Here is a 55,829-nt window from a genome sequence, read left to right on the forward strand (position 1 = left end):
CTCGACTTATCCTCTCGTCCTGACGATTGCGGCGCTCGACATTACCCGGAAGGCCGTCGAAGATGCGCTGGCCGGACGCCTGTCGCCCCATCAGCCCGGCGGGCCTTCGGCAATGCGCTTTCCGCCCGCCATATGGGACTGGCTGCGTCACGGCCTCACGCGTGGCGTCTGGTAATTCGGTGCGACGTCGCTTTTTGCCATATGCGACGTCGTCAGAAGCGCAGTCCCTCGCCTGAGCCACGTGCATTCTGACGGAAAAGGGGAGTGAAGACATGGCCGACAGGATTATCGTCTACTGGCGCGACATACCCGCCCAGGTCATCGTCAAGCAGGGCAGGAAAACGGCAAAACGGGAGTTGTCGCTGCGGTTTACCGAGGCGATCGACATGTGCGCCATGCGCACCGGTGCGGCCGAGACCGACGACTATCTCGCGGAATGGCGCAAGGGCGATCCGATCCCGGTCGGTGACGATCTGGAAGCCGAAGCCGACAAGGCCGCGGCCGAGATCGAGGCGGCCTACGACAAGGCCCGTCTCGTCGCTCTCGTCCATGCCGGAGGCCGGGACAATGGCTGAGGTAAGGCCGATCAAGGGCAATGCCGCGCCCGCCGCAAAGGCCGCTTCCGGCGCTTATACGCCGTCCAGCGTGTCGCCCAACCGCCGCGCGCGCCGTTCCTATACCATCCGTCTCTGGTCCGTGCGTCATTCGCGGGCGCTGGAATGGTTCTATGCGCGTTTCGCCAACGCCTTCCTCTTTCTCCATCCTTTGTGGAAAAAGATTGGCTATGCCCGCGTCGAGCGGCCGGTGACCTTCGTCGAGCGCAACGTCAAGGGCCTGCTGTTCGACTGTCGAATGTGTGGCCAGTGCGTGCTGTCATCCACTGGCATGTCCTGTCCCATGAACTGTCCCAAGCAGCTCAGGAACGGTCCCTGCGGCGGCGTGCGCGCCAACGGCAATTGCGAGGTCGAGCCCGATATGCCCTGCGTCTGGGTTCAGGCCTGGGCGGGATCGCGCAACATGGTGCATGGAGAGGCGATCATGAAGGTGCAGAAGCCGGTGAACCAGTCCCTGCGCGAAACCTCTTCCTGGCTGCGCGTCACCGCCGAAGCCGCCGAGGTCCGTGACACTCTCTCGAAGGATGCGAAGGCATGAGCCCCGATATCAATCCCCATGATCCCGGCGCACCCCTCGATCCGCTTCCCGGTCATTCCTCCCGCGGCCGCCTCGAACGCGTGCTGCGTCGCGGCGAATTCGCCGTCACCGCCGAACTTAACCCGCCCGACAGCGCCAATCCGCATGATGTCTATGAGCGCGCGTCGATCTTCGACGGCTGGGTCGACGGCATCAACGCCGTGGATGCGTCCGGCGCCAATTGCCACATGTCCTCTGTCGGCATCTGCGCGCTGCTGACGCGCATGGGCTATGCCCCGATCATGCAGATCGCCTGCCGCGACAAGAACCGCATCGCCATTCAGGGCGATGTTCTCGGCGCTTCCGCCATGGGCGTGCAGAACATCATGTGCCTGACCGGCGATGGCGTGCAGGCCGGCGACCAGCCGGGTGCCAAACCGGTTTTCGACCTCGACTGCATGTCGCTTTTGGAAACCGTGCGCACCATGCGCGACCAGTCGAAATTCCTCTCCGGCCGCAAGCTCACCTCGCCGCCGCAGGTCTTCCTCGGCGCCGCCATCAATCCGTTCGCTCCGCCTTACGATTTCCGGCCTTACCGCCTCGCCAAGAAGATCGAGGCCGGCGCACAGTTCGTGCAGAGCCAGTACTGCTTCGACGTGCCGATGTTTCGCGAATACATGAAGAAGGTCCGCGATCTCGGCTTGCACGAGAAATGCTTCATCCTCGTCGGTGTTGGTCCGCTCGCCTCGGCCAAGACGGCCAAGTGGATCCGTTCCAACGTCCCCGGCATCCACATTCCCGATACCGTTATAAAGCGTCTGGAGGGTGCGGAGGACCAGAAGAAGGAAGGCAAGCAGCTCTGCATCGACATCATCAACGAGGTGAAGGAGATCGAGGGCATCTCCGGCGTCCACGTCATGGCCTATCGCCAGGAGGAATATGTCGCCGAGATCGTCCATGAATCGGGCGTCCTGAAGGGCCGCAAGCCGTGGCAGCGCGAAGCGAGCCCCAGCGATGCGCTCGTCGCGGAACGGCTCGAGGCGATCCGTGGAGAGAAGCTCGAGGATCAGCAGCAACTTGCCGAAAAAGCCGCCAGCCATCCGCATTGAACGCGGCGTTTGGCCACCAGCCGCCGCCCCCCACGCTGCCCTTGTAACCCATTTCCCGGCACGCTAGACCTCATTGACGCGCGCCCGACCGGAGGACCGAAATGACCCGTACCATCGTCGCATCCGCAACCCGAGAAATCATCATCGGCTTCGACCAGCCGTTCTGCGTCATCGGGGAGCGCATCAATCCGACCGGCCGCAAGAAGCTCGCCGCGGAAATGATCGAGGGCAATTTCGACACCGTCATCAAGGATGCGCTGGAACAGGTCGCCGCAGGCGCCACCATGCTCGACGTCAATGCGGGCGTCACCGCCGTCAACCCGAACGAGACCGAGCCGCCGCTCCTCGTCAAGACCATGGAAATCGTCCAGGGTCTCGTCGACGTGCCCCTGTCGATCGACAGCTCCGTGACCGCCGCCATCGAGGCCGCCCTCAAGATCGCCAAGGGCCGGCCGCTGATCAATTCCGTCACCGGCGAGGAAGAAAAGCTCGAAGCCATCCTGCCGCTCTGCAAGAAATACGACGTGCCGGTCGTCGCGATCTCCAATGACGAGACCGGCATTTCGCAGGATCCCGACGTCCGTTTCGCTGTCGCAAAGAAGATCGTCGAGCGCGCCGCCGATTACGGCATCAAGCCGCATGACATCGTCGTCGACCCGCTGGTCATGCCGATCGGCGCCATCGGTTCGGCCGGCCTGCAGGTCTTCGCCCTCATCCGACGCCTGCGCGAGGAGCTGAAGGTCAACACCACCTGCGGCCTTTCCAACATCTCCTTCGGTCTGCCCCATCGCCACGGCATCAATGCCGGCTTCATCCCGATGGTCATCGGCGCCGGCATGACGAGCGCGATCATGAACCCCTGCCGCCCGGCCGAAATGGAGGCCGTGCGCGCCGCCAACGTTCTGAACGGCACCGACGAGCATTGCTACAACTGGATCAAGACCTACCGCGACTACAAGCCGGCCGAAGGCGGCGCGGCCGCAGCCGCCCCGGCATCCGCCTCGACCGGAGGCGGTCGCCGCGGCGGTCGCGCCGCGCGCGTGGGTGGCGGTGCTGCCAGCGAGTAATGACAGGCCTTTACCAGAGCATACCCGATACGATCACCCGCGGGCATCGCCTTCGGGTGATCTTTGGTTCTCGGCAAGCGGGAACGGACCACAGCAACAATCTGGATCGCGTTCCTTGACGACGCTGGAAAGATAGATATGACCGACGCCTCCAAAGACCATCTCGTCCTCTTCATGCCGTCCGGCAAGCGTGGCCGGTTCCCTGCGGGAACCCCCGTGCTCGATGCCGCCCGTTCGCTCGGTGTCTATGTCGAGAGCGTCTGCGGTGGCCGCGCCACCTGCGGCCGCTGTCAGATCGAGGTGCAGGAGGGCAATTTCGCCAAGCACGGCATCGTGTCCTCCAACGAGCACATCTCGCCGATCGGCCCGAAGGAAGAGCGCTACGATCGTGTCCGCGGTCTCCCCGAGGGTCGCCGCCTCTCCTGTTCGGCCACCATCCAGGGCGACCTCGTGGTCGATGTGCCGCAGGATACGGTCGTCAATGCGCAGGTGGTACGCAAGGCCGCGACCGACCGCGTGATCGAACGCAATCCGGCCGTCCACCTCTGCTATGTCGAGGTCGACGAACCCGACATGCACAAGCCGCTCGGCGATCTCGATCGTCTCAAGGTCATGCTGGAAAAGGACTGGGGCTATTCCGACCTGCAGGTCGCATCTTACCTTTTTCCCGAACTCCAGAAGATCCTGCGCAAGGGCGACTGGGCGGTAACCGCCGCGATCCATCGCGACAGCCCGACCTCGCGTCCAACCATCATCGCCCTCTGGCCCGGCCTGCACAACGAAGCCTATGGCCTTGCCTGTGATATCGGCTCGACCACCATAGCCATGCATCTGGTGTCGCTGCTATCAGGCCGCGTCGTCGGATCGTCAGGCGCATCCAATCCGCAGATCCGCTTCGGCGAGGATCTGATGAGCCGCGTCTCCTATGTGATGATGAACCCGGATGGACGCGAGGCCATGACCAAGGCCGTGCGTCAGGCGATCAACGAACTCACCGACAAGGTCTGTGCCGAAGGCGGCGTATCACGCACCGACATCCTCGACAGCGTCTTCGTCGCCAACCCGATCATGCATCACCTGTTCCTCGGCATCGATCCGACCGAACTCGGCCAGGCGCCCTTCGCACTCGCCGTCTCCGGTGCGGTCTCCTGCGAGGCAAGGGACATCGAGCTTGCCCTCAATCCCGGCGCCCGCACCTATCTCCTGCCCTGCATCGCCGGCCACGTCGGCGCTGACGCGGCGGGCGCAACGCTCGCCGAAGGGCCACACCGGCAGGATCGCATGATGCTGCTCGTAGACGTCGGCACCAATGCCGAGATCGTTCTCGGTAACAGCAATCGCGTCGTTGCCGCATCCTCGCCCACCGGCCCCGCTTTCGAAGGCGCGGAAATCTCGTGTGGACAGCGCGCGGCCCCCGGCGCCATCGAGCGTGTCCGCATCGATCCGCAAACCCTCGATCCTCGCTTCAAGGTCATCGGCGTGGAGCAGTGGTCGGACGAGCCCGGTTTTGCCGAAGGCACAGAGAAAGTCGGTATCACCGGCATCTGCGGCTCGGCGATCATCGAAGTCGTCGCGGAAATGTATCTCTCCGGCGTCATCTCCGCCGATGGCGTGGTGGACGGTTCGCTTGCCGCCCGCAGTCCCCGCATTCTGGAAAACGGCCGCACCTTCTCCTACCTGCTGCACGACGGTGCGCAGAAGATCAGCGTGACGCAGAACGACGTGCGCGCCATCCAGCTCGCCAAGGCCGCGCTCTATGCCGGTATCAAACTGTTGATGGAAAAGCAGGAAGTAGAGACGGTCGACACGATCCGCTTCGCCGGCGCCTTCGGTTCCTTCATCGATCCGAAATACGCCATGGTGCTCGGCCTCATTCCCGATTGCGATCTCGCCGAGGTCAAGGCCGTCGGCAATGCCGCCGGCACCGGGGCCCTGATGGCGCTTCTCAACCGCGACCACCGGCGCGAAATCGAGGAAACCGTTACGCGGATCGAAAAGATCGAAACCGCGCTGGAGCCCCACTTCCAGCAATTGTTCGTCGATGCCATGGCCCTGCCCAACAAGGTCGACGCCTTCCCGCATCTTTCGACGGTGGTGACGCTGCCTGAACCGAAGACTTTGGCAGATGGCGATGCGGGCGGCGCAGGACGGCGGCGGCGCAGAAGCCGCGACTAGACAACGGATGGATTTATCTTCCGATGGGACTGGCCGCCGCATGCAATCATCCGGCGGCCTCCGTTTCAGCGCATCGGCCCGAAAATTGGAATCGATTTTCGGGCCGATGCATAGATTCAAGATGTTAGAGCATCCTTTGTGCGTCCAGATGGATGCACGGCGCTCTAGAACGTGGTCTTCAGGCCGAGGCGACCGGTATAAGAGACGGATTCATCCGTATAAACGGTTCCTTCCACGCCACCATAAATGCTCATCGCTTCCTTGATCTGCACGTCGAAGGAAGCGCCGAGACGCAAGCCAACCACATTGCGGGCCGACGAGTCCGTCAGCTTGAACTCCGTGTCATCGAGGCTTGCCCTATAGCCGGTGTCGCCAAGGTTTTGCGTATCGACGACGGCGCCGGAGAAGGAGACTGCGGCGGCCCGGCCAGACTGCAGCATGGTGCGACGGGTGAGATCCATCTGCAGCCGGCCTTCCAGCGAGTGCGTTTCACTGGAGTTGTAGCTGAGGTTCTGGGAAGAGCCGTTTTCCGTGTAGTCGTCATAGAAGGCGCCGACATAACGCAGACGTGCGCTCGGCGTCAGCGACCACTCGGGCACGATGTCAAAGGCCTGGCTGACGGACAGCTCGGGCGAGAGATACCATCCCCAGAAATCGCCTTTTGCCCATTCTGTGCCGGCATTGATCGACCGCTTCGTTTCGTTGTCGATCGCACCGAGCGTGAACGAGCCGTTGACGAGGAGCCCTTCGACCGGAACAGAGCCATAAAAGCCCAGGAATGCCGTCCGCCCCTCGATCGAACTGCTGTCGTCGCTGAGTTCGGCGTTGACGGCGCCCGCACCGGCGAAAAGCCCGATACGCATGTCGCCGAACTGCCGATCGGCGCCTGCGATCAGGCCGTAGTGATAGATATTGCTTTCGAGGTCGTCAGAAGTTCCCGGCTGATGGCGGCCGCCGCCGAAAACGCGAGCCCAGAACAGGTTGCCGGAACGATCGACCGCCAGTCCATCGCTGATGCTGGCGATCGCCTGCTGAGACGGCGTAACCTGCTTTTCCTCTACATAGGCCAGCGGCTCGGCTCCAGGCCCTGCACCTGCGATGTCGCCCGGCCTCTGGATGTCAAGCGCGAGGATGCTGCCGATCACGTCGGAAACCGAGCTTGTATACTGGTTGGCGATATTGGCGATCGGGGTCGCCGTCACGACGTTGATCGTCCCCGTGGTGTCGGCATCGCTGAGCACGAGAACCTGCGACGAGTTGTCGAGCGTGATGCTGTTTTCCGACGCGATATAATTGGCTGAAGGTATCCGGTAGCTGCCCGCTCCGAAGGTCGTGCTGTTGCCGGTCGTATTGTTGTAATCGACCACGCCGTGGAAGGCGGACCCTGGCAGAATGTTCAGCGTATTTCCGCCGGCGCCGTAGAAGATGGAAGCGGTGTCGCCGCTGATACTACCCGATGACGTGATGCTGTTTCCTGACCCTTCCAGATAGACGCCGTAGGTCGCGGCATCGATGGATCCGCTATTGGACAGGCGTGCGCCCCGCAAGGTGACGCCCTCACCCTCCAGTGCCTTGACCGTGCCGCTATTTTCAATAGCGATCTGCCCGCCACCGGTCACCGCATCGATGCCGCTTTGACCGGTGATTTCACCGCTGTTGACGATCGAGATGTCGCCAAGATCGGCCTCCGCCGATACGGCAATATCGTCAGGCGCATAAACGGTGCCGGAGTTGACGATCGAGATGTCGCCGGAAATCTCCGCATAAGCCTGAATGCCGAAGTGTCCCGCGCCGGAATCCGTAATCGACGTATCGTCATAGGCACCCGCCCAGCCGCTGTTCACGATCGTCACGTCACCCATCGTGCTCCAGGCCTGCAGCGCGATGTCGTCATAGGCTGTCACGTTGCCCGAATTGTGAAGCGAAGCGTCGCCCGAGGCGGACCAGGCGACAAGCCCCTGGCGCGTCTCGGATGATACAGTCCCGGTATTTGTTATGGTCGAAAGGCCATGATAGTTGATGCTGCGTATGCCGGCTGTATAGGCATCCACCACCCCGTTGTTGACGATGGACACCAGCACCGGCGACGCATCGGTGTCATTGTACCCCCCGTCGCCGTAAAGCCCTCGCTCCGTCATCGACGTGACATGGCCGTTATTGACGATCGAGACATTTCCCTGGTTTGTCGTGACCGTGATGCCCGGACCGACAAGAGTTGCGGTAACCGTCGCGTTGTTTACGATCGAAATGTCGCCGGACACATCGTTCCGCAGCCAGACCGCGCCGAAGCCGCCGGCAGACGTGATCGACACGCCTTCTCCGATATAGACATCGAGATCGTGATCCGCCGCGAAGGTCTGCGAATAGACCGCGCTGTAGCTGGGATTGTTGATGACGGTGTTGCCGGTGATGCTAAGCGTTTGGGTCGTCGGCGTAGCGGATGTGTTGATGGGCGCTAATTCCACGCCGACCGTTGTCTCGTCGACCACAGACAGTGACGAGTTCCCCGATGACGCGTAGCCCTGTATGAAGGTTGCATCGCAATTGCTGCTGACAAACGGCCCCGAAAAGGTGCAACTGGCCAGCGCCTCGCTCGGCAATATCGGCGCCGATGCTGCCAAGGCCGAACACGCCATCAAAAGCCGGAACTTCTTTTGTCTCAGCCCGCGGAATCTGTCTTCGTTCAATGCCATGTTGATTCTCGATACGTCGATAATGAATCAGACATTAACGTCGATGCGTCGCAACAAACAATCGCTGTGATTGTGGATATCTGCTTTACACATATTCAGGATTGATTACCTAATATGTGTGGAAATTCAGCGACATATTGAAAGATTGGGTGATGCGGAGCGGACTTCGTATGTCACAGATCCAAAAAAGGTCGCCGCCGCCCGCGCCAACCTTTGTGGCAGAGTTGGCCCTGTCTTGGGGTCGTGCCGACGGCCAGTCAACGAAGAGGCCGCGCGGCAGGTTCTGTCACGCGGCCTCAGGCCTTGCAGGATGATGGTATGTCAGGCAGCCATCCCGATCATCTCGGAGAAGGCGAAGCGCACGCTGTCGGCGACCGCGCGGATCGTTTCGCTGGTTTCGGCTCCCGTGAGCAGCCGCACTTCGAACGAGCCGAGTTCAGGCAGCCCATGCTTGTTGCCGAGCGCAACCATATCCTCGGTCAGGTAGCTGCGCGGCAATGGCGCCACGGCTAGGTCTGCTATCACCGCGGCGCGCTGCGCCATTGTGTGGGCAGAGAGATAGGCGATCCGGTATTGCCGCTTGTCCCTGTCCAGCCGCGCCAGCGCATCGGCGCGCCAGCAGCAGCCGTCTTCCCAGATCGATACGGGCAGCGGATCGCGCAGATGCGCGGTGCCACACTTGGCGCCTGCCCAGACCAGATGTTCGGTATGGATCACCTCGCCCTCATGGCTGACCACGCCCGGCGCGCAATTGATCAGCGTCAGGTCGAGCCGCTGTTCCTGCAGCCGCCGCCGCAGTTGCGATGACGTATCGACGGTCAGGTCGACCATGATCGCCGGATAGACTTCTGCAAAACGGCGAAGGATCGTCGGCATGAAGCGCTCGCCGATATCGTCCGGTGCCCCCAGTCTGACGACGCCCTTCATCTCCGGCATACGGAAGCGGCCCACCGCCTCGTTGGAAAGGGCGAGCATCCTGCGCGCGTAGGGCAGCAGCGTCTCGCCGCTTTCGGTCAACGTCACGGAGCGGGCATCGCGCAGGAAAAGCGTCGCGTTGAGCTGTTCTTCCAGCTTCTTGATCTGCATCGAAACGGCAGACGGCGTCCGGAATACCCGGTCCGCAGCGGTGGTGAAGCTTCCGGTCTCGGAGATCGCAACGAAGGTCCGCAGGATGTCGTTGTCCAGCAGCGGCAGGGGTTGGCGAATTGTAACGGTCATCGCGCTTACCTCAATATAATTGAACATGAAGACCATATCATTTCGTTTGATTGATAGTCAACCGGCGCCCATATTTACCCGCAGAAGTTGGTCAGAAGGAGGTGCCGAGATGTTCATAGCCATCACTTTACGTCTGCTGCATGTCGCCGTGACGCAACCATTGGGCGATTTCATCCGAGGACGGCGAAGAGCGCGATTGATCCGCGAGATGGATGAGCTGCCGCGCAGCGTCCAGCGGGACGTCGGCTGGCCCCCGCGCGAGGACGCTCGACGGTGATCGATCGCGGCCCGGCGTATCAATCAATATTGTTGATTTCAGAAATAAGAAACATTCGTTTGATTGATGAAATGTCCTGATGCAAAACGCAGCTGCCTGAAGAGGCTCACGGGAAAAGGAGAATGCGATGACACTGGTATTTGATGAGGCACGGTTTTCCCGGCGCTCGCGCCGGTCATGGGCAACAGCCGGGATTCCGGCTGGTCTCAATTCCGTGATTGCCGCCTGGCGGGAATGGCATCGCCGTCGCCAGGAAGGACTTGCGCTGGAAGCGATGCCCTTCGATCTCAGGAAAGACCTCGGCTGGCCTGCGGGCGACATGGAGCGCCTGACACGCCGATAAGCAGTTTTGCGACATGCCTCCCGCCCGGACAAGTTGACGATAGTCGCGCCCGGGCAGGAGGCCATTTTTGAGGTTTGTTCAGCCCTGATTGGATTTCCCGATCAATTTCAGTCACCTGACCGAAACTGATCCCAGAGGACGGAGCTTCGCCCATGGCTCCGCATCAAAGTCGCAAAAATGTCGCGATAATGATGTCCTCCTGAAAAAATCGCCGCTTTTCGTCACTATGATGTCGCGTATCGGCAACCGGCGAACCCCGTTCCACGCAAGGAATGGGAAAAACGTGGGAACAATGGGCATCAACATGAACAAGCAGACCAAGAAGCGCTCGCTCGTCTTTTTTCTGGTACCGCATTTCACGCTCCTGCCGTTCGCGGGCGCGATCGAAACACTGCGCATCGCCAACCGCATGCTCGGTTACTCCGCCTATGAATGGCGTCTTGCCTCGGTCGACGGGCAGAAGGTACATTCGTCGAGTGGCATCGGCATGGAGGTGAATTCCTCGCTTGCCGACGAACGGCGTTTCCTCTCCGGCGAAAACCGCCCGAGCATGGTGATCGTCTGTTCCGGCATCTACGTGGAGGAGTTCCACAACAAGTCGGTGAACGCTTGGCTCCGCGAGGCCTATAACCGCGGCGCGGCCATCGGCAGCCTCTGTACTGGCGCCCATGTCCTGGCGCAGGCAGGACTTCTGAATGGCAAGCGCTGCGCCATTCACTGGGAAAACCTCCCCGGCTTCTCCGAGACCTTCCCGCAGGCCGAGGTCTATGCCGATCTCTACGAGGTCGACGGCAATCTCTACACCTGCGCCGGCGGCACGGCCTCGCTGGACATGATGCTGAACCTGATTGGCCAGGATTTCGGCGAAGGCCTCGTCAACCGCGTCTGCGAGCAGCACCTGACCGACCGCGTCCGCAGCGCCCATGACCGTCAGAGGTTGCCGCTGCGCGCCCGTCTTGGCGTGCAGAACTCCAAGGTCCTGTCGATCATCGAGCTCATGGAAAGCAATCTCTCCGAGCCATTGTCGCTGCTGGAGATCGCTGATGATGCCGGTCTCTCGCGCCGCCAGATCGAACGCTTGTTCCGGCAGGAAATGGGCCGCTCGCCTGCCCGCTATTATCTCGAGATCCGTCTCGACCGCGCCCGTCATCTGCTGGTGCAGTCGTCCATGCCGGTGGTCGAGGTGGCGGTTGCCTGCGGCTTCGTTTCTGCGTCGCACTTCTCCAAGTGTTATCGCGAACTCTACAACCGTTCGCCCCAGCAGGAACGTGCCGAGCGCAAGCTGACCATGACCAGCAACCGCACCGGCGTCGTCGTATGACGCCGGGTTCCGGCGCGGGTTTTCACCATTGCCTCACAGGCCGCCATCGGCGGCCTGTTCGCCGTTTGGCAGCAGCGTAACGGGATTTTCCGTCCCGATGCCGTCCACCACCGGCTGCGCGGTCGATCCCTCGGCGATTGCCATCGGTCCTTGGGGCACGAGGATCTGCGCCGCGACCGGCTGGCTTGGGGCAAGGTTTTCGGACTGGCCCAAATCCGAGGTAGCGGCAACGCCGAGCCCGGCATCGATGTTGATGCCCTCGGCCGGAATTTCATAAGCGCTGCCCGTGTTGTCGTCGGGGCTCGCAAGCGCCTCTTCCGTAGTGTCTTCGGGAGAAAGAAGCACTCCGCCCTTCGCCGTCGGCTCCACTGTATCAGTCGTGCCATTGTCAACGCCGGCAAGATTCGGCGTGTCGAGATAGTTGATCGCCGCACTCGCTCCGTTGCCGCGTGCCGTCTCCGGCGCGTAGGCCACCGGCGATCCGACAGGGCCGAGAAGCTCCCTGCCCGCATCGATATCCTCGACCCGGCCCTCGAATTGCCCTTGGCGAGCAACGTAGTGGCGGGAGGAACGGGGCGTGTTGGCCGCAAGGTCTTCGGGCGGCATCACGCGATCGCCGGTGCAGGAGGCGATGGCCGCAGCCGGCACGAGGATCAGCGCGGAACGTTGCAGAAAGGAAGACGCCATACACAATATCCATCTGCTGCAGCCGGTATCCGGCCTGTCGGCAGAGGATAGACGTCAGCCATTAATGTTTCGTTTGGATTTGATTTAAACGCGAATCGCGCCATCCGGCCCGCCGGCGGCATCGCTGAATGACATCCTTCAGCGAGCGGCGGCTCCGAGCGCTTCCATTTCCTTCAGCCAGTTCGTATGGGCCGATACGTCGGCCTCCGCGACATTGCCGACGAGACTTGCCCGGATCGGCCGGAAGCCCACGAAACCCAGAGCCCCCACTTTCCACGCCTTCAGGCTGTGGCTGCCATAGACGAGCCGGTAATACCACGCCGGCATGCCCATGGTGACGACGAGCCGCATCGACCGTCCCCGGAGCAGTTTCTTCATCGCGGGGCCTGTGCCGTCATAGGCATAACCCGGCCGCAGCACCTGCTCCAGAAAGGATGCCACCAGCGAGGGCATCCCGCCCATCCACAGCGGAAAGACCAGCACCACATGGTCGGCGGCCTTGAGCAGCGTCTGGGCGTTGGCGATATCAGGAACGACGGCGCCGTTTTCCTGCTCCTTCTGCGATTGCAGCCGCGGCACCTCGATCCGCGCGATCTCAAGCCTCTCGACGGTATGCCCCGCCTTGAGAGCGCCGGCTGCATAGGCGTCCGCCAGGGCATGGCAGAAATGTCGCTCGCCGATATCGGGGTGTCCCTGCACAATCAGAACGTGGCTCACGGCACTCTCCTGTTGAACTTGGCCTGTTGAACTTGGCGCGTCGAGTTCGACCTGTCGAATTTGGAAGGTTTGCGCGGCATTCCGGTCAGTTTTGGTGCTTGTGTAGCACACGAGGCAGGGCGTAGATCTGATGCATGTCAACGCTTTTGCATGTTGGGGGATTTTCATGACGGTCCTGCGTCTCGCCGCAACCCTTGGGCTTCTGGCGTCCACCGCCACGCCGGCTTTCTCCGCCGATTGCGCGAAATGGAAGGCGGAAGTCTGGGACGTCGAAGGCGGCAGGGCAATGACCGCCCATATTTGCCAGCCGGCGAAGGGTGCCGATCGTGAGGCTCTGCTCTATGTCCAGTGCGGCGAGCCCGGAACACTCGTGTTGAACTATGACGATGGCGGCCACGGAGATCCGCCCGGCGGCGATCCCGAATGGAAGGGGCCGGTCGTCATTTCCACGGGCGACCAGAGTCGGGAGGAAACCCTGAGCTATCAGGCCATGGATGGCATTCTTTTCCTGCCTCTTGGCGGTGACAGCGCCGTTCTTGCCATGCTGAAAAGCGGCTCGCAGATCACCGTGGCGCCGAAGGAAACGGCCTTCAACACCGTGAGCTTTCCGCTCTCCGGCTCCTCCGCGGCATTGTCGAAACTCACCGCATCCTGCGCCAGGAACTGAATTCCCGAACAAGCGAAAACCGCCGGCGAGATCTTTTCTCGCCGGCGGTATGTTTTCAGCATTCTCGGTTCAGGCGGCGTAGCGCTGGCCCGCTCCATCCGCGGCAATCCGCAGTCGCGAGAGGAGTTCGCGCAGGTGGCGGCTTTCTTCCGCAAGCGTCTGGCCGGCCGCCGAGGTTTCCTCGACCATCGCCGCATTCTGCTGGGTCATCTGGTCCATGTGGTTGACGGAGGTGTTGATTTCCTGAAGGCCGGTCGCCTGTTCACGCGCTGCGGTCGCGATCGAGGCCACATGGTCGTTCACCTGATTGACCAGTTTTTCGATCTCGACCAGAGCTTCGCCGGTGGAGCGCACCAGCGAGACGCCATTGCCGACTTCTACCGCGGAAGCGTTGATCAACGTCTTGATTTCCTTGGCCGCGTTGGCCGAGCGCTGGGCCAGTTCGCGCACCTCCTGCGCCACCACGGCAAAGCCGCGCCCCGCCTCGCCGGCCCGTGCCGCCTCGACACCGGCATTCAGCGCCAGCAGGTTGGTCTGGAAGGCGATCTCGTCGATCACGGAGATGATCTGGTTGATCTGGTTGGAGGAAGCCTCGATGCGACCCATGGCGTCGACCGCGTTGCGAACGATCTCGCCGGAGCGGTTGGCGCTGAGTTTGGTTTCCGTCACCTTGTCGCGGGCCTCTGCGGCGCGTTCGGAGGCTGTCCGCACGGTGGCCGTGATCTCATCCAGCGCGGCCGCCGTCTCTTCCAGTGCGGCTGCCTGCTGTTCGGTCCGGCGTGACAGGTTGTTGGTCGCCTCGCTGATGCCGCCGGCGTTTTCGGTCACGATGTCGCTGGTGTGATTGATCGCAGAAACGACGCTGCTCAGGGCCGCCACGGCGCGGTTGAAATCCTGCCGCAGCTTTTCGTAGTCGGCTCCGATACTGCCGATCTGGATCGTGAGATCGCCTTCCGCAAGCCGTTCGAGAGCGGAACCGAGTTCGCTGATGGCATGGTTCTGTCGGTCCGAGGCGCTGCGCAGCACGGTTTCATTGTTCTGTCGTTCGGTATCCAGGCGAGCCTGCTGTTCGGCCTCGCGGTCACGCAGCAGAATTCTTTCCCGAACGGATTCGCGCAACACCAGCAGGGTGTCCGCCATGCCGCCGATCTCGTCCCGCCGGCCGGCATCGGCGATCTCCGTGTTGACGCGTTCCTCGGCGATATCCGCCATGGCCGCCTTGAGCCGGTTCACCGGCTTCACCACGCTCCGCACCACCGCATAGGCGCAGGCGACGACCATGACGACGCTCGCCAGAATGATGCCGCCGAACCACAGTGCATTGCTGTAGAACATGGCTGCGAGGTCGTCTGCATAGACACCCGTGCCGACGATCCATCCCCAGGGCGCGAAGCCGACGACATGGGAGAATTTCTCGACCGGAGCCTCGGCGCCCGGTTTTGGCCAGTAGTAATCGACATAGCCCTCGCCTTTTTCCTTCACGATACGCGCGAACTCAAGGAAGATGTGCTTGCCGTTGGGATCCTGCAGGGAGGACAGGTCCTTGCCGTCCAGTTCCGGTTTGATTGGGTGCAGGACCATTCGGGCATTCGTGTCGTTGATCCAGAGATAACCGTCCTTGCCGTAGCGCATCGCGCCGATGACTTCCTTGGCTTTCGCCTGCGCGTCTTCCCGGCTCAGCGTGCCGGCCTGTTCCATCTTGTAATATCTGGAAAATACCGCGAGCGCCGTCTGGTCGATCGATGCCAATCCCGCGCGCCGTTCGGCTGCCAGGGTCTCATAGGATCGGAAAAGGCTGAAGGTAAGGGTCGCGATCAGTACCCCGAGCGCAAGCGCCACAAGCAGGTACAGCCGAACCGATATGCTGAAATTTCCCATTAAAAATCCCCCAATTTCTCAAGGGATGGTTCCATAATCGAATTACAAATTTCATAAGTCTGTATACATGAATTTTTGTAGATTATAAATTATAGTCTCTGCAAGTGCCGCTCGTGAACGGCTATTGCCCGCCCCGCCCTTATCTCCTAGCGTCGAACGGCTCGCGTCGATTCCGTCAGTCGGGCCGGCGCGAGAAAAAAGATGGTTGACGGAAAGAAGAGCAGATGAGCGGCGGAACCAAACCTACCGGAGAATTGACCTTGCGCACGCTGGCCATGCCGGCGGATGCCAATGCGGCCGGCGATATTTTCGGCGGTTGGGTCATGGCGCAGATGGACCTTGCCTCGGGTATCCGCGCTGCGGAACGCGCACACGGCCGCGTCGTCACCGCCGCGGTCAAGGAAATGGCCTTCGCGCTGCCGGTCAAGATCGGCGACACTCTCTGCATCTATACGGATGTCACCAAGGTCGGCCGCACGTCGATGACCCTTTCCGTCGAAGCGTGGGCGCAGCGTTATCTCACCCACACGCTGGAAAAGGTCACCGAGGCGACCTTTGTCATGGTGGCGCTGGATGGCGAGGGGAATCCGACGCCTGTGCCGCCGGTCTGATCTCGGATTCGATGCCGGCGGCAGGCTCGCCAGTCGGAATTCAGGCGCGGAAGATGAGCGCCGCGCCGGCTGCGATGAGCGCGAATCCGAAAAAGTGGTTGATGGTCAGGGATTCCTTCAGCCAGAAGATCGAGAAGCCGGAAAACACCAGCAGCGTAATGACCTCCTGAATGGTCTTCAATTGTGCCGCCGAATAGACCTGTGCGCCGATCCGGTTTGCCGGTACCGCAAGGCAATATTCGAAGAACGCGATCCCCCAACTGATTATGATCGCTACGAAAAGCGCCGTACTGCGGAACTTGAGGTGTCCGTACCAGGCGAAAGTCATGAACACGTTGGACAGTGAGAGCAACACGATTGGCCAGATAGCGGACGGATTGACGAAGGACATGATTGGACCCTGAAGAGGATGTTGTTGGTTTCTGACGTCGAGCGCCGGGGGAGAATCGAGACCGCGACCTCCTGCGCAGAACATGCAGCAACAGATCGGCGCGTCCAGTCCTGAAGGGGCTTCGATAGCCTCGCCAATGACCCTGAAATTTGGGAGCGTACAAAAAAGGTCCCTTTGCGATCAATCGATTACCTAAAAATGGAGCCTTCGCCGTTAAATGAATCTTATCGGAATCGTGTCATCCTTATGACCATGTTTGAAACGCACTGATTTCTATTGGATCCATTTTCAGCCGGATTTCCTGCATTGACCCAGATCGCCAAGCCCGCCGCAGCGAAGTTTCTGCCGGAAATCCGGAGAGCCCAGGCCGCTTACCTTGTTGACGGACTGCCCGCCACACTGTTTTTCAACGCGGTCATCGCATGCTCCGCTGCACTGCTCACCACCATCGGACACGGTCTCTTCCTTTCTGTCGTCGTCTGGCTCTGCGTTTTGCTGGGAACGCTTGCCATGCGCGGCGTCGCCCGCAACCGGCTGCTCCGCTTCCACTGGGTTGAAACACAGCCGGTTTATGCGTTGCGGGCACTGGTCGGTGGTGCCTTCATCTCGGGTTCGGTGTGGGCGGTCCTGCCCTATTGCATACCGGGCTTCGAGGTCGAGAGCACCGGTGCCCTGGTGTTTCTGGTGATGATCGGCATTTCTGCCGGTTCAATCCTTCGAGGCATCGGTCACAGCAACGTCTCGCTGGCTTTTTCCCTTCCGCTTCAAGTCTCCCTTCTCTTGTGCCTGCTGCGTATCGAGGGCGTTTTTTCTTCGCTGATGATGATCAATGTCATCGCGTTGATGGCTGTCATGGTGCGCTCCAGCCGGTCGGCCGAGAGGGTGTTCATCAGCAATGTCCTGAGCAAGCTTGAGGCGACGGCGCTGGTGCAGTCGCTCGGCATCGCCAATGATGAAATCCTGCAGCAGAACTCCCGTCTGGAAACGCTGGCTAACCGTGATACGACGACGGGCCTCGCCAACCGCGCCTATTTCAACGGTCGCCTGCTGGGGGACGTCGCCCAGGCATCCGTCAGCGGAGGCGAAGTCGCGCTGGTGATTGTCGATCTCGACCGGTTCAAATCGATCAATGACACGCTGGGCCATAGCGCCGGTGATGCCGTTCTGCGCGAAGTCGGCCGCCGCCTCATCGATATCGTCAAGGACGAGGGACTGATCGCCCGGCTCGGCGGCGACGAATTCGCCGTGCTCATTTCGGGACCGGATGCGCGCGACCGCGCGGTCGCCTGCGCCGCCCGGTTCGCTGAAGCAAGCACCGTGCCGATCGCCTTCAGCGGTGTCCAGTCCGTCGTTGGCATCAGCATGGGTCTTGCCGCCTATCCCGCCCATGCCCAGAGCGCCGAGGAATTGCTCGCCTGCGCGGACATGGCGGTCTACGAGGCAAAGGCCCGGGGCCGTCGCCAGCTTCGCGAATTCGATCCCGGCCTCAAGGAACAGGCGGACCGCTTGCGGCTGATCGAACAGGATCTGGAGCATGCCATTGTTTCCGGACAGATCGAGGTTTGGTTCCAGCCGCAGGTGCTTCTGGAAAGCGGAGAGATCTCCGGCTTCGAAGCGCTGGTCCGCTGGTATCACCCGCATATCGGCTTCATCTCTCCGCCGGAGATCATCAGCGCCGCCCAAAGCATGCATCTGGCGGAAAAATTGACGGGTTATATCACCGCCGGCGTCTGCCGCATGTTGAACCGCCTGCCCGGTCTCGACCTGCCGGATGCGACGGTCGCCCTCAACGTTTCTCCCCGGGAATTCGCCCTCTACTCCGTCGCCGACATGCTGGAACTCATCACCAGCCAGCACGGCATCAATCCGTCCCGCCTGGAGATCGAGATCACCGAAGAGGCGATCCTCGACACCGAAGGGGCCGGCGAACAGCTGAAGCGACTGGAAAACGCCGGTTACAAGCTGGCGGTCGATGATTTCGGCATGGGCCATTCTTCGCTGGCCTATCTCATCAGCCTGAAGATAGACCGCCTGAAGATCGACCGCAGCTTCGCCAAGGACGTCGCAGCCTCCCGCGGAAACCAGAAGCTGATCGCCGCGCTGGTCGGCCTCGGCCGGGCGCTGTCGCTCGACATCGTGATCGAAGGTGTCGAAACCGAGGACGACGCCGCAGTCCTCGCCACACTCGGTTGCCGCATCGCCCAGGGCTATCATTTCGCCCGCCCGATGCCGCCGGAAGCGCTGGTCGCCTGGATTCTGGCCCGCCGCCACGAGGACAAGCCGGAACCGGAAAAGAAGCGGAAGCGCAAGGTCTTCGCCTGAGCAAGCCGGGCCGTCGCCGACAGGCGTAGCGGCTGATCCGGATTCCTCCTGACAACGCTATGTCAGTTGCCTGTTTCTCGTTGCTTTTTTGTTCCGGTTTTCCCGCCACTGCCCCTTCCCTTTGCGGAAGGGATTCTCCATATTCGCGGCATGGCCAGATCTCCGAAAAAACCGTCCTCCCCGTCCGGGTTCGAGGAAGCCCCGCAATCCGAATTCGAAGGCGCGCCCCTGTCCGGGCCGATGGGGGGCAGCGTTTCCGACTGGGTGAAACAACTCGAGGCCGAAGCGGAAGCTTCGACCGTCGAAAGTCAGCGCGAGATCGCCTCCAAGGCGGGCAAGCACCGCAAGAAGATCGAGATCGAGGCGCGCAAGCACGCCGAGAAAGTGGCGCTGGAGAAGACCCAGAAGACCGCCAGGAACACCACCGCCACCAAGACCTCGCGCGGCGTCTCCATCGGCGCGTCCTCCGATCCCAAGACCCGCGCCGCCGCCGGCCTCAATCCGGTTGCCGGCCTCGATGTCTCGCTGGAAGAGGCGGGAGCGCTGGCCACGGGCGCCGTCACCGCCACGGTCGATGCCCTGTCGAAGCTGATCGAATCCGGCAACCCGCTGTTCAAGAACGGCGAGATCTGGACCCCTCACCGTCCCGCGCGCCCGGAAAAATCGGAAGGCGGCATCCCCATCCGCATGGCCTCGGACTTCTCCCCCTCCGGCGACCAGCCAACGGCCATCCGCGATCTCGTCTCCGGCATCAATGACGGCGAGCGCTCGCAGGTGCTGCTTGGCGTCACCGGCTCGGGCAAGACCTTCACCATGGCCAGGGTGATCGCCGAGACCCAGCGTCCCGCCGTCATCCTCGCGCCCAACAAGACGCTGGCCGCCCAGCTCTATTCGGAGTTCAAGAACTTCTTCCCCGACAATGCGGTGGAGTATTTCGTCTCCTATTACGACTACTACCAGCCGGAAGCCTATGTGCCGCGCTCGGATACCTTCATCGAGAAGGAAAGCTCGATCAACGAACAGATCGACCGCATGCGCCACGCCGCCACCCGCGCCATCCTCGAGCGGGACGACTGCATCATCGTCGCCTCCGTCTCCTGCATCTACGGTATAGGCTCGGTCGAAACCTACACCGCCATGACCTTCCAGATGCAGGTCGGCGACAGGATCGACCAGCGCCAGCTGCTGGCCGACCTCGTGGCGCAGCAGTACAAGCGGCAGGAGATCAATTTCGTCCGCGGCTCCTTCCGGGTGCGCGGCGATACCATCGAAATCTTCCCGGCCCACCTTGAGGATGCCGCCTGGCGCATCTCGATGTTCGGCGACGAGATCGAGACCATCACCGAATTCGACCCGCTGACCGGCAAGAAGACCGGCGACATGAAGTCGGTGAAAATCTACGCCAACTCGCACTACGTCACCCCCCGCCCGACGCTGAACGGCGCGATCAAGGCGATCAAGGACGAGTTGAAGCAGCGCCTCGCCGAGCTGGAAAAGGCCGGCCGCCTGCTGGAGGCCCAGCGCCTCGAACAGCGCACCCGCTATGACGTCGAAATGCTGGAGGCCACCGGCTCCTGCGCCGGCATCGAGAACTATTCGCGCTATCTTACCGGCCGCAAGCCAGGCGAACCGCCGCCGACGCTGTTCGAATATATCCCGGATAACGCCCTGATCTTCATCGACGAAAGCCACGTCACCATCCCGCAGATCGGCGGCATGTATCGCGGCGACTTCCGCCGCAAGGCGACGCTGGCCGAATACGGCTTCCGCCTGCCGTCCTGCATGGACAACCGGCCGCTGCGCTTCGAGGAATGGGATGCGATGCGCCCGCAGACGGTTGCCGTCTCCGCCACCCCCGGCGCCTGGGAAATGGAACAGGCCGGCGGCGTCTTCGCCGAACAGGTCATCCGCCCGACCGGCCTGATCGATCCGCCGGTCGAGGTCCGCTCGGCCAAGACCCAGGTCGACGACGTGCTCGGCGAGATCCGCGAAACCGCCCAGAAGGGCTATCGCACCCTCGTCACCGTGCTCACCAAGCGCATGGCGGAAGACCTCACCGAATACCTGCATGAACAGGGCGTCCGCGTCCGCTACATGCACTCGGACATCGACACGCTGGAGCGCATCGAGATCATCCGCGACCTGCGCCTCGGCGCCTTCGACGTGCTGGTCGGCATCAACCTGCTGCGCGAAGGTCTGGACATTCCCGAATGCGGCTTCGTCGCCATCCTCGATGCCGACAAGGAAGGCTTCCTGCGTTCGGAGACATCGCTGGTCCAGACCATCGGCCGCGCCGCGCGTAACGTCGATGGCAAGGTCATCCTCTATGCCGACCAGATCACCGGCTCGATGAAGCGGGCGATGGACGAGACCGCCCGCCGCCGCGAAAAGCAGATGGCCTACAATCTCGAACACGGCATCACGCCGGAATCGGTCAAGGCGAAGATTTCCGACATCCTCGATAGCGTCTATGAACGCGACCATGTCCGCGCCGACATTTCCGGCGTCGCCGGCAAGGGCTTTGCCGATGGCGGCCATCTGGTGGGCGCCAACCTGCAGGCCCATCTCAACGCGCTGGAAAAGCAGATGCGCGATGCCGCCGCCGACCTCGACTTCGAAAAGGCCGCCCGCCTGCGCGACGAGATCAAGCGCCTGAAAGCCGTCGAACTCGCCGCCATGGACGATCCCCTGTCGCGGGAAGAAGCCCAGGCCCAGGAAAAGGGCACTGGAAAGCCCAGGGGCAGTCGCGAGCCAATCTCCCCCCTTGAGGGGGGTGAGGAGCGGTCCGCGCAGCGGAGCAATCGATCCGGTGAATCGATTGCAGAGACGAACACCGGCAGGACAGAGGGGGGTGAGGCTGGCGTCGAACAACCCCGCATCTCCCTCTCCGGCCGCTCGAAAACCGGCAGGCCGGAAGGCCGGGGCTCATCCTACTTCGAAAAGCCCTCGCTCGACGACATGGGCCCGGGCACCGACATGGCCATCCCCGCCGGCAAGTCGTTGTTCCGAAAAAACACCCTCGACGAAATGACCGTCGGCCGCACCGAAAAACCGGTCACCGGCAAACTCCCGGAAAAGCCGTCAGGCACGACCAGCCCCCTCCCCCCTGTGGGGAGGGTTGGGGAGGGGCAACCTGACGACCCCCGCCCCATCATCCGCGCCAGGGTCGGCGCCGGCTCCTACGAGGACGAAGGCGACGGCAAGCGCAAAAGCCGGACGAAGGGTAAGACCGGGCGACCGGGGCGGTGAGTTATCTCCCCCCTTGCGGGGGAGAACGGAATTTCAGCATCTTGGCGCCGCCAAGTGCTAGAAATTCCGAGAGAGGGGCATGAACGGATACCATGCAAGACCTCGCAACCCTGCTCTCCGTCACACCACTAACGGCCGCCTGAACTGGGAGGAGTAAGCCTATTTTCGTGATGGAAAGTTTTCGGACGCAGTATAAAGTCCTGATAGGACCGCATCCTCAAGTTGAGCGTAAAAAGGCGACTTGATGTCAATGTTCGGGATTTTCTTGCCATCTATGTAATCCTGCAGTCTGCTGTCACCGTCTTTTCTCTTATTGCGCTGGAAAAATTCCCTGTAGCGTCTAGGAGTTACTCCATAGAAATGTGAAAATTCAACGGCCGGAAATTGATCGTATTCCCCCCGCTCCTGTCCATCGATGCGGATAGAATCCGCGTGCAGACGTAGAGCCAAACTTTTGGGATAGGGTTCCAAGTAGACGACATTTTTTATCCCACTGGAAACTATATGTTTCGCACACATGTGGCAGGGAAACGTGGTCGTAAACATCGTTGCGCCACCCAACGCACCACGAAGCCGAGCGGCGTCTGATATTGCAGACATTTCAGCATGGACGATTCGCCCATACTCCAGTGCGTCCATAAAACTGGAATCTTCTAGGCCCTTTTTGACAGTATCTGACAGAGTGGACCATTCAAGGTTCAGTTTCCGAACGAGCTCATGAAGGATTTCGTGCTTGCGCTTGTCGTTTGAGTCAACTTTTCTTTTGAATTCTCGATCGTCAAAATCTTCGTCGGGCCAGTAGGTGCCACCTGTGGCTTTAGGAACCTCATTTGAACCCATCGCGATTATCTCACCGCGATCACTGAATATTGCGGCTCCAACCTGCCGAGACAGATCCGACGTTCTTAATGCAGCAGATTTGGCTGCAAACATGCCGTACTCAAGCTTGCTCGGCGTAATGGTGTTGGAAGAAAACAACAGCTCCAAGAAGCGATTAAGCTGTTTATTTAGGGATGGTTTCTTCACGTCGCGATTCAGAATAAAATCGGCATCATGGAATATTTTTGCCAAGCGTTGTCCGAATTTTTCTTTACTTTGATTTTCGTCATCATCAACCAGCTTTTCTGCCGTTGACCTAAATGTCGTATGGTTTGCTTCTCCAAAGTCCTCCGAAATTTTTCGTGACAGATAATCAACCCGAGAAGATCGCATTGAGTAAACTGATAGCTGAAAGAATATCCGCCCATACACAGACCTCATAAGGTCTATTTCCTCGGGGCGCTTGAATTGGTGCACGAGAAACAAATTCTTGGAAAACTTCTCGTGCTGAGGTCTGCTGTCGCGTATCCTGCGTTCTACAATGTTTTGAATTGTCAGTGCAGCGAGTATCGACGCATCGTTTACGAATTTCCGAATCTGGTTCCCGTAAGCAATGTGACTTTCATATCGTTTGTCCAAAGGCTTCTGCACGAGAGGCACCGACGGCTTAACGAACGGAACCATGTTTTGGAACAGATCGGTAACCCGGATATCGTGTACTTGATATCCACTGGCCGCGAAAAATTTTGTTATCTCCCCAATCGTCTCGTCTAATGGGGTTCCAATTGGAGCAACGAGCCCTATAACGATTTCAGGGAATTCAATGCGAGGAATGAGTGCCATCGTTTCTACGCGAATCGTGTTAGCGTTTCTACCTGCGCTTTAGGGGAGACATAAAGTGGTTGCTAAATCAAACAAAACCATCAGCTCTCAACAGGTTACTCGCCACCTTGAGACATTAATTGTCTCACATCGTCAGTATTTTGCGGATTGGCGCTCAGATAAATTTGCGTCTGTCGAAGAGGGTCTGCGCTCTCACAAGAATTCTGAAGCGAACGCTGAACCTGTTCGCAAAGAAAAATAATTTAAGCAGTCGTTTTTAAAAGCAGGTGTTGCCGATGCAATCTCAGGAAATGCAAGGCGGGTTCTGAATAGGGGATGAACGTGGCCTCCGCACGAGACGCCCACCTCCCCCTCCCATGCAGGGGGAGCGCGGAAAATCAGAGGCTTGGGCGAGCGCAAGCCGCCTAAAATTCAAATTTTCCAGGAGAGGGGCACAGTTCCGTGGACACCAACCTCACCGACCCCCCTCTTGCTAAATCTGAGGTTTGGCCCTGATCGAGCCAATTCCTTTCAAAGCCTTCGCGCGGCGTCGCGCTCAGGCCTTCGTTCGCTGAAATCGATTCACTGGACTATTTCTGGCCTTCGGCCACCGCTCCGAAGTCTCCCCCGCAGAGGGGAGACAGGGCCGCGCAAGGCGTCAAACGCCGCAAATAGTCGCAAACATCCAAATGACGGGACAAACGAAACGGCGGGAGCCCGAGCTACCCCCTCACTCGAACCGCTCGTCAATATGCTCGACGGTGTCGGAGACCATCGAGTCGATCACGACATCCGACAGCAGCGAGGGGCCGACGGCCCAGAGTGCCCGCATATGGTCCGTGTCCTCGTGGCGGCGGTGCGCGGCCTCGCTGGTGAAGGCCTCCGCGAGCAGGATGCGGTCGGGATGGCCCGGCATCGGTACGAGTTCGATATAATGGCAATCGGGGTCGAGGCGGCTCTTTTCCAGATGGTCCCGCGCCGCCTCCAGATAGGCCTCGCGTTGTCCCGGCTTGGTTTCGAAGAATCCGACAATCAGCTTCATGCTCTCCTCCTTCGCTCTGGCCGCAAGCGTGATCCCGATGGAGGCGGCTGGCAAGGGCAGCAATCTGCCGGTTCGCCGAAGGATGTCGGAGACGAAGGCCTACCCCTTCACCACCCACTTTCCCAGCACGAACACCACCACCCCCAGCCCGAAAAACGGCCCCAGCACGCCGAAAAGCTCTGGGTCTTCCCAGGGCATGGGGATGCGGATATCGCGGCAGCCGGTGGTGTTCATGCCGCAGCCGAAGGCGGCAACCCAGTACCATGCGACAATCGCGGCAATGATGATGACAAGTCCCAGCGTCATCAGCCCGATCCTCAGGATGCGCATGCCATTTTCCTCCCGTGCCGCCTGCCCCGTTTTCGGCGCAGGTCGCCGGTCGCAAACCATGTTGCGGGTGGGATTGCTCCGAAAAGTTAGCCTGTAATGACGGCAAGCGGCATAAATCGGGCGTCGGCGCGCAGCGGCGCATCCTTTTTGGCCGTAGTCGCGATCCCCGTTTTCCCGCAAAATCCCCGCCCCCATTTCCCGTGCCTACAATCCATTCGTTCCGTCGCGGATACACCGGGTGTGCGTGCCCGGCGAGGCGGGACCGGCGCTGAAAGATTCGGGCGATCGCAGGCCCGGTCTTTCGGGGTCCGCGCAAACTGGTCTCCCTCCGGCGACGTGGGGACATGGGAAGGTTTCGGACGGCTGAACCCCATGTCGGCCCTGACGGCGCGCCGGACGCGCCTGCAAGGCGTCAGAGACCGGCGGTATCAGGTGGTCCCGGGCGTCCGGCGGTGAAAGCTGCAGCCCGATGGACGGAAAATCCTGGGAACCGCCGGAGCAGAGGGACCGATCGCACGGATAAAAACCGCCGAACGGGGCGCCGGAAGGTGTCATATCTTTTTACTTTACGAGGCAGCTTCCAGCGCCCCGTCCGCATCCCCTTCGCCGAAAGGCCGAAAAAGGGGAACCGAAATGAAGCAAGCCACGGCGGGAGACCGCGCGTGAAGGTTTCGGCATGTCCGGATGAAGGACAGCCCTCCCACCCGCAAGCCGAATCAACGCGAAGGAGCAAGCACATGACCGGGACTTCGGAAAACACCGCTACCACCGCCGCCGACAATACCGACGAACCCGATCCGGTTCGGGCCTGCATTGCTCAGATGACCGCGGACGCCCTCGGTGTTCCCCGCATTTGTCTGCGGCGAGCCTGCCGCCGGCAGCGACGCTGCGGGATCTGGTTGCAGGGTCACGATGAGACCGATTGCGCCGCCTTGCTCCCGGAAAAGTCGCGCGCCCTTTACGATGCCTTGCGCGTCGAAGCCGAGGTCATCATCGATCAGCTCAAGGAGCGCCGCCTCCCTCCACCGCCCTCGCCCGATCCGGGCCAGCACTGGCTGCAGGAACAGGCGCTCCGTATCGTTCTCGGCACCCTCGCCCATTTTCGCGTGGCCGGGCATCCCATCCTCCGACGCGTTGCCGGGAACTGGCGAGCCCAGGAACCGGCCTTGCTGCAGGGCGCCATGCTACAGCGTTACGAGGCGCTGATGCGGATCGCCAGCGCTGAACCCGATCGGCCCGCGACGGAGGCCCCGTCCTTCCCCGATGAAACGATAGGCGCGACCACGCTGCCGCCCGCCGGAGAACCCGCCGCACCGCCCGGTCCGCCGTCAGCGGATGCATCGTGAAGACATCGGGATGGTGCAGGAGGCGCGCCGTTCTCCCCTCGCCCGCAATCGCGCCTATTCGGCGGCCTTGGGCAGAGGTTCCGGCTCCAGCTCGTAGGAATAGCCTTCGAGCATGGTATAGGCCCGCTCGATCGCCTCGATCTGGGTCTCGGCGGCGCGGATGGCGTCGGTGATGGATTGCGTGCGCGCCTTCAGCATGGAGCCGAGCACATCCGCTTCCGGCCGCCGGCCGATGCGGTCGATATGCTGGCGCACCCGGGCGCGATGGCGTTCCAGTTCGAGAATGTGGAAACGCGTCTTCAGGATGTCGTCGGTGAGCTTGCGGCGCAGCCCCGCCACGGGATCGAAGCTGCCGGGCTCGCGCTCGTCGAGGATCATGTCGTTGACCAGCGTCTCCAGCATCATCAGGCCTTTGAGATCGGCGGTATCGGCAAGCTGCGGATCGTAGCCGGTGTCGTCATAGACCTTGCGCCGCACCGGGTCCTTGAGCAGCTCGTAGGACGCCGTCACCTTGGCGAAACGGTCGACATCACCACCGCCGTCGGGATGCTCGGTCTTGGCGATCTTGCGATAGGCGGCCTTGATAGCCGCATCGTTCGCGTCGCGGGGCAGCCCGAGCAGCTGGTAAGGATCGATCACGGTGGCACCTGTCTTCGGCATTGCTAATCTTGCCCCCGCGCCTTCCTAGCCCGAAGGCTGGCGGGCATCAACCCCGCACCGGGACGAGGCTTCCAAAACCTCCCCTCAAATGTCAATGGATTCAGTCGTTTGACCAAATGCAAACAAGAAAGGGCCCTGTTTTCGCCCTTGCCTTTTCGGTGGAAAACCCTTAACCGTGACGACGTTCGGGCATTAATGATCCCGGAGACTGGACCGATTGTAGTGACCGTGTCATGCGGTCTTGGGGGCTTCCTCCCGCTGGTAGACGTTCTTTCCCCGTTATCGCGACTTCCGACTGGCCCTTTCGCGAAAGGGCATAACGCCCTCTCTTCCGGTCCGCCGGAGGCGAGGAACAGACACACTAAGGGACAAGGAACTTCTCCCATGGCCACCAAGGGCACTGTAAAATTCTTCAATCAGGACAAGGGCTTCGGCTTCATCACTCCGGATGGCGGCGCTAAAGACGTATTCGTCCACATCTCCGCTCTCCAGGCTTCCGGCATCCAGGCGATCAAGGACGGCCAGCAGGTCACCTTCGACACCGAGCCGGACCGCATGGGCAAGGGCCCGAAGGCCGTCAACATCCAGCTCGCCTGATTTGCGGGTTGCTTCCGGCTCAATCGGAAGCCTGAGATGAGACATGAAACGGCGTCCCTCGGGGCGCCGTTCGCATTTCCGGCTATTCCGCCGCCACCTGAACCTTCGGCCCGGCGGAGATATCGACTGAGGCAAAAGCGGCCGCAATGACCTCCGGCCCGGCACTCGCCTTGGTCGCATCGGTGGACAGGATCTGCCGATATCGGCGCGCCCCGGCAAAACCCTGAAACAGCCCGACCATGTGCCGCGTGACATGGGAGAGCCGCCCGCCATCCGCCATCACCCGCTCGGCATAGGCCATCATCGCGTCACGCACGGCATCCCAGTCCGGTTCCTGTGCCGGCTCGCCATAAATTTTCTCGTCCACGCCGGTCAGCATCGTGGCATTATGATAGCTGGCCCGCCCGAGCATTACCCCGTCCATCACCTCAAGATGCCGGGAGGCCGCCTCGAGGCTGTCGATACCACCATTGATACCGAGGAAGACATCCGGGTTTTCCCGTTTCATCCGGTAGACCAGTTCGTAGTCGAGCGGCGGGATTTCCCGGTTTTCCTTAGGCGAGAGCCCCTTCAGCCAGGCCTTGCGGGCATGGATCCAGATCGCATCCGCACCGGCCGCGATCATCCGGGCGAGGAAATCCGGTAAAACCTCGGTCGGCTCCTGATCGTCCACCCCGATCCGGCACTTGACGGTGACCGGCACCGTCGCCACCTTTTTCATCGCGGCAACGCAGCCCTCGACCACCTCGGGTGTCTGCATGAGACAAGCCCCGAAGGTCCCGGACTGCACCCGGTCCGACGGACAACCCACATTGAGGTTGATCTCGTCATAACCGTAATCAGCGGCAATCCGCACAGCCTCCGAAAGCTTGGCCGGATCCGAACCGCCAAGCTGCAGTGCCACCGGATGCTCCTCGGTCGAAAAGCCGAGCAGCCGGTGGCGGTGCCCATGAATGATCGCATCCGCGACGACCATCTCAGTATAGAGCAACGCCCGCCCCGTCAGTTGCCGATGGAAATAGCGGCAGTGACGGTCCGTCCAGTCGATCATCGGGGCAACGGCAAAAATTGGATCCCTTGATCTACGGGAATTTTCGTGAAAGTTCAATTTGTTAGCGTCTCTTCTTTGTTTCACATTGTGTCCGTGTTTTTCAATTAGTTGCACCGTTTTTCATAGCGAGGTACAACAATGTCGTACTCGAAATAGGACATGTTGTACCGATGGGCACGATCACAGCAAGAAAACGTAAGGACGGAACGACCGGGTATACCGCGCAGATCCTTCGAAAGAAAGGCGGCGCGATAGTTTTGCGGGAGGCCAAGACCTTCGACAAAGAGCGTGAGGCCAAGGCATGGATTCGCTTTCGCGAGGGAGAACTTGACCGACCTGGAGCACTCGATCGTGCGGCCGCTCCGTCGTCAACGCTGGCCGACGCCATCGACAGGTACGTTCTGGAGAAGACGGAGATAGGACGAACCAAGGCTCAAGTCCTGCGATCTATCAAGGACTTCACGATTGCGGACATGGATTGCAGCAAGATAGGCGCCAGTGACATTTCAGGCTTCGCGCAAGAGCTACTGGCAGGTGGTCGCAAGCCGCAAACGGTCGGCAACTACATATCGCACCTGTCCGCCGTTTTTAGTGTGGCTCGGCCGCTCTGGGGCTTGCCTCTTGATCTGGGGGCCATGAGAGACGCGCAGGCTGCAATGTCGAAGGTCGGAAGCATAGGGAAGTCGGAAAAGCGAAATAGGCGCCCTACCCTACCAGAACTCGATTTGCTTATGCAGCATTTCGCCGACAGACAGGCGCGTGCACCACATTCCGCGCCGATGCACCTGATCATACCGTTCGCCATCTTCTCTACCCGCCGACAGGAAGAGATCACCCGCATTACATGGGCCGATCTAGATGAGCAGCATAGCCGTGTACTGGTCCGCGATATGAAGCACCCCGGCCAGAAGAAGGGGAACGATGTATGGTGTGAACTTCCACCCGAAGCGCTGCGCATCGCCTTGGCAATGCCTCACCGCAAGGCGGAGATCTTCCCCTACAGCACCGATGCGATTAGCGCCGCTTTCACGCGCGCTTGCCAGTTTCTTCACATCGACGACCTGAGGTTCCATGACCTTCGGCACGAGGGGGTTTCGCGATTGTTTGAGTTGGGACGAACAATTCCCCTTGCGGCATCTGTCAGCGGGCACCGCTCGTGGAGTTCATTGCAGCGCTACGCTCACCTTCGGGAGTCCGGCGATAAGTTCGCCAATTGGAAGTGGATGGACATCCTGACACGTACTGAAACGAAATAAATCTCTCTGTCATCCTTGACGATCTTCGACATTCTAAAGTTTATCCTGTCGTCAGTCATATGCGACTGACCTCTCGAACCGAAGGAGGTCTTATGTCCCTGCTCAAGACGCCCCAAGCCGCCGCCTATATCGCGAAGTCCGCAAGCTGGCTGAACAAGTCCAGGATGGACGGAAGCGGCCCTGTCTACATGAAGAACGGCGGCTCCGTCGTGTACCGCCCGCTTGATCTTGACGCCTGGATGGCCTCGAACCGCCGGACGGCGGTTTACGATTTCGCCAACGATAACCAGCGCGCGCAGGTGGAGGCATGAGCGTCCACTACATTCCTTCCGACAATGACCGCCCTTACCGCGGCAAGCGCATTTCTTGGGCGGAGTTTACAATCATCACCGGGCTGCCGAAGCCTGACTACGCCGCGCGCGCCGCAAATGACAATGCGACGCCAGATGCACTAGCCGCCTAAACGCACCAACCCACCATGACTACCAACCTGCCGACAAAGTCGGCAGGCGCGCCGTCGTGCGCCGAAAGGACAACCATGCGAATCCTGTACTGCCATCCGACCCACGAGACCGGCCGGAAAGACTGCGTCGCTTTTGTCGACGTCGAGCTCAACGAGCACATCCGCCTTTACGGCCTGCGGCTTGTTCGCCAGCCAGACGGCGCGCACTTCCTGTTTGCGCCGCAGGCCGGACAGCGCCGAACCGCGACCTTCAGCAAGCCCATGGCGGAGCGGCTTACCGCCCTTGCCGCCGAGGCGCTGGAGGCAGCCAATGAGCGGTAAGAAGCGAGGCTATGCCTATGACGTTGACGCCTGGGTGCAGTTCCACCTGCTGCGCTTGGCGTCCTTCCATCCCGACACCACGAAAGCGGATTTGGCCGTCTTGGCTGAAATCATTCAAAGGTACTGGGGCAGGTTTGGAAATGGATGGGTCACACATGAGGCCCTAGGCGCCATGACCGGGACCAGTAAGGCCACTGTAATTCGGGCGAAGCGCAACCTTGAGCAACTAGGCTTCATCACTGTAGTGCAGGCTGGCCGCCGCGGCAGCGCCACCGTCTACAAACCGAATTTTGAGCTTGTTCCGGAAAAGGGTAGCAAGGATGACACCGAAACAAACGGTATCACCCATGACACCGAAACGGATGCCATTGGTGTCGCCAGTGACACCTCAACTGGTCAATTTGGTATCACGGATGACACCCCCTCCTATCTACAAGACCGGCCCACAAGGGCCGGGTCACAGATAGATAGAGAAGAACCCGCCCCGCCTACGGCGCCGCTTTCGGATGGCCTCACGGCCACCGGCGCGGATGGTGCGGGAGGATTTGAAGAACTCTGGAAAGCGTATGGCCATCGGCAGCGAAAAGCTGACGCAAGGGCGGCCTATGAGAAAGCCGCGCCAGACAGTGACCTGCACGGCAAGATGGTCGAGGCGGCTCACGCATGGCATTCGGCATGGGCGGCACAAGCCAAGGCGGATGCTCCAAGGTTCACTCTGGCGAAATGGCTAGAGCGGGAAGAGTATGAGTGCGACCCGCCGACCTCGTTCTCTCCGAAAGAGCGGAAGCCTAAGCCCACCAAGGCGGCCAAGGCTGAGCCGCAGCCGGATAACGACAACGAGCGGGGCGCACCTGTTTTGGACGTTGGTCCGTTCTCGCCAATCGGCACATTTGATGTGACGATTGTTGGCGGCCATGTGCAAGCCGACATCAATGGCGAAAAAGTTACGCTGCTGCTGAAGTTGTCTGACGGACATGGCTCCATGCACGACATGGAGCACGTACTCTATGGCCAGCACTCGGATTCCAAGATCCAAGCGCGCGGACAGGCATTTCTGCGAACGCTGGCCGATTGCTTTGGCATTGAGAGCTTGACCGACACTGAGCAGCTTAATGGGCACCGCGTTAACTGCACGGTCGACCAGCGATTTGCCATCTCATACAGGAAGGCCGCCTGATGGAATACGCAGAGATTTACGAGGCAGTAAAGTGCGGATTCATCGACGCTATGGAAGAGGTGAAGGCAAAGCCGCGCATGATGAAGATAGACCGGTTCGAAGCGGAAGACGATGCCGGCGAGCCGGTGACTGTTGTTGGTATAATTGACGACGACGAAGAATTTATAAAGTTCATTGTCATCGAAGAATGGGAAGACGGGGAGCTGACACCGATTGTGAGGCGCAACATCTACAAGAAAGGAACGGCCGGCAAATGAACGATCTACCGGAAATCCACGTCGCTATACTGCTGGCCGCGCATGCCGCAATGTTCGCCGCGATGGCCGCGGCGAGCGCCGTCGTCCACTTCACTTGCCGTCTCCGGCCTCCGACGGGGCCCACCTATGGCCGCAAAGGATAGTATTTCTAAGAAGTAGAAACACAGAATCACTGCGCGTCCGTATTTCCAGGTCAGAAGGAACGGGAAACTATTGGATGCCGCCGTTCTGCCCTTGAGTGGACGCCTTGGCAGGTGATACATCCGAATGGTTGTAAATATTGCCAGAGATGCCATGAACCGGATACCTTGGGAACGAGACTTTCCAGACGTCATCGTTAATTGCTGCTGGAAGTCGTCTGAGTCCGGCGTCACTGGCTTGGGAAATCATGCGCTCTATCAGGCAGCCAAGGGTGAGCGTGATGTTGACGCCGCTCTGGCGCTAATTGACGACGTGGTAGTCGAACGGACCGTTGCCACACTGAGAGAGCTTGAACAAAATCACAAAGTGAAGCCGAAACTAATTGCCCCCGCGGCGCAATTAGGCGACTCAAACAACGCACTTGCCATGACCTACGCCCAATGGCTGGGTCACGAGCTCGGGTGGGCAGTTGATGAATCAGTCTTTCAACTGAAGGACTTCTCGAAGGATAAGTCGAACGCATGGGTCAGAATAGCGCACCGCTCAGCCTTCTATGGAGAAATTGACAAGACCACTCCATATGTCATAGTGGATGATGTAATCACACTAGGCGGAACAATGGCCGACTTGCGGTCGTTCATCCTCGGTAAAGGTGGGCGTGTTATAGGAATGAGCACGATCGCTTCTAAGGATGGAAACGATGTTCAGATACGCCTTGGCTCAGACACACAGACAGAGCTGGAGAAATTCTATGGCAGCGATCTTGCAAAATTTTGCAACGAGCTTCTCGGCTTTGATCACCGGGGGTTCACGGATCCCGAAGCAGCCCGAGTACTCGGTTGTTCGGGTTATGTCGATCTCAGAAAGAAAATCGTGCGAGGCCGCGACCAGGGCGATTCATCGCGAAGCGCGAAACAAGCTTCGCGATAGACCGAAGAAGTTCGGCTGAATCCCACCCGGGGTATGTCGATCTCCACGACCGCCGGCCGCCGTACCCGCCGTCCCCCACAGCACTAATGCTAACTCAGATTTTTGCCTCCCGCGCGCGCAACGCGCGCGTGCGAGAAATCATTACGTTTTTTGCCTCTCCGCTGGCCGCTGACGGGGCCATCGACATATCTACCGATCGCCAAACTTGGCAAACCCGCGTCAACCTCACGCACAGTTTTTTCTGTAGTTTTGATTTTTTAAATCAAACGCATGCCAATGCCGCCTCCTCGCCACAAGGGCGGCCAAGGGCGCGGTTTGTTGGAGTTTTTGGCGCGTCGCACTTGCGAGCGACTTAACACGCCTGGCGGCCCTAAATTCGCGGGGGCAAAAATTATACACATTTCCATCGTGAACGCAAGTTAACTGTTGACTTTTTCTGTTGGGTGCCTTATAGGGGATTCGCGCAAAGCGCATGCAAGCCGCCTTTGCGGCCAGCCCGCCCATTTGGGCACTTCCCTCTTTTTCATAGGTGACGGCCTTGAAAAATGACGACGTCCCGGTTTTTGACCGGCGCGATACCCTGCCTGCAATTCTCGACACTGACACAGCCTGGGCTCCCCCACGCAAACATGCGCGGCAGGGTGTGACCATCCGGATGGCCGGCGATCCTTGCCGCAGCTTTGCGTGGGATAGGGCCAGCGAGGCAGAGCGAGAACTATGGCGGCACAACGGCGCGGCCGTATACCTAGCACAATGGTACGATGGCCAGGCAGCGAATGACAACGAAGACTGGCCACTGCAAAAACTCTTGCGGACGGAGAAGAACGACCATTGCTTGGCCCTCGCCGAGCGCTACCGTGCCGTGCACGACATTGCTATGCGTCCTACAGCTCTTCTCGGCCGCGATCCGGCTGACCTCTATTTGGTGCAGAACGTCGACAGGGAAGGCAACCACAAGGGGCCAAAGGTCATCACCGGCAAGAACGCAACTGTCGACACACAGCCGACCCGCAACCGTGCCGCACCCGTCCCGAAGGCATGGACTGGAGATGCCGCCTTGAATGCTACTATCGACGCAAAGCGCGAACTAGCCATCGTCCGCGGCAAATTGGCATATGTGCCGGCGATCCTCGACGCCTTCGAATGGTCTGTCGTTGACGGCCTCACACTCGAGGAAACGGGCAAACGACTCGGCGCTGGCAGTAAGGGCGCCAAGGGTGAGGCCCGCGCCCGCATCTTTGACGGCTTCGGAATTGTGGACCGATATTGGCGAACGCAGGACCGCAAGGCTGCATAGGGGTACCCCAGTTCCCCGCGCCAAAAGCTATCTATGAAAGAAGGGTCGCAGCGATGCGGCCCTTTAGCATTTCAGGCCTGCCGTCACAGGTCTGATGGTGGGTGGCCGCGCGCGGTCGCTCACCGCACTTCTGTATCGCCGAGCCGCGGATGTACCGGTCGGCATACCAACCGAGCTGCGCCTACGTTGCGGTTCGACTCTCGGCAACGAGACTGGTGCGCTTGCCACCCCTCCAAGGGGCGAGCGCACCTCCTTTTTCCGACGATCCGTGATGGATCGACGACGACCAAGCCGGACCCGCTGCGGTCCGTTTTCTTCTTTCACCTCAAAAGTACGGAATTCAAACAATGACAAAACCGCGCGTTTTGGTCCGCGACCAGATTCGCCTGACTGCAAAAGTGTTGGACATTCCAGCCCCGTTCGTTCGGCAGGTTATGTCTCGGATGAAAACCGACGGCCGCCTACCCTCAACGCGTCCAGTCACGCCAGACGTGACTGCTGAGAGCCTGGCGCGTCTAGTGCTTGGTTTGTGCGCGCCACTTCCCGGCAAGTCGACAGACACGGAAATCGCCATCGGTGCAGTTCCGCGCATCGCTGGCGACGGCGCGGATACTGTCGCCAGCGAGTTGGAGTCACTTATCAACGAAGCCGCCGGCATTGTTGATGGGGAGATTGATTTTTGGAATGGCGACCTACTTGTCGGCATCGATAGGCCCTCGCTTGTTGTTCACGTCGTCAGGTTTGATGGAACGAACACGCTGCGGCTCTACCGGGGAAAGCATGAGCGGGAAGAGGGCGTGACGCGGTATGTGCGAATCCCGCTTCAGACTCTGCGCATGCTCGCTCTAGAACTGATGGGAGACTAGAGTGAAACAGATCCCAAAGCCGGAAGACTTTTCGCCGGAATATTCGCGGCTCATGGAGCGCCACGTTGCACTGATGGCGCGCGACGGGGCTATCTGCGTAGAAGAGCGAGAGCTGCACGCGCAAGCCGTTTCTGAGCCGGTAGCAAGTCGCCACGCTGACCGCGTCAGTTCGCTCCTGTCCGGCGTTGAATATACTGCTCCAGTGCCGATCAAGGACCGCCTGGCCGAGCTCGCTGCCGAACGGCGGGCCATTGCCGAGGCGCTCCGGGAGATTGCCGGCCAATTGAAGATGGAGCGCGAGCGCACATCGCGCTTGATCGTCGCGCAATTCGACGGCGAGCACGCAGCGCTCGCTGCCGATTTCTTTAGGCACATTGCCGCCGCCGCGGCCGTTCACGCCACCTATGGCGAAATGAGGCGAGGCTTTCACCGTGCTGGTGTCGATCCGGCTGGATTTACCGATTTCGGCATCGAGCTTTTCGGCGATCCTGGCCACAGAAACGGTCAAGTTGGCGTCGCTATGCGGGCCGCTTATCGACGTGGCTACCTCAAGCAAAACGAAATTCCAGAGGCGTATCGATGAAGATTGAGACCGCACACGCTCGCGTCCTGCGAGAAGACGAAACGGAAACCGAATTTGAGGCGAAGGTGCCAACGCATTTCGACACCAAAGCGGCGGTAGACGAGCTCATCAAGACAACGCGGAAGCTACTAAAGCGCCATGGTATCAAAGACATTTGAATTTAAACCTGTCGCTACTCCAGACGGTCGTTTTTCTGGTTACGGCGCTGTTTTTGGCAATGTCGACAGCCATCGGGATGTAATTGAATCCGGTGCGTTCACAGCGTCAATCGCTGCCTGGCGCGCTCGAGGCCGCTGGCCTTCCATGAAGCTGCAGCACGGCACGGGCGGCAACATGTTCAGCGGCGACGACCTGCCAATCGGACGGTGGGTTGACATGTTCGAGGACCGAAACGGGCTGTTCGTTCGGGGCGAATTGCTGGCATTAGACACCGATTTAGGGCGCCGGCTTCTCGGCCTTATGCGCGGCGGGGTTCTGGACTCTCTGTCCATCGGCTTTGTTGCCAAGCGGACCAGGGCCGGGACTGGCCGCGTCGGGCGCTATCTTGTCGAGTGTGACCTTCATGAGATTTCGCTTGTCGACACTCCCTCAAACGACCTAGCGCGCGTCTTACCGATTTCGCCAATGGAGGACGCAGCTGACAAGTTGCGCGATGCCATCGCGAGCCTAAAGGGCAAGGACGATCCGGCGCCGGACCCAATGAGCAAGCTGCGAGTCGCGCTGTCGCGGCTTTAGCACTGAAACAACCTTCCAAAATCACAAAGGAAACAACATGGCATTCACAGGAATTCACGTTTCGGCCGGATATGTCGGACCGCTGTACAACCGCAGCAAGACGAGCCACGCAGCGCTTATTTCGCGAGTCGTTTCAAGCGAGCATATGACCGGTGCAGGGACCACGACTTTGGTGGCTCCAGAACACTCTGAGAGCATGGGCGCTCCAGTATTTCGCATTCAGGCGTCCGCTGACTCGTGGGTGGCGATCGGCGCGGCGCCTAACGCTTCAACAGGCCCGCGCACCCTCTGCCGAGGCGGCGAAGATTATGACATTTTCGTAGAACCTGGCGATAGGCTCGCTTGGGTGGCCGCCTAAGACGGGGGACGGTCAAATCTCTACAGGCCTACAGACGGCGGACCGGCGCGGATCAAACATACACAACGCCACGATTGAGAAATTGAGGTCAGTCTATGGCAAGGCCGAGGACGCCGGTGTCTCGATCGTGTCTTTCTGCAACGCCTTAATCCCACCCTTGCCGTACTCTATCTCCCCGCCAGGCACCTTCAGCCTGAGCCCAGACGCACGTCCGAGTAGTGCGGATGCGAGGTAGTCGGCGGGGTGCGCATCGGCCCCCTCATCCTTTTCGCCCTTGGTGAAAAGGTTACGGGAAATGCTCTCCAAAAGGTGATCAGGTATCGAATTATTCTGCTCAAAACGCCACTCGAGCGACGTTTCCACAACCCAACTGGCGCGGTCGATATCTAACTCGAACTGCTTCAGTTGAAACTCCGCGTCAGCATGCCTCTCAAACCAGCGGTTCATCCATCGAATGTACCAAGAGAGAAGTCCGAGCAGAGCCACAGTCAGGCCGAGCGGCTTTAGCGCGGCGATCACAGAGACCGTCATCGACGGAGACTCGCTGAACACAACCGTGGAATTGTAAGTGGTGTATAGCAGTAGAAGCAAGAGACCGACCATCGCGATCCAAACTGCTATATGGATGGGCTGTCGGCGCTGATTGGTATCCTTAGTTAGCTCAAACTTGCTCGCATGTTCCGCGATGCGTGCCTTGAGGTTGGTGTGGAGAGCACGGCGAGCGTGGGTGTTATTGCGATCATCTAGAGCCTTCACCCGCACCTGAAGTGCAGACTCCTCATCTTCCAGACGCCGCCTGTGAGCGGCAATTTCCGCTTCAAGTTGGTCTCGCTTCTTGTCGTAGTCCTTCAGAAGCTTCGAGTTTTTACCCCAGTACTCCTCCTCGAGCTTCCGTCTAGCGGCCGCAGCTTCCTCACCAACAGATGCTACTGTCTTTTGCATCTGTTCGAGCATTCGCTGATGCGAGTTCATCAACTCGCGAAAAACCTTAGGGTCTCTGTAGATGAACGGCGAAGAAATAGACGGCGAAAGGAATCTGCGAGAAACAAGTGCGTCAATCTCAATAATCTTTTCGACGCCGTACGGATTGGCCAGTGGAGGGTGAGACGCTTGGTCGTTTCTGATTTCAAGGGTGGCGAAACCCACCGAGGCTTCGTCGGCGCCTTGGTGATAGCTGATTGTAAACCGATCAATTGAAAACTGAGCGTTCTGGATCAGATTTCCGTTATGTGAAAGGACCTCATTCAGGATCTCCGGCTTCTGATCCACAGATACGGTCATACTCTGCGGGGCGGCGCCGAGTAAGAAGGTGTACTGGTCTGCCCCGAGGATTCGGCAAGCTTCTTCCATGAACCGGCAAATCACTGCATCGCTTAGCAACGGTACCGTGTGTTTCACGTTTCGTGACATCCGAACCTCCATTAGGAAGCGGATATCAGTACATAGCGCATTCAGCCTGTCTACGTAGTGAAGCTGCAACCCACAGTAAACAATGCGATTGCGCGGCTAATCCAGATGGCCAGACCCCACCGCACCCCGCGCCACGACTAGGCGCCGACGCCGCTAACCAAAAGGACAAATCATGCAGACCTTCACGGACGCTCACGCGGCCGCGCCTAGACGCGTGGGTGCAAACTGATGGCAGCCCAAGACCTCGAGCGCCTGGTAGTCCAGCTTTCTGCGGATATCAAGAAATACGAAAACGCGATGAATCGCGCACAAGGCATTACCAACCGTCAGCTTGGTTCAATACAGAAAAAGGCGAACACAGTCGGCAATGGTATCGGCGCATCTTTTGCACGCGCTGGCGCACAGATTGCGGCGGCGTTCGCCGCGCAGGCTTCATTGGCGGCGGCGCAAGAACTGGTGGACGCCGCCACTCGCATTAGCAATGCGCTGAAGGTTGCCGGCCTGGCTGGCTCTGAGTTGGAGAAGGTCTACCAGGCGCTTTTCGCTTCTGCCCAAAAAAATGCGGCGCCCATTGAGTCGCTCGTCACCCTCTACAGCCGTCTGGCATTGACGCAAAAAGAACTTGGCGTAACCAGCGAGGAACTGGTCGGCTTTGCCGACAAAGTCGCGTTGGCATTGCGCGTTGGCGGCATAGACGCGCAGGCCGCAAGCGGTGCGCTGCTGCAGCTTAGCCAGGCTCTCGGCGGGGGAACGGTTCGCGCTGAAGAGTTCAACTCGGTTCTCGAGGGCGCCCCGACAATCGCGCAGGCGGTCGCGGCTGGCCTCAAGGAAGCCGGCGGGTCTGTCGCCAAGCTTCGCCAGCTTGTAGTCGACGGGAAAATCTCGTCCGAGGCGTTCTTCCGCGCATTCGAAGCCGGTTCGGTAATGCTTGATGGCAAGGCGGCAAGTTCCGTTCTTACCGTCGGCCAACAGTACGAACGGTTGCGCAACACGCTCATCAACGTGGCTGGCCGGATCAACGAAGCGACCGGCGCCAGTGACAAGGCAGGGGCCGCACTTGGGCGCCTGGGCGGTGCCGTTGAGGTGCTCGGCGACATAATCGTGCGTATCGCCAATGGGCCGATTGGCACGCTTCTCGGCAAGTTGGACGAACTGGACGAGAAGGCTAGGTCTGTCCTCGGGTTCTTGGCCAACTTCTCCTTGAATGACGAGATATTCAACGCGTTGATTGCGCCAGAGGTGAACACTGCCCCGGCGGAAGAAGACATCGGGTCGCTCGAAAAAGAACTGAAGACGCTACAAGAGCGAATCGCGCTGAATACGGAGCTTGGCTTCGACAATACGGGCGCCATCGCACGCATCAACGAAGTGACCGACGCAATCAACAGGATGCGCGCAGCTGGCGGCGATGGAGGCCTAACGCCAGGGGCTATTCAGGACTACGCTGCCAGAAACGATATAGGGCAAGCCGCTCCGAAGACAGGCCGGCTTCCTGCTGCCGTCACTGTCAACCCAGTATCTACTAGCGATTTTGCGCCTCCCGTTTCTCGTGGCGGCGGCAGCGGTGGACGAACCGGCGGCAAATCCAAAGTTTCCGATTTCCAGCGGGAAATCGAACAGATCCGCGAAAAGACAGCGGCACTTCAGGCGGAAACTGCGGCTCAAGCCGGATTGAATCCGCTTGTCGACGACTATGGCTACGCCATGGAGCGGGCGCGCACGGAGCAGGAACTGCTGGCTGCAGCCGAAAAGGCTGGGCTCGCGATCACGCCGCAACTCAAGGCAAACATTGCGCAGTTGGCCGAAGGCTACGCGCAGGCGAGCGTTGAGGCGCAGAGGCTGCAGGAGAGCCAGGAGGCTGTTCGCCAGGCGGCGGAAGACTTCAGGTCGACCGGCAAGGACGTGGCGTCTGGCTTCATCAACGACCTGCGTCAAGGCAAGTCTGCCGCCGAGGCGCTGGCGAACGCGCTAAACAAGGTCGTCGATAAGTTGATCGACGTCGCGCTCAACGCGGCGTTCGGCCTTGGTGGTGGCGGCGGGCTTGGCGGTGGCTTTCTTGGCAGGTTGTTCTCGATATTTGGCTTTGCGGACGGCGGTTACACGGGAAGCGCTTCAGTTGATTTCAAAGAAAGGATCGCCGCATGAGCGGTATGCTCTCAGTGGTCCAGAAGGACCGAATCCATTTGGTAGCTGACGCTGCCTTCTACGACCCCGACACGGGCATCCTAACCGGCATCGGGCCGAAGATTTGGCCATTCCCGAAAATAAATGCGGCGTTCTCGAGCCGGGGGAGCGCGTTGTCCTTTCCACTCTTTCGCCATTTGCTTGAGGCCATCGAGCTTGCCACCTTCGACGACTTTGTTTCTGTGGCGCCCGATGCCTTCCAGTCCTTGTATTCCATGCTGGGTGCGGAGACATGCGAGGTAATGGTTGCGGGGTTCAGCACCGCCCGCGATCGGCCTGAGGTTTATTGGTGGTGCAATCACAAAGGATGGGACGGCCTGGAGCCCGGCAACGTCTATCGACTCGAAGGCGTTTCGCAATTCGGCCTTGACCGTGACGACTTACCATCTGCGGAAGCGTTCACACCTACCGATGCAGTGTCTGCCTTTCAGAAGGGCCGCGAACATCTGAGCGACCTGCATTGCGGCGCTGCCGACGTGCCATTCATGGCGCACGCTATCGGCGGCGGCGTTCTGCATATTGAACTCACCGCCGACGGCTGTAACGGCTCCTGGCTACACGAGTGGCCGGACGTGATCGGCGAGAAAATCGACCCGTTGCGCGACGAGCAGCCCGCAGTTGATTGGCGGCAAGGTCGCACGACACCAGCCGGTTGTCCATTGGGCGCCGCACAACTAGCCGCCTAGCGAGCCACCTCAAAACACCTCGAATCCGAAACACAGCCCTGCCTCGAGCGGGGTTTTTCGTATGGAGACACCATGACCATTTCCCCTAGCGCCCGCACTGTATGGCGCAATTACGTGACCGACGGCGTGCCGTCTTCTGGCAATCATCCCGTCAAGAAGTCCGAGTGCAGGAATTGGGGCACTGCTGTCGAGGTGCGGCTTGATGCCGTTTCTACAGCGGCAAAGCTGTACGCGACGCGCTCGAGTCTCTACGCTGATCTGACTGAAGACGCGAACACGCTTGCGTGGGTCTACGGCGACAGCACTGCGGCGTACAACGGCATCTACATGAAGGTAGGCGCGTCCGGTTCCGGCTCTTGGACGCGCATTGGCGACCTACCGTATTCGTTCGTGAAGATGAGCGACACTGGCGCCGGCACACCAAATGCCATCCAACTGACGTCGAGCATTCCGACCTCCGATTCCGTTTTGCGCATCTCGAATGTGTTCGAAGCCAACACTGGAAATGTGACAATCTCGGAAAATGGAGGAACGGCGAAGGCGCTCTTGACCGTGTCAGGCGAACAGATCGCGTCTGGTGGGCTCACGGCCGGCATGATGATTACCTACGTCGACGACGGTGTGTCCTACCGGCTTACCAGCGACCAGGCAAGCGCCGCCATTCAGGAGGCGGCCGAAGACGCCGCAGCCGCAGCCGCTGCATCAGCCTCAGCCGCCGCCGCATCTGCTGCCGGCGTGAGCCTTCCGGCCGTTGCCGCTAATCGCATGCTGGTCGACAATGCGGCCGGCACGGCGCGCGAAAGCAAGACGTTTTCGCAGGTCAACGATCTCCTTGAAAAGGCGACATGGGCGTTTGATAACAATACGTTGTACAAAAGCAGATCGAACAAAGACAGGTGGCTTGATAGTGTGATTGTCGCGGACCTTCTTGATTATGATCCGTCTGGCATTACCGCCAACGGTCATACGGTTCTGCAGTCTGCTATCAATATCGCCTTGGCGGCGGGTAAGAGCGAAGTAATCCTACCGCGCGGCATTCTGCGCTTCGCAGCATCGGCTTCGATCGTCAATCCTATCAGTGGCGGCAAAGCCATCAAGATCCGCGGCCAAGGCGACGACGTTTCGTTGCTGCAGTCTGATACTGCAAACATAAACATTCTTGAGATAGGTCCGCGCGGATCGACTTTGACCGGCAGTTCGCAAACGGGCAAAGTCTGTATCGATGGTGTCGGCTTCGTCCTCGGCGTGGCGTCGACGGCTGGCAGCGCCATCGACATTCGGAATACGAATGAATTTATCATGCAAGATTGCGACCTTGGGGGGTTCCCGAGTTGCCTAGGGATTGGTCTCGGTGCATCGGATGTCAATGACACAATCAACGTCTTTCTGATCAATACAGGTGGACAGAGTCATGCATCGGGGAATGCCGCAATCCGACTCGGTTCGGGCGGCGTCCTCCACATCTCGGGTGGCCGTCGCTGGAACGGCAATTCTGTCAGCCCGTTTATTAAGCATAGCGACACCAACTACAATTGGGATGGTCTCTATTGCATCGGCACAATCGGCGAAGGCTGGACGGGCTACATCGTTTCCTCCGGTAAGGGCGTCGTTAATGCGGAGTGGACAGGCGGTCAGGTTGACCGAGCCGGGGTAGCGTTCGAAGCTTCAGCTGCAACAGGTGGAAGCGACCGCAATTGGAATATTCAGACGCAAATCCTTCAGGGACCATCTGGTAGCCCAGCGCAATTTGGCTGCGTGTTTGGCTCAGGTGGTGGCAACTCAGAGGGCCATAAGGTCAGAAACTGCCATTTCCAGGGCCTTAGCAACAACGCTGTGTATGTTGTTAACGGAGCGGCTGTTATTGCCAATAACATGATTCAATCGTGCGGACATAGCGGCGCAGCTTTGATCCGGATGGCATCTGGTACGGGCGGCTGCATCACGGGTAATTACTCATACAAGGGTGATGCAGACGGATCCTACGGAAGCGCAACGAACGGCATCCTGTTCGAAGGACCGGCGAACGGCTGGAGAGTTCAGACGGGCAACAAATTTCTCGGCATCAGTGGTGCTGAAATAAGCGGTACGGCGTAGGATAATTTCTGAATTCAGTGGGACGGAGCGACCGCTGCTTTTGCTTTAAGTAGCCGAGCGGTCGCGCCATGGATCTTGCCGGCATCGGCCGCCAGCTATCCGAAAGCCGGCGGTGGCAGTTAGTTCTTACCACCGCGGGCTTTTCGCGCGTCACGCTCCCGGCTCCACTTTTCAAATTCATCAACGGCATTGTCTGTCACGGCCAGCCCGCTGATTTCGTCCAGCCTGGCATCGATCGCCTTGCGGTCCCATTTTCGTGTACCGAGGATGGCCGGCGGCATCTTGTTGGTGGCAACCCACATGCTGAACGTCGACTGGCTGATCCCACAATAGGCTGCAGCGTCTTTACGTCCGATTAGGCGTGGAGTGGTGTCAGTCATATCTTTTCCTTTAGGTGGCGACCCCAACCGCCAGGGCCTTTCCCGTGTTTGCGACGAAGCTCAATCCATCGGTCGACTACCGCGATTTTCTCCCGTCCCTTCGCAGTGATCGAAACCTTTTTGTCTCCTTGATCGTCGCGGCCGACCTCGATCGCCAACCCACGATCAAGGAACGTGTCGATGGTTCGAGGACCGGCGCGATCGATCTGCTTGTGCGTCAGAGGCCTTCTGCTGACCGCTAAGGCACGTAGCACCTCCATCTGGCGACGATCGACCGAGCACGAAGGGCCAAAACGCCAAGCGATATCCTTCAGCAAGTCGCCGCCCGGCGCGATCCTCACTGTCGCCGGCCGCGGCGACGTTGCTGGTGCGCGCAAAACATCCTTGATTGCTTCAATGTCGCCGTCTGTGAACAGAATATCGCGTCCCCGCACCATGCAGAGCCCGTGCGCCTTTGCCAGCTTGGCAACGCCGCGATTGGTTAGGCGGAGGTGCGCTGATGCCTCCGAAAGGGTGTAAACGCTGCCTGTGGGCGTATCAGTCATCGCGCACCCTACGGCGCGCGCTGTTGGCATGTGTAACTGAACTCATATAGCGGCTTCACTAACAGGTAACCGCTCGTAATCGAGCACGCACCGCGGCCAGTGTTGGCAAGGTGCTGGCGCGCCGCGGCTTCCATTCGTTGTTCGGGAGTCATGGCGTCGGCGAGTCCCAACGTCGCGCCCTGTGTGATGCCTATTGCAACCACGCGGCCGAGGCCTGGCGAGACGATGAGCGTGTTGTCCGTCGGGTGATCGTACAGCCTGTACGTCTCGTCAGGCATCTTAACGATGGTCGCCTTTTGATTGTAGCTGCGCATTCGAGCGGTCTCTGACGACGTCGCGCATGAAGACAACACAAGCGCTACCGACACAACTGCCAATTCTCTTAGCATGCCACCCCCCTTAGCATGTCGCTAGCATTAGGCCGGCGCCCTGCAACTAGGGGAGGTTACGCGCAGCCGGTAAAAGTGTCAAGCTACTGATTTTCAATGCCTTTTACCAGATTGACAAATTTGTCATGTTGTCTTCTTCGGCAAATAGCCCTTGGCCTCCAGGTCGTCGGCAATCAATTTCTCGACGTAGGCCGCAACCGATCTTCGATCGGCTTTCGCAGCCACTTCAAGGGCATCTTTGATCTCCGGAGCGATACGAATGCCGAGGGCCGCGGTCTTGACCATTTTCAGTACTCCATAAGAATGTTAGCAGATGATAGCAAATGTTAGTTGACACCAATTCGTCTATGGCGCATTGCTAGCATTGTTAGCAGATGACAGCAACCGAGGAGCTTCCGAAATGGTTACCGAAAAGCAGACTTTCCACGTCGCAACGCAACTGGTGCGCCAGATTCACCGGACGATCAAGAAGCACGACGCGGCCGACGTGGCGCGCGACGAGAGCGCCTGCCGGATCTTGGCCGGACGCGTCAACACTCTTGCCGACGAAGCTTCATGGCACCCTGCAGGCTCACCGGAAGCCGCCCTGCTCTTCGCTTCAGTTCTGGCTGGCGACCTTGAAGCGATTGACGAAGGCGAGCATGCCGACGACGCTCGTCTAGAGCGGATGCGCAGAATGGCAATCGCACTTGTGCACTACGTCGAGCTCACGGCCGGGATTAGCCGCGACGAATTGCGGCTGGACTGGTTCGCGCCGCAGCACTTCGACGCGTCTCCCTTCGGCGAGACCGCACAGGCCGTTGCCGCCTGACGAGATTGGCCCGCTGGCGCAACTGGATAGCGCGGCGGTTTTCTACCCTGCAGGTTCGTGGTTCAAGTCCACGGCGGGCCACCAACTTTGCGCTGGCACCATCAGGGAATCCGCCCTGTAGCGCAGGCGCCGCGTCACCACCGCGGCGCCGATCTATCGCCAGCAGAGCAACCTGTACTTTACTTTTTCGGCACCGCGATCTCATGGTGACGTGATGGGCCGCGGAGACATTCCGGCGGGGCTGCGCGGCATCTAGCGGAGAAACAGAGCTCAATTTCAATGGAGGACAGGAATAGGATGCTCACCCGAAGGCAAAAATCTATAACCAGATCAGAATTGGTTGGCGCAAGAGAAAACCTGATACTGAACCTGGCTTCTCTGTCGACTTGGCTCCTGGTGGCTGTATCGTGCGGCGGCGTACTTTACTGCACGATAATAAGCTTGGGATTTTCTCTCGATCAGCGACACATATTTTCAATAACCGAGTATCCCCAATTCGGGATGAGGTTCGATATATTTATCATCACATTGATACTGTTATTTATGGGGACTCAATTATTTAAACCTAACAAAGAACACCTGACAATCGATAAATTTATACGTTCATCCATTAAAATAACGATTTTGATTTTTCTGTTCTGGATTGCAGCCAGTCTTTACTCATGGCCAAGACTAGGTATGAATCCGATTCAATTTATAAAAGAAACATACGTCGTCTTTCCGGCTCTTGCGATCTCCATGTTATTTTTAAATGCTCTTAAACTTCTAAAATTGAGGGACAATATTGCTAACGCAGGATTCATAATAGTGCTGTCATTGATTGTCTCATCTGCTTTTGATGCCGTGGCAACGATAAACAAGTGCCTCAATGGAAATCCGGAGCGGACGCAACCAGTCTACATTGGAGAAGGGATTGAGCCAGATTGGTGTCACGTCGTCTCCACCCAAGAGTTTGAAATCTTCTATGACTCGGACAAAAACGCGGCCATCGCACTCCCTGCTGACGCTCTAAAACGCATAGATTTTCCCCGTGCCGTAAACCCTCGGTATGAAGAACTGCACAACGAGGGCACCAAGTCGCCTTAATGTTGGCTATTTCAGCAATCGCCATGCGAAAGCATTGAAACACTTGCGGCTGGAAGGGTTAGGTACGACGAGAAGTACAACATGACCGCTAGAGGCCCTACCGTTCCGGCCGGTCCGTCCAGTCGATCATCGGGGCAACGGCAAAGAGTCTTGTCCCCGGGCTGTAGAGCGGTGCTATGGTCATGAGCGGTCAGATAACCCCGCAATGGCTTGTTCGCAAGGGTTTCCCCGTCCGGCTGCCCGTTCTGTGACAATTGAAGAAGTCGGAAAGGGCGAAGAGATCAGAGCAGGCCGAGTTCGGCAAGTTCGCGCTTGAGGTCTTCGGGCATCTCTTCGATGTTGGCGCCGGATGCACCGAGGTCGCGGGGGGCGGCATCGGGCTCCAGATAGCGCCAGCCCTGGAAGGGGCGGCGCGGCGCCGGCGTCACCTCGATCACTTCCGGCCCGAGGATCAGTTCGCAGCGCGTGATACCGTCGCCGCCGGTGAAGGTCTTGATGTCGAGAAGCCTCTGGCGCGCCGCCACTTGCCCCTTGATGATCCAATAGAGCGAGCCGCCGTCCAGCAGTTCCTCGCCACGCTTCGGCACCATGCGCGTCACATGGCTGGAATGCGGCTCCAGACCGGCCGCGACCGCAATGAGTGCCCTCTCCGCCACCCAGTCACGAAGATCCTGAATGGAGTCGGCGCCGACGCAGAGCTTGATGAGGTTGAGTGTCATGCCTGCGGTGATAATCCGATGATAGCCCACGTCAAGGGGCAGGTGCGGAAGCAGGTGATGTCTGCATCCAACATGGGTATTCGTTCATTCCATCCGCAGCCCCATATCAATGACATGCTGCGCCCCTATCACAGGTAGCCGAAGGGAGAGCGCGATGAAAGGAAAACGCCTGATTATCATGGCCGGCTTGCCGGGATCGGGGAAAAGCACCGTTGCGGCGGGCTTCGCAAAAGGACTTGGTGTACCGGTGATCTCGGTAGATCCTCTGGAGGCCGCCATGTGGCGATCGGGCATTCCGGCGGCAATGACCGGGATCTCCGCTTACGTAATCGCGGAAGCAATCGCAGAGGAGAATCTTAAACTTGGTTTGACGGTCATCGTTGATGCGGTGAATCCGGTCAATGCAGCCAGAATGGCATGGGTGAGGCTGGCGGAGCGTACGAATGCCGCGCTCGTCTTCGTGGAATGCTTTTGTTCCGATCCGGCAGTGCATCGCAAACGGATTGAGAGACGTGTCCGCGAAATTGCAGGCATGGCCGAGATCACCTGGGATCGGGTTGAAGAACGCCGAGCCGAATATGAAGCCTGGAGAGTCCCGCGCATCACAGTAGATACAGCCATGGATGACCCTGAGGAACTGGTGAAACATCTCCTGCCCTTACTGCGCGGAGAATAGCCTCCCCGGCTTCTTGGCCAGTCCGGTGGACACGGTTCCCGAAAGCGGCTCCGTAATGGCCTCTTACAATATTGCTTCGCCTGCCATTCCACCATGCCTGGAAAAACTGCCGGGCGGCAGGCCGACATGGCGACGGAAGGCGGTGCTGAAAGTACTGGCGGAGCTGTAGCCGATCCGTCGCGCCACCTCATCCAGCGCCACTTTCTCGCTTCGCAGCAGGTTCTTTGCGACCGTCATCCGCCATGACAGCAGATATTCCATCGGTCTGACCCCAACCATGCGGTTGAAACGGTCGAAGAAAGCCGAGCGGGACATGCCCGCCTCGCCGGCAAGGTCGGGAACCGTCCATGCCCGTTCGATATTGCCATGCATGCCGCGCAGCGCAGCCGCGATCCGGGCATCGGCCAGCCCGCGCAGAAGACCCGGCTGGGCTTCCTCGGTCGGCGCTGCCCGAAGCGCCTCGATCAGCAGAATTTCGACGAGACGCTGAAGAATGAGGTTGCGGCCGATGTCATCGCGTGCCGCCTCCTCGCCGAGCAGGCGCACCAGTTGCGCGAGCCGCGGGATGCCGTGGATGTGGATCATGCGCGGCAGAAGGGAGACGAACAGCCCGGCATCGGGCGCATCGAAGGAAAACCAGCCGCCGAACTGGCGGAAATCGGGTGGTCCGTCCTGCCGGCCGTGGCGGATTTCCCTGTCGGGGGCAATGGCTGTTTTCGGATCGATGTGCAAAGGCTGCGCGGGTTCAAGACTGGACATCGTGAAGGATGGAGTTTCAGGCAGAAGCACGAAGTCGCCTTCTTCGAGGATGACCGGCTGTTCTCCGTTAACAGCCAGACGGCACCGACCCTCGATCACCGCGCAAAATCCCGGCTGCCCGAAATCGGCGTAGCGCACCGCCCAGCGCCCGGCGCCGGTGATCCCCTTGGAGAACACGGCCCGGGGGCGGAGAATCTGGATAACTTCGGTTAGGGGGTCGGCCATGTCGGACTATTGCAAATGAAATACGGACTATCGATCGAAGATAGTCCCGATTATGTCGACTAAAACGGTCTCGTCAACAGCGAACATAGGAGACCATCATGAAGACCGTACTGATCACCGGCTGCTCATCCGGCTACGGATTGGAGACCGCCCGTTACTTCCATGAAAAGGGCTGGAGCGTCATCGCCACCATGCGGAACCCGCGCGACGGCCTGCTGCCGGCGTCGGAACGCATCCGCATGTTGCCGCTGGACGTGACCGATCCCGAGAGCATCGCGGCCGCCGTGGAAAAGGCGGGGCCGATCGATGTGCTGGTGAACAATGCCGGGATCGGTGTCGTCGGCGCTTTCGAGGCCACGCCGATGGCGCATGTCCGCAAGGTCTTCGAGACCAATACCTTCGGCGTCATGGCAATGACGCAGGCCGTCATTCCGCAGATGCGCGAGCGCCGGTCCGGCGTGATCGTCAACGTTACCTCGAGCGTGACCCTTGCGGCAATGCCGTTGGCCGCGGCCTATACCGCAAGCAAGCAGGCGATCGAGGGCTTCACCGGATCGCTCGCGCATGAACTGGCCGCTTTCGATATCCGCGCCAAGCTGGTGGAACCCGGCTATGCGCCGACGACGCGGTTTGCGGCAAACACCGACATTCCTGTCATGGACCTGATCCCGGAATCCTATGCCGAATTCGCCGGACCGATCTTTGCCGGCTTCGCCAACCCGGCGCTGACGACGAGGGAAAGCGACGTAGCCGAGGCGATCTGGACGGCCGCCAACGACACTTCGGACAGGCTGCGTTATCCGGCAGGAGCGGATGCTGTGGCGCTGGCGAATGTAGCCTGATCGGCCCGGCAACCCTGCCCTTTCAGGCTTCGGCTGGCGCCCCTGCGGGCGCCATCAACATTCGACGACGTTGACGGCGAGGCCGCCGAGAGAGGTTTCCTTGTACTTCTCGTTCATGTCGTTGCCGGTCTGGCGCATGGTCTCGATGGCGGCGTCGAGCGGCACGAAATGCTGCCCGTCGCCCTTGAGCGCCAGCGAAGCGGCGGTGACAGCCTTGACAGCCCCGAGCGCATTGCGCTCGATACAGGGCACCTGCACGAGGCCGGCGACCGGGTCGCACGTCATGCCGAGATGGTGTTCCAGCGCGATTTCCGCCGCGTTCTCGATCTGCTCCGGGCTGCCGCCCATGACTGCGGCAAGGCCGGCCGCCGCCATGGCCGAGGCGGAACCCACCTCGCCCTGACAGCCGACCTCAGCGCCGGAGATCGAGGCATTGTGCTTGATGATGCCGCCGACGGCAGCGGCGGTCAGCAGGTAATCGCGGACACCCTCCTGATCGGCATCGGGATGGAAATGCAGATAATAACGGATCGTCGCGGGAATGACGCCGGCCGCGCCATTGGTCGGCGCGGTGACGACGCGCCCACCGGCAGCATTCTCCTCGTTCACTGCCATGGCATAGACCGACAGCCAGTCGTTGGCGAGCAAGGGGTTGAGCCGGTTGCTGCGCCATTCTTCCTGCAGCTTGTCATGAATGGACCTTGCCCGCCGGCGCACGTTGAGTCCGCCCGGCAGCTTGCCCTCCTGCTTCAGCCCGCGATCGATGCAGCCGCTCATTGCGTCCCAGATCCGGTCGAGACCGGCATCAAGGCTTGCGCGCTCCATGACGGTTTCCTCGTTGGCGCGTTTCATCTGGGCAATCGTCAGGCCGGAATTGGCGGACATGTCGAGCATCTCTTTGGCGGAGGAAAAGGGATAGGGCACCTTACGGCCGCCACTGCTCTTTTTTGCCGCCTGCATGGCCGCAAGCTCTGTATCGGTCACGACGAAACCGCCGCCGATCGAATAATAGACCGTGGTCAGAAGCACGCGGCCGTCGCGGTCGAGAGCTGAGAAGCGCATACCGTTGGCATGGCCCGGCAGCGGGGTCTTTTTGTCGAAGACAAGATCGTCCTTGGGCTGGAAGGTATAGGCCGGATGACCCGGCGGCTGCACCTTGCCGGTCTTTTCGACCTCTTCGATGATCGCATCCATATGGTCGGGATCGATGCTGTCCGGCGCTTCGCCGGTGAGGCCGATGATAACAGCCCTGCCCGTTCCGTGACCGATGCCGGTATAGGCGAGCGAACCGTGCAGGCTCACCTTCAGCGCCGCCACATGCGCGCCGTGCGGCCGTGGCCAGCTATCGGACAGAATGAGGTCGAGGAACCGGTTCGCAGCCGTCATCGGCCCCATTGTGTGGGAGCTCGACGGCCCGACGCCGATCTTGAAAACATCGAATACCGAAAGAAACATGAGATTTCGACCTGCGCACCGGATCCTGAAGCATGCCCGCCGAGCCCTTGTGACCGCGACGAGGTAGAGGATCAACCGACATATAGTGATTCAAGGCTAGGATATCATCGATTGCGAATGCGTCGGCGAACCGACATCGGCTTTCACCGTCGCGACATGAGCGTGCTTGCCGCAAATAAAAACAGCGCGGGCTTTTAGACCCGCGCTGTGAATGAAAACCGGATGTTGTCCGGTTCAGAAGCTGCCAAAAAGATAAGCAAGGCAGAGAATGCCCGCAAATCCCATCAATGCACGAAATGTGACACTCCAGCACGATTTCTGGATACTGTCTTCCATATAGGCTCCGATTGTCATCCATGGTTGGCAGAAAGCCGTCCCCCGACCGCCTTCTTGATGTCGATCTATTAAAGTTTGCAGGGTTTCGCAACTGCAAAAAAGGCAAAACAAAGGCGCTTTTCGTGCTCCAGCCATGCGCAAGTCGCATGGTTTTTCGAAATATCAAGGACTTGGCGCTTCGTTCACTGAATCACGTCAATGAACTGGCCGTCATATTTTTGTCAAAAGCCCTGCCATGTGGCGCCGGCCTTGTGGAATTTTGTCCAGTGGGCTTAAAACATTTCGTGGAATCGACCGGAGCCTTGGGATGACCCTTGCCGATTATTGCGCCCTTATCCTCTTCGCCGGCCTTTGGGTCGGCTATTCCTGGATCACAGGTCAGGCGCGCATCCTTTCGCGCAGCAGCCTGACGCAGGTCATGGCGGAACGCCGCCGCGCCTGGATCATGAATTCGCTGAAACGCGACCTGAAGATGATCGACACGCAGATCCTCGCCGGACTGCAGAACGGAACGGCCTTCTTCGCCTCGACCTCCATCCTCGCGATCGGCGGCTGTTTTGCCCTCCTCGGTCAGACGGACAAGGTGGATTCGGTGCTGAAGGATTTGCCCTTCGTCCTTCCGGGCGGTCGCACGACCTTCGAGATCAAGGTCTTCGTCCTCACCGCGATCTTCGGCTATTCCTTCTTCAAGTTCGGCTGGTCGTACCGGCTGTTCAACTACTGCACCATTCTGTTCGGCGGGCTTCCGATGACGGAGGAGGCGCGTCGGGATCCGGCGGCTGCGGAGAAAGCGGCCGAACTCGCCATCCGCATGAACATTATCGCTGCAAGCCATTTCAATGCAGGCCTGAGAGCGCTTTTTATGTCGATCGGCTATCTCGGCTGGTTCGCCAGCCCCTATCTCTTCATGGCAACCTCCACGGTTGTCTTTGTCGTGCTTATCCGCAGGCAATTCTTCTCCGAGGCGCGGCTTGCACTTCTTCAGGCACCCGTGCCATGAAAAGGCCGCCTTTGGCGTCTCTGCCATGCGGACGCTCCTGCCGTTCGCGCCGGGCGTCCTCCCCAACCATGGGCCACCAACAAAGGGATTGACCGTGCAGCCCTCCTCCGAGCGCAGAGAAGAAGCCTCGGCGCATCCCCGTATCGGCGCGCTCGACGCTGCCCGCGGGCTGGCGCTGATCGCCATGGCGACCTATCACTTCAGCTGGGACCTCGAATTCTTCGGCTATCTGGATCCGGGGACCTCGACGCATGGACCGCTGAAGATCTATGCGCGCTGCATCGCCTCCAGCTTCCTGTTTCTCGCCGGCTTCAGCCTCGTGCTGGCGCAGTATCCCGAACTGCGGCTGAAATCCTTCCTGAAGCGCCTCGGCATCATCGTTGCGGCGGCACTGGCGATTACGGTCGCAACCGCCATCGCCATGCCGGACGGGTTGATCTTCTTCGGCATCCTGCACAGCATCGCGGCCGCAAGCCTGCTGGGACTCCTGTTCCTGAGGGCGCCGCCGCTTCTGACCGTAGCAGTGGCGGGCGGCATCATCGCCCTGCCGAACTATTATCAGTCGGACGTCTTCGATGCGCCGTGGCTGCTGTTCCTCGGGCTCTCGGAGCATCTGCCGCGTTCGAACGACTATGTGCCGATGCTCCCCTGGAGCGGTGCACTGCTGCTGGGGATTGCGGTAGCACGTATCGCTCAGGGCCGAGGCTGGCTGAACGCGCTTGCACGCCTTCCCGAAGGCCCCCGCTGGCTGCGCTGGGGTGGCCGGCACAGCCTGATCGTATACCTCATCCATCAACCGGTGCTGATTGCCATCGTCTATTTGATGTCGATCATTGCGCCGCCACAAGAACCTGATCCTATTCAGTCGTACCTGATGAGCTGTCAGACGGCATGCCAGGCAGAGGGAAGCGAAGCGGGACTGTGCACCCGTTTCTGCTCCTGCACCCTGGACCGTTTGCAGGAACAGTTACTGCTGGCACCGCTCCAGTCCGGCGCAATCTTGCCGGACAAGGATGAGCGGATATTGAAGCTCGCGCGTGAATGCTCAGTCATCAGTCAATGACAGGATCTGATCATGAATGCCTATAGGTTGAAACCGCTGCGGTATCCCTGGCCGCCGGTCGTTTATGTTCTGGCCATAGCCATGGCCTTCTTCGCTGATCGCTATGTCGGGATACTGCCCCCGGCGCGCGCCGACGGCCATTTCTTCGTCGCTATCGGCGGCTTGCTGGTGGCTGTCGCAATTGCGCTCGATATCTGGGCGGTGAAAACCCTGCTGGATTGCCACACCGCCGTCCTGCCCAACCGCTGCGCCCAGCGACTGGTGACGACAGGTCCCTTCCGCTTCACGCGCAATCCGATCTACCTCGGCTACACGCTGCTGACGTTGGCCTTCGGCCTGCTGACCGGCAATGCGTGGTTCTTCATTGCGGGCCTGACGGCGGCAGCGCTCACCACCATGGTGGCGATCCGTTGTGAGGAAATGCATCTGCTCGCGCGCTTCGGCGCCGATTTCGAGCACTATTGCCAGCATACGCGGCGCTGGATCTGAGAAGCCGACCCGAAACCCGGGGCTGCGCGGGTCGCGCAGCCTTTTCCGTCAGGTTCCGACGCCGATCTCCACGAGGCGTGTCAGACAGGCTTCCTCGGCATTGTCCAGCTCCGCCAGCGTCTCATCGATGTCACGCCGCTTCTGGCGCAGATCCTCGCGCTTTTCGTCGATGCGCTTCATCATCAGCTTCAACTGACCGATCTCGCCCGGCGGCTCCTTGTAGACGTGGATAACTTCACGGATTTCGGCTATGGTGAAACCAATCCTGCGACCGCGCAGGATTTCCTGCAGCAATCTACGGTCGGCTGCGCGGTAAAGACGCGTACGGCCACGCCTTTCGGGCTGAATCAGACCTTCGTCCTCATAGAAGCGAAGTGTCCGGGTCGAAACGCCGAATTCACGTGTCAATTCCGTTATACTGTAATACTTCTTCACAACCGTACCATTTCATTAGGGAAACGGTATAATATTGACTTTTACGTACAAGTCAATTTTGTCGTTTCAATTCGACATGAACCACCATGTGGCGAGGCCGAGGAAAGAGAAAAAGCCGGTCGTATCGGTGATGGCGGTAACGAAGACCGCCGAGGAAACCGCGGGGTCGGCCCCTGTGCGATGCAGGAGCACCGGGATGGTGATTCCGGCCATCGCGGCGGCGAACATGTTGATCAGCATGGCCGTGGTGATCAGGCCGCCGATCGAGGCGTCGTGAAACCAGAACGCCGCGATGACGCCAACGAGACAGCCGAACAGCACGCCGTTGATGAGGCCGACGCCGGCCTCGCGGCGTGCCACGCGCCAGGCATTGTGGATATCGAGGTTGCGGGTCGCAAGCGCCCTCACCGTCACGGTCATCGTCTGAGAGCCCGCATTGCCCCCCATGCCGGCGACGATCGGCATCAGGATCGCGAGCGCCACCACCTGCTCGATGGTCGCCTCGAAGAGCGAGATGACGGAGGCCGAGACAAAAGCGGTGAAGAGATTGACGGCAAGCCACGGCACCCGCGAGCGGGACGTTTCCACGACGCTGTCCGACAGCTCTTCGTCACCGACGCCGCCGAGGCGCATCAGGTCTTCTTCCGCTTCTTCCTGAATGACGTCGACCACGTCGTCGATGGTCAGGATACCGACCAGCCGCTCGTTCTCGTCGACGACGGCAGCGGAGAGAAGGTCATATTGTTCGAAAAGCTGGGCCGCCTCTTCCTGGTCCATTTCGGCGGGAATCGAATGCGTGGTCTCGCGCATGATCGTTTCGATCTTCACCTGCCGCTTGGTCCGCAGGATCCGGTCGAGGTCGACTGTGCCGAGCAGCTTGAAGGTCGGGTCGATGACGAAGATCTGAGTGAAGCTTTCCGGCAGGTCCTCCTCGTCGCGCATGTAGTCGATCGTCTGGCCGACCGTCCAGAACGGCGGAACGGCCACGAACTCCGTCTGCATGCGTCGACCTGCGGAGCTCTCCGGATAGTCGAGAGCCCGCCGCAGGCGGACCCGCTCGGTAAACGGCAGCTGGGCAAGGATCTCTTCCCGATCCTCGTGGTCGAGGTCTTCGAGAATGTAGACCGCATCGTCCGAATCAAGATCGCCGATCGCCGCGGCGATCTGGGCGTTGGGCAGGTGTTCGACGATCTGCAGGCGAATGCCTTCGTCCACCTCAGTCAGCGCGGTCAGGTCGAAGTCGTCGCCGAGCAGGCGCACCATCGCGATACGCTGGTCCGGCTGGATCGCCTCGATCAGGTCGCCGAGTTCGGATTCGTGCAGGCGCGCAACATGCTG

General features: G+C 59.8%; 58 protein-coding genes and 1 tRNA gene (2 of these 59 running past the window's edge). 38 read left to right on the top strand and 21 right to left on the bottom strand.

The window, feature by feature from the left end; genetic code table 11:
* The 6 genes from NBH21_RS23460 to NBH21_RS23485 all read left to right on the top strand — a co-directional run.
* A protein-coding gene (locus NBH21_RS23460; protein WP_250916345.1) for a formyl transferase crosses the window boundary here: on the top strand, positions 1-175 show its final stretch. The gene continues 599 nt to the left of window position 1, outside the view; only the last 175 of its 774 coding nucleotides appear in the window; its start codon lies off the left edge, out of view; its stop codon occupies positions 173-175.
* 97 nt (positions 176-272) lie between these two features.
* Positions 273-575: a virulence factor gene (locus NBH21_RS23465; RefSeq protein ID WP_250916344.1), complete on the top strand. Its 303-nt coding sequence runs from the start codon at positions 273-275 to the stop codon at positions 573-575.
* Positions 568-1,152, top strand: coding sequence for a methylenetetrahydrofolate reductase C-terminal domain-containing protein (locus tag NBH21_RS23470; RefSeq protein WP_250916343.1), 585 nt, complete (start codon positions 568-570; stop codon positions 1,150-1,152). The genes NBH21_RS23465 and NBH21_RS23470 overlap by 8 nt, the downstream gene beginning before the upstream one ends.
* Complete coding sequence (locus NBH21_RS23475; protein ID WP_250916342.1) at positions 1,149-2,240, top strand: methylenetetrahydrofolate reductase; 1,092 nt, start codon at positions 1,149-1,151, stop codon at positions 2,238-2,240. Before NBH21_RS23470 ends, NBH21_RS23475 begins: the two co-directional genes overlap by 4 nt.
* A gap of 101 nt (positions 2,241-2,341) precedes the next feature.
* A complete protein-coding gene (locus NBH21_RS23480) occupies positions 2,342-3,307 on the top strand; it encodes a methyltetrahydrofolate cobalamin methyltransferase (protein ID WP_250916341.1) in 966 nt (321 codons plus the stop codon).
* Between the two features lie 138 nt (positions 3,308-3,445).
* Entirely contained in the window at positions 3,446-5,482 is a 2,037-nt protein-coding gene (locus NBH21_RS23485; protein ID WP_250916340.1) for an ASKHA domain-containing protein, read from the top strand.
* A gap of 164 nt (positions 5,483-5,646) precedes the next feature.
* Here the strand turns inward: NBH21_RS23485 and NBH21_RS23490 are convergent, their stop codons facing one another.
* Positions 5,647-7,947, bottom strand: a complete 2,301-nt coding sequence (locus tag NBH21_RS23490) for an autotransporter family protein (protein WP_250916339.1) — start codon at positions 7,945-7,947, stop codon at positions 5,647-5,649.
* Positions 7,948-8,008: 61 nt separating this feature from the next.
* Here NBH21_RS23490 and NBH21_RS23495 point away from each other — a divergent pair, with 61 nt between their 5' ends.
* Positions 8,009-8,245 carry a hypothetical protein gene (locus NBH21_RS23495; RefSeq protein WP_250916338.1) on the top strand — a complete coding sequence of 79 codons (237 nt, stop codon included), beginning with the start codon at positions 8,009-8,011 and terminating at the stop codon, positions 8,243-8,245.
* A 251-nt stretch (positions 8,246-8,496) separates the two neighbouring features.
* Here the strand turns inward: NBH21_RS23495 and NBH21_RS23500 are convergent, their stop codons facing one another.
* A complete protein-coding gene (locus NBH21_RS23500) occupies positions 8,497-9,393 on the bottom strand; it encodes a LysR family transcriptional regulator (protein WP_250916337.1) in 897 nt (298 codons plus the stop codon).
* Positions 9,394-9,797: 404 nt separating this feature from the next.
* Between NBH21_RS23500 and NBH21_RS23505 the strand changes: the two genes are divergently transcribed.
* Together NBH21_RS23505 and NBH21_RS23510 are read left to right on the top strand one after the other, a co-directional pair.
* Positions 9,798-10,013 carry a hypothetical protein gene (locus NBH21_RS23505; RefSeq protein WP_250916336.1) on the top strand — a complete coding sequence of 72 codons (216 nt, stop codon included), beginning with the start codon at positions 9,798-9,800 and terminating at the stop codon, positions 10,011-10,013.
* Between the two features lie 304 nt (positions 10,014-10,317).
* Positions 10,318-11,334, top strand: coding sequence for a GlxA family transcriptional regulator (locus tag NBH21_RS23510; protein ID WP_348637423.1), 1,017 nt, complete (start codon positions 10,318-10,320; stop codon positions 11,332-11,334).
* A 33-nt stretch (positions 11,335-11,367) separates the two neighbouring features.
* On the opposite strand, the gene NBH21_RS23515 is transcribed toward NBH21_RS23510, so the two are convergent.
* Both NBH21_RS23515 and NBH21_RS23520 read right to left on the bottom strand, forming a co-directional pair.
* Positions 11,368-12,021 (bottom strand): hypothetical protein, encoded by a 654-nt coding sequence (locus NBH21_RS23515; RefSeq protein WP_250916334.1) that lies wholly within the window; start codon positions 12,019-12,021, stop codon positions 11,368-11,370.
* 138 nt (positions 12,022-12,159) lie between these two features.
* Positions 12,160-12,738, bottom strand: a complete 579-nt coding sequence (locus NBH21_RS23520) for an NAD(P)H-dependent oxidoreductase (protein WP_250916333.1) — start codon at positions 12,736-12,738, stop codon at positions 12,160-12,162.
* 166 nt (positions 12,739-12,904) lie between these two features.
* Here NBH21_RS23520 and NBH21_RS23525 point away from each other — a divergent pair, with 166 nt between their 5' ends.
* Positions 12,905-13,405 (top strand): hypothetical protein, encoded by a 501-nt coding sequence (locus tag NBH21_RS23525; protein WP_250916332.1) that lies wholly within the window; start codon positions 12,905-12,907, stop codon positions 13,403-13,405.
* A 69-nt stretch (positions 13,406-13,474) separates the two neighbouring features.
* Here the strand turns inward: NBH21_RS23525 and NBH21_RS23530 are convergent, their stop codons facing one another.
* Entirely contained in the window at positions 13,475-15,283 is a 1,809-nt protein-coding gene (locus NBH21_RS23530) for a methyl-accepting chemotaxis protein (protein ID WP_250916331.1), read from the bottom strand.
* A gap of 224 nt (positions 15,284-15,507) precedes the next feature.
* Between NBH21_RS23530 and NBH21_RS23535 the strand changes: the two genes are divergently transcribed.
* Complete coding sequence (locus NBH21_RS23535) at positions 15,508-15,894, top strand: acyl-CoA thioesterase (RefSeq protein ID WP_250916330.1); 387 nt, start codon at positions 15,508-15,510, stop codon at positions 15,892-15,894.
* Positions 15,895-15,934: 40 nt separating this feature from the next.
* On the opposite strand, the gene NBH21_RS23540 is transcribed toward NBH21_RS23535, so the two are convergent.
* Positions 15,935-16,285 (bottom strand): DMT family protein, encoded by a 351-nt coding sequence (locus tag NBH21_RS23540; RefSeq protein WP_250916329.1) that lies wholly within the window; start codon positions 16,283-16,285, stop codon positions 15,935-15,937.
* Between the two features lie 306 nt (positions 16,286-16,591).
* Here NBH21_RS23540 and NBH21_RS23545 point away from each other — a divergent pair, with 306 nt between their 5' ends.
* Entirely contained in the window at positions 16,592-18,607 is a 2,016-nt protein-coding gene (locus NBH21_RS23545; protein WP_250916328.1) for a putative bifunctional diguanylate cyclase/phosphodiesterase, read from the top strand.
* A 150-nt stretch (positions 18,608-18,757) separates the two neighbouring features.
* Positions 18,758-21,856, top strand: a complete 3,099-nt coding sequence (uvrB, locus tag NBH21_RS23550) for an excinuclease ABC subunit UvrB (RefSeq protein WP_250916327.1) — start codon at positions 18,758-18,760, stop codon at positions 21,854-21,856.
* Positions 21,857-22,015: 159 nt separating this feature from the next.
* On the opposite strand, the gene NBH21_RS23555 is transcribed toward uvrB, so the two are convergent.
* The 3 genes from NBH21_RS23555 to NBH21_RS23565 form a co-directional block, all read right to left on the bottom strand.
* Positions 22,016-23,518 carry an anti-phage dCTP deaminase gene (locus tag NBH21_RS23555; RefSeq protein WP_250916326.1) on the bottom strand — a complete coding sequence of 501 codons (1,503 nt, stop codon included), beginning with the start codon at positions 23,516-23,518 and terminating at the stop codon, positions 22,016-22,018.
* Between the two features lie 709 nt (positions 23,519-24,227).
* Positions 24,228-24,539: a putative quinol monooxygenase gene (locus tag NBH21_RS23560; RefSeq protein WP_250916325.1), complete on the bottom strand. Its 312-nt coding sequence runs from the start codon at positions 24,537-24,539 to the stop codon at positions 24,228-24,230.
* A gap of 99 nt (positions 24,540-24,638) precedes the next feature.
* Entirely contained in the window at positions 24,639-24,869 is a 231-nt protein-coding gene (locus NBH21_RS23565; protein WP_250916324.1) for a hypothetical protein, read from the bottom strand.
* 737 nt (positions 24,870-25,606) lie between these two features.
* Between NBH21_RS23565 and NBH21_RS23570 the strand changes: the two genes are divergently transcribed.
* Positions 25,607-26,215, top strand: coding sequence for a hypothetical protein (locus tag NBH21_RS23570; protein WP_250916323.1), 609 nt, complete (start codon positions 25,607-25,609; stop codon positions 26,213-26,215).
* A 54-nt stretch (positions 26,216-26,269) separates the two neighbouring features.
* On the opposite strand, the gene NBH21_RS23575 is transcribed toward NBH21_RS23570, so the two are convergent.
* On the bottom strand, positions 26,270-26,875 hold the full coding sequence (locus tag NBH21_RS23575; RefSeq protein ID WP_250916322.1) for a J domain-containing protein: 606 nt from the start codon (positions 26,873-26,875) through the stop codon (positions 26,270-26,272).
* Between the two features lie 384 nt (positions 26,876-27,259).
* On the opposite strand from NBH21_RS23575, the gene NBH21_RS23580 reads away from it, so the two are divergent.
* Complete coding sequence (locus tag NBH21_RS23580) at positions 27,260-27,472, top strand: cold-shock protein (RefSeq protein WP_099057933.1); 213 nt, start codon at positions 27,260-27,262, stop codon at positions 27,470-27,472.
* Positions 27,473-27,554: 82 nt separating this feature from the next.
* On the opposite strand, the gene dusA is transcribed toward NBH21_RS23580, so the two are convergent.
* Complete coding sequence (gene dusA / locus NBH21_RS23585) at positions 27,555-28,580, bottom strand: tRNA dihydrouridine(20/20a) synthase DusA (RefSeq protein ID WP_280925023.1); 1,026 nt, start codon at positions 28,578-28,580, stop codon at positions 27,555-27,557.
* A 113-nt stretch (positions 28,581-28,693) separates the two neighbouring features.
* On the opposite strand from dusA, the gene NBH21_RS23590 reads away from it, so the two are divergent.
* The 11 genes from NBH21_RS23590 to NBH21_RS23640 all read left to right on the top strand — a co-directional run bounded on the left by NBH21_RS23590 (position 28,694) and on the right by NBH21_RS23640 (position 36,549).
* A complete protein-coding gene (locus NBH21_RS23590; protein ID WP_250916320.1) occupies positions 28,694-29,779 on the top strand; it encodes a tyrosine-type recombinase/integrase in 1,086 nt (361 codons plus the stop codon).
* A gap of 92 nt (positions 29,780-29,871) precedes the next feature.
* Positions 29,872-30,090: a helix-turn-helix domain-containing protein gene (locus NBH21_RS23595; RefSeq protein ID WP_250916319.1), complete on the top strand. Its 219-nt coding sequence runs from the start codon at positions 29,872-29,874 to the stop codon at positions 30,088-30,090.
* Positions 30,087-30,242 carry a hypothetical protein gene (locus NBH21_RS23600; RefSeq protein ID WP_250916318.1) on the top strand — a complete coding sequence of 52 codons (156 nt, stop codon included), beginning with the start codon at positions 30,087-30,089 and terminating at the stop codon, positions 30,240-30,242. Before NBH21_RS23595 ends, NBH21_RS23600 begins: the two co-directional genes overlap by 4 nt.
* A 75-nt stretch (positions 30,243-30,317) precedes the next feature.
* A complete protein-coding gene (locus NBH21_RS23605) occupies positions 30,318-30,563 on the top strand; it encodes a hypothetical protein (RefSeq protein WP_250916317.1) in 246 nt (81 codons plus the stop codon).
* On the top strand, positions 30,553-31,740 hold the full coding sequence (locus tag NBH21_RS23610) for a helix-turn-helix domain-containing protein (protein WP_250916316.1): 1,188 nt from the start codon (positions 30,553-30,555) through the stop codon (positions 31,738-31,740). Before NBH21_RS23605 ends, NBH21_RS23610 begins: the two co-directional genes overlap by 11 nt.
* Positions 31,740-31,997 carry a hypothetical protein gene (locus NBH21_RS23615; protein ID WP_250916315.1) on the top strand — a complete coding sequence of 86 codons (258 nt, stop codon included), beginning with the start codon at positions 31,740-31,742 and terminating at the stop codon, positions 31,995-31,997. Before NBH21_RS23610 ends, NBH21_RS23615 begins: the two co-directional genes overlap by 1 nt.
* Positions 31,998-32,264: 267 nt before the next feature.
* Positions 32,265-33,068, top strand: coding sequence for a phosphoribosyltransferase (locus NBH21_RS23620; protein ID WP_250916314.1), 804 nt, complete (start codon positions 32,265-32,267; stop codon positions 33,066-33,068).
* 538 nt (positions 33,069-33,606) lie between these two features.
* Positions 33,607-34,365, top strand: coding sequence for a hypothetical protein (locus NBH21_RS23625; RefSeq protein WP_250916313.1), 759 nt, complete (start codon positions 33,607-33,609; stop codon positions 34,363-34,365).
* A 347-nt stretch (positions 34,366-34,712) separates the two neighbouring features.
* Positions 34,713-35,231, top strand: coding sequence for a hypothetical protein (locus NBH21_RS23630; protein WP_250916312.1), 519 nt, complete (start codon positions 34,713-34,715; stop codon positions 35,229-35,231).
* A 1-nt stretch (position 35,232) separates the two neighbouring features.
* Positions 35,233-35,814: a hypothetical protein gene (locus NBH21_RS23635; RefSeq protein ID WP_250916311.1), complete on the top strand. Its 582-nt coding sequence runs from the start codon at positions 35,233-35,235 to the stop codon at positions 35,812-35,814.
* A gap of 138 nt (positions 35,815-35,952) precedes the next feature.
* A complete protein-coding gene (locus tag NBH21_RS23640; RefSeq protein ID WP_250916310.1) occupies positions 35,953-36,549 on the top strand; it encodes an HK97 family phage prohead protease in 597 nt (198 codons plus the stop codon).
* A 451-nt stretch (positions 36,550-37,000) separates the two neighbouring features.
* Here NBH21_RS23640 and NBH21_RS23645 read toward each other — a convergent pair whose 3' ends face one another.
* Positions 37,001-38,317 carry a hypothetical protein gene (locus NBH21_RS23645; RefSeq protein ID WP_250916309.1) on the bottom strand — a complete coding sequence of 439 codons (1,317 nt, stop codon included), beginning with the start codon at positions 38,315-38,317 and terminating at the stop codon, positions 37,001-37,003.
* A 228-nt stretch (positions 38,318-38,545) separates the two neighbouring features.
* Between NBH21_RS23645 and NBH21_RS23650 the strand changes: the two genes are divergently transcribed.
* From NBH21_RS23650 to NBH21_RS23660, 3 genes are all read left to right on the top strand, one after another.
* On the top strand, positions 38,546-40,462 hold the full coding sequence (locus tag NBH21_RS23650; protein WP_250916308.1) for a tape measure protein: 1,917 nt from the start codon (positions 38,546-38,548) through the stop codon (positions 40,460-40,462).
* Complete coding sequence (locus NBH21_RS23655; RefSeq protein ID WP_250916307.1) at positions 40,459-41,187, top strand: hypothetical protein; 729 nt, start codon at positions 40,459-40,461, stop codon at positions 41,185-41,187. The genes NBH21_RS23650 and NBH21_RS23655 overlap by 4 nt, the downstream gene beginning before the upstream one ends.
* A 72-nt stretch (positions 41,188-41,259) precedes the next feature.
* Positions 41,260-43,281, top strand: coding sequence for a hypothetical protein (locus tag NBH21_RS23660; protein ID WP_250916306.1), 2,022 nt, complete (start codon positions 41,260-41,262; stop codon positions 43,279-43,281).
* 119 nt (positions 43,282-43,400) lie between these two features.
* Here the strand turns inward: NBH21_RS23660 and NBH21_RS23665 are convergent, their stop codons facing one another.
* The 4 genes from NBH21_RS23665 to NBH21_RS23680 all read right to left on the bottom strand — a co-directional run bounded on the left by NBH21_RS23665 (position 43,401) and on the right by NBH21_RS23680 (position 44,880).
* A complete protein-coding gene (locus tag NBH21_RS23665) occupies positions 43,401-43,661 on the bottom strand; it encodes a helix-turn-helix transcriptional regulator (protein ID WP_250916305.1) in 261 nt (86 codons plus the stop codon).
* Positions 43,658-44,206, bottom strand: coding sequence for a hypothetical protein (locus tag NBH21_RS23670; RefSeq protein ID WP_250916304.1), 549 nt, complete (start codon positions 44,204-44,206; stop codon positions 43,658-43,660). Before NBH21_RS23670 ends, NBH21_RS23665 begins: the two co-directional genes overlap by 4 nt.
* Positions 44,207-44,214: 8 nt before the next feature.
* Complete coding sequence (locus NBH21_RS23675) at positions 44,215-44,520, bottom strand: hypothetical protein (protein ID WP_250916303.1); 306 nt, start codon at positions 44,518-44,520, stop codon at positions 44,215-44,217.
* A gap of 198 nt (positions 44,521-44,718) precedes the next feature.
* The gene (locus tag NBH21_RS23680) at positions 44,719-44,880 is read right to left on the bottom strand and encodes a type II toxin-antitoxin system antitoxin (protein ID WP_250916302.1); all 162 of its coding nucleotides are present in this window, start codon (positions 44,878-44,880) and stop codon (positions 44,719-44,721) included.
* Positions 44,881-44,995: 115 nt separating this feature from the next.
* Here NBH21_RS23680 and NBH21_RS23685 point away from each other — a divergent pair, with 115 nt between their 5' ends.
* The 3 genes from NBH21_RS23685 to NBH21_RS23695 all read left to right on the top strand — a co-directional run bounded on the left by NBH21_RS23685 (position 44,996) and on the right by NBH21_RS23695 (position 46,492).
* Positions 44,996-45,406, top strand: a complete 411-nt coding sequence (locus NBH21_RS23685; RefSeq protein ID WP_250916301.1) for a hypothetical protein — start codon at positions 44,996-44,998, stop codon at positions 45,404-45,406.
* Positions 45,407-45,413: 7 nt separating this feature from the next.
* Positions 45,414-45,490, top strand: a tRNA-OTHER gene (locus NBH21_RS23690).
* A 213-nt stretch (positions 45,491-45,703) separates the two neighbouring features.
* Positions 45,704-46,492: a hypothetical protein gene (locus NBH21_RS23695; protein WP_252759586.1), complete on the top strand. Its 789-nt coding sequence runs from the start codon at positions 45,704-45,706 to the stop codon at positions 46,490-46,492.
* A 281-nt stretch (positions 46,493-46,773) separates the two neighbouring features.
* On the opposite strand, the gene NBH21_RS23700 is transcribed toward NBH21_RS23695, so the two are convergent.
* Positions 46,774-47,211, bottom strand: a complete 438-nt coding sequence (locus NBH21_RS23700) for a DUF1489 family protein (RefSeq protein WP_250916299.1) — start codon at positions 47,209-47,211, stop codon at positions 46,774-46,776.
* 154 nt (positions 47,212-47,365) lie between these two features.
* Between NBH21_RS23700 and NBH21_RS23705 the strand changes: the two genes are divergently transcribed.
* Complete coding sequence (locus tag NBH21_RS23705; RefSeq protein ID WP_250916298.1) at positions 47,366-47,887, top strand: P-loop nucleotide/nucleoside kinase family protein; 522 nt, start codon at positions 47,366-47,368, stop codon at positions 47,885-47,887.
* 63 nt (positions 47,888-47,950) lie between these two features.
* Here NBH21_RS23705 and NBH21_RS23710 read toward each other — a convergent pair whose 3' ends face one another.
* A complete protein-coding gene (locus NBH21_RS23710; RefSeq protein ID WP_250916297.1) occupies positions 47,951-48,871 on the bottom strand; it encodes an AraC family transcriptional regulator in 921 nt (306 codons plus the stop codon).
* Between the two features lie 98 nt (positions 48,872-48,969).
* Here NBH21_RS23710 and NBH21_RS23715 point away from each other — a divergent pair, with 98 nt between their 5' ends.
* Positions 48,970-49,713, top strand: coding sequence for an SDR family oxidoreductase (locus NBH21_RS23715; protein ID WP_250916296.1), 744 nt, complete (start codon positions 48,970-48,972; stop codon positions 49,711-49,713).
* Between the two features lie 54 nt (positions 49,714-49,767).
* Here NBH21_RS23715 and NBH21_RS23720 read toward each other — a convergent pair whose 3' ends face one another.
* Positions 49,768-51,168, bottom strand: coding sequence for an L-serine ammonia-lyase (locus NBH21_RS23720; protein ID WP_250916295.1), 1,401 nt, complete (start codon positions 51,166-51,168; stop codon positions 49,768-49,770).
* Between the two features lie 356 nt (positions 51,169-51,524).
* On the opposite strand from NBH21_RS23720, the gene NBH21_RS23725 reads away from it, so the two are divergent.
* From NBH21_RS23725 to NBH21_RS23740, 4 genes are read left to right on the top strand one after another with little or no spacing between them, the layout of a single operon-like run.
* Positions 51,525-51,815: a hypothetical protein gene (locus tag NBH21_RS23725; protein ID WP_250916294.1), complete on the top strand. Its 291-nt coding sequence runs from the start codon at positions 51,525-51,527 to the stop codon at positions 51,813-51,815.
* Positions 51,812-52,504: a DUF599 domain-containing protein gene (locus NBH21_RS23730; RefSeq protein WP_250916293.1), complete on the top strand. Its 693-nt coding sequence runs from the start codon at positions 51,812-51,814 to the stop codon at positions 52,502-52,504. The genes NBH21_RS23725 and NBH21_RS23730 overlap by 4 nt, the downstream gene beginning before the upstream one ends.
* A gap of 25 nt (positions 52,505-52,529) precedes the next feature.
* On the top strand, positions 52,530-53,567 hold the full coding sequence (locus NBH21_RS23735; RefSeq protein WP_250916292.1) for an acetyltransferase domain-containing protein: 1,038 nt from the start codon (positions 52,530-52,532) through the stop codon (positions 53,565-53,567).
* A gap of 12 nt (positions 53,568-53,579) precedes the next feature.
* A complete protein-coding gene (locus NBH21_RS23740; RefSeq protein WP_250916291.1) occupies positions 53,580-54,056 on the top strand; it encodes a methyltransferase family protein in 477 nt (158 codons plus the stop codon).
* A 48-nt stretch (positions 54,057-54,104) separates the two neighbouring features.
* Here NBH21_RS23740 and NBH21_RS23745 read toward each other — a convergent pair whose 3' ends face one another.
* Both NBH21_RS23745 and mgtE read right to left on the bottom strand, forming a co-directional pair.
* The gene (locus tag NBH21_RS23745; protein WP_250916290.1) at positions 54,105-54,491 is read right to left on the bottom strand and encodes a MerR family transcriptional regulator; all 387 of its coding nucleotides are present in this window, start codon (positions 54,489-54,491) and stop codon (positions 54,105-54,107) included.
* Positions 54,492-54,557: 66 nt separating this feature from the next.
* Positions 54,558-55,829 carry the 3' portion of a magnesium transporter gene (gene mgtE, locus NBH21_RS23750; protein WP_250916289.1) on the bottom strand. The gene runs 144 nt beyond the window's last position, so only the last 1,272 of its 1,416 coding nucleotides appear in the window; its start codon lies off the right edge, out of view — the gene reads right to left on this strand; the stop codon is at positions 54,558-54,560.

The sequence above is a fragment of the Ciceribacter sichuanensis genome (genome assembly GCF_024055605.1).
GTDB classification, from domain to species: domain Bacteria; phylum Pseudomonadota; class Alphaproteobacteria; order Rhizobiales; family Rhizobiaceae; genus Allorhizobium; species Allorhizobium sichuanense.

Bases quoted from the DNA above. Each gene is read 5' to 3' on its own strand.
- NBH21_RS23465 (WP_250916344.1), top strand. From the start codon at position 273: ATGGCCGACAGGATTATCGTCTACTGGCGCGACATACCCGCCCAGGTC.
- NBH21_RS23505 (WP_250916336.1), top strand. From the start codon at position 9,798: ATGACACTGGTATTTGATGAGGCACGGTTTTCCCGGCGCTCGCGCCGG.
- NBH21_RS23640 (WP_250916310.1), top strand. From the start codon at position 35,953: ATGGTATCAAAGACATTTGAATTTAAACCTGTCGCTACTCCAGACGGT.
- NBH21_RS23655 (WP_250916307.1), top strand. From the start codon at position 40,459: ATGAGCGGTATGCTCTCAGTGGTCCAGAAGGACCGAATCCATTTGGTA.
- NBH21_RS23620 (WP_250916314.1), top strand. From the start codon at position 32,265: ATGGTTGTAAATATTGCCAGAGATGCCATGAACCGGATACCTTGGGAA.
- NBH21_RS23725 (WP_250916294.1), top strand. From the start codon at position 51,525: ATGGTTGGCAGAAAGCCGTCCCCCGACCGCCTTCTTGATGTCGATCTA.
- NBH21_RS23735 (WP_250916292.1), top strand. From the start codon at position 52,530: ATGCGGACGCTCCTGCCGTTCGCGCCGGGCGTCCTCCCCAACCATGGG.
- NBH21_RS23665 (WP_250916305.1), bottom strand. From the start codon at position 43,661: ATGACTGACACCACTCCACGCCTAATCGGACGTAAAGACGCTGCAGCC.
- NBH21_RS23645 (WP_250916309.1), bottom strand. From the start codon at position 38,317: ATGTCACGAAACGTGAAACACACGGTACCGTTGCTAAGCGATGCAGTG.
- NBH21_RS23565 (WP_250916324.1), bottom strand. From the start codon at position 24,869: ATGCGCATCCTGAGGATCGGGCTGATGACGCTGGGACTTGTCATCATC.
- NBH21_RS23525 (WP_250916332.1), top strand. From the start codon at position 12,905: ATGACGGTCCTGCGTCTCGCCGCAACCCTTGGGCTTCTGGCGTCCACC.
- NBH21_RS23480 (WP_250916341.1), top strand. From the start codon at position 2,342: ATGACCCGTACCATCGTCGCATCCGCAACCCGAGAAATCATCATCGGC.
- NBH21_RS23485 (WP_250916340.1), top strand. From the start codon at position 3,446: ATGACCGACGCCTCCAAAGACCATCTCGTCCTCTTCATGCCGTCCGGC.
- NBH21_RS23495 (WP_250916338.1), top strand. From the start codon at position 8,009: ATGAAGGTTGCATCGCAATTGCTGCTGACAAACGGCCCCGAAAAGGTG.
- NBH21_RS23540 (WP_250916329.1), bottom strand. From the start codon at position 16,285: ATGTCCTTCGTCAATCCGTCCGCTATCTGGCCAATCGTGTTGCTCTCA.
- NBH21_RS23670 (WP_250916304.1), bottom strand. From the start codon at position 44,206: ATGACTGATACGCCCACAGGCAGCGTTTACACCCTTTCGGAGGCATCA.
- NBH21_RS23605 (WP_250916317.1), top strand. From the start codon at position 30,318: ATGCGAATCCTGTACTGCCATCCGACCCACGAGACCGGCCGGAAAGAC.
- NBH21_RS23590 (WP_250916320.1), top strand. From the start codon at position 28,694: ATGGGCACGATCACAGCAAGAAAACGTAAGGACGGAACGACCGGGTAT.
- NBH21_RS23570 (WP_250916323.1), top strand. From the start codon at position 25,607: ATGACCGGGACTTCGGAAAACACCGCTACCACCGCCGCCGACAATACC.
- NBH21_RS23560 (WP_250916325.1), bottom strand. From the start codon at position 24,539: ATGAAGCTGATTGTCGGATTCTTCGAAACCAAGCCGGGACAACGCGAG.
- NBH21_RS23650 (WP_250916308.1), top strand. From the start codon at position 38,546: ATGGCAGCCCAAGACCTCGAGCGCCTGGTAGTCCAGCTTTCTGCGGAT.
- NBH21_RS23695 (WP_252759586.1), top strand. From the start codon at position 45,704: ATGCTCACCCGAAGGCAAAAATCTATAACCAGATCAGAATTGGTTGGC.
- NBH21_RS23705 (WP_250916298.1), top strand. From the start codon at position 47,366: ATGAAAGGAAAACGCCTGATTATCATGGCCGGCTTGCCGGGATCGGGG.
- NBH21_RS23680 (WP_250916302.1), bottom strand. From the start codon at position 44,880: ATGGTCAAGACCGCGGCCCTCGGCATTCGTATCGCTCCGGAGATCAAA.
- NBH21_RS23700 (WP_250916299.1), bottom strand. From the start codon at position 47,211: ATGACACTCAACCTCATCAAGCTCTGCGTCGGCGCCGACTCCATTCAG.
- NBH21_RS23530 (WP_250916331.1), bottom strand. From the start codon at position 15,283: ATGGGAAATTTCAGCATATCGGTTCGGCTGTACCTGCTTGTGGCGCTT.
- NBH21_RS23710 (WP_250916297.1), bottom strand. From the start codon at position 48,871: ATGGCCGACCCCCTAACCGAAGTTATCCAGATTCTCCGCCCCCGGGCC.
- NBH21_RS23470 (WP_250916343.1), top strand. From the start codon at position 568: ATGGCTGAGGTAAGGCCGATCAAGGGCAATGCCGCGCCCGCCGCAAAG.
- NBH21_RS23500 (WP_250916337.1), bottom strand. From the start codon at position 9,393: ATGACCGTTACAATTCGCCAACCCCTGCCGCTGCTGGACAACGACATC.
- NBH21_RS23610 (WP_250916316.1), top strand. From the start codon at position 30,553: ATGAGCGGTAAGAAGCGAGGCTATGCCTATGACGTTGACGCCTGGGTG.
- NBH21_RS23615 (WP_250916315.1), top strand. From the start codon at position 31,740: ATGGAATACGCAGAGATTTACGAGGCAGTAAAGTGCGGATTCATCGAC.
- NBH21_RS23475 (WP_250916342.1), top strand. From the start codon at position 1,149: ATGAGCCCCGATATCAATCCCCATGATCCCGGCGCACCCCTCGATCCG.
- NBH21_RS23515 (WP_250916334.1), bottom strand. From the start codon at position 12,021: ATGGCGTCTTCCTTTCTGCAACGTTCCGCGCTGATCCTCGTGCCGGCT.
- NBH21_RS23675 (WP_250916303.1), bottom strand. From the start codon at position 44,520: ATGCGCAGCTACAATCAAAAGGCGACCATCGTTAAGATGCCTGACGAG.
- NBH21_RS23630 (WP_250916312.1), top strand. From the start codon at position 34,713: ATGACAAAACCGCGCGTTTTGGTCCGCGACCAGATTCGCCTGACTGCA.
- NBH21_RS23510 (WP_348637423.1), top strand. From the start codon at position 10,318: ATGAACAAGCAGACCAAGAAGCGCTCGCTCGTCTTTTTTCTGGTACCG.
- NBH21_RS23555 (WP_250916326.1), bottom strand. From the start codon at position 23,518: ATGGCACTCATTCCTCGCATTGAATTCCCTGAAATCGTTATAGGGCTC.
- NBH21_RS23535 (WP_250916330.1), top strand. From the start codon at position 15,508: ATGAGCGGCGGAACCAAACCTACCGGAGAATTGACCTTGCGCACGCTG.
- NBH21_RS23575 (WP_250916322.1), bottom strand. From the start codon at position 26,875: ATGCCGAAGACAGGTGCCACCGTGATCGATCCTTACCAGCTGCTCGGG.
- NBH21_RS23740 (WP_250916291.1), top strand. From the start codon at position 53,580: ATGAATGCCTATAGGTTGAAACCGCTGCGGTATCCCTGGCCGCCGGTC.
- NBH21_RS23720 (WP_250916295.1), bottom strand. From the start codon at position 51,168: ATGTTTCTTTCGGTATTCGATGTTTTCAAGATCGGCGTCGGGCCGTCG.
- NBH21_RS23580 (WP_099057933.1), top strand. From the start codon at position 27,260: ATGGCCACCAAGGGCACTGTAAAATTCTTCAATCAGGACAAGGGCTTC.
- NBH21_RS23715 (WP_250916296.1), top strand. From the start codon at position 48,970: ATGAAGACCGTACTGATCACCGGCTGCTCATCCGGCTACGGATTGGAG.
- NBH21_RS23660 (WP_250916306.1), top strand. From the start codon at position 41,260: ATGACCATTTCCCCTAGCGCCCGCACTGTATGGCGCAATTACGTGACC.
- NBH21_RS23730 (WP_250916293.1), top strand. From the start codon at position 51,812: ATGACCCTTGCCGATTATTGCGCCCTTATCCTCTTCGCCGGCCTTTGG.
- NBH21_RS23685 (WP_250916301.1), top strand. From the start codon at position 44,996: ATGGTTACCGAAAAGCAGACTTTCCACGTCGCAACGCAACTGGTGCGC.
- NBH21_RS23600 (WP_250916318.1), top strand. From the start codon at position 30,087: ATGAGCGTCCACTACATTCCTTCCGACAATGACCGCCCTTACCGCGGC.
- uvrB (WP_250916327.1), top strand. From the start codon at position 18,758: ATGGCCAGATCTCCGAAAAAACCGTCCTCCCCGTCCGGGTTCGAGGAA.
- NBH21_RS23595 (WP_250916319.1), top strand. From the start codon at position 29,872: ATGTCCCTGCTCAAGACGCCCCAAGCCGCCGCCTATATCGCGAAGTCC.